Origin of the sequence: Streptomyces sp. NPDC007896, from assembly GCF_042959425.1 — a bacterium.
In the GTDB taxonomy this organism is placed as follows: Bacteria; Actinomycetota; Actinomycetes; order Streptomycetales; family Streptomycetaceae; genus Streptomyces.
Genome location: NZ_JBIBKX010000019.1, coordinates 1 through 55,390 on the forward strand (window position 1 = coordinate 1; position 55,390 = coordinate 55,390).

The 55,390-nt window shown below is 70.9% G+C and carries 53 protein-coding genes, 2 tRNA genes, 3 pseudogenes and 1 riboswitch; of the genes and pseudogenes, 31 read left to right on the plus strand and 27 right to left on the minus strand.

Annotated features, from left to right (window positions below; all coding sequences use genetic code 11):
- Positions 1-195 precede the first annotated feature (195 nt).
- The 8 genes from ACFZDJ_RS43205 to ACFZDJ_RS43240 form a co-directional block, all read right to left on the minus strand.
- Positions 196-1,065, minus strand: coding sequence for an alpha/beta fold hydrolase (locus ACFZDJ_RS43205; RefSeq protein WP_391067557.1), 870 nt, complete (start codon positions 1,063-1,065; stop codon positions 196-198).
- Between the two features lie 104 nt (positions 1,066-1,169).
- Positions 1,170-1,742 (minus strand): flavin reductase, encoded by a 573-nt coding sequence (locus tag ACFZDJ_RS43210; RefSeq protein ID WP_390928797.1) that lies wholly within the window; start codon positions 1,740-1,742, stop codon positions 1,170-1,172.
- Positions 1,735-2,217 (minus strand): type II toxin-antitoxin system RatA family toxin, encoded by a 483-nt coding sequence (locus ACFZDJ_RS43215; RefSeq protein WP_099919462.1) that lies wholly within the window; start codon positions 2,215-2,217, stop codon positions 1,735-1,737. Before ACFZDJ_RS43215 ends, ACFZDJ_RS43210 begins: the two co-directional genes overlap by 8 nt.
- A 50-nt stretch (positions 2,218-2,267) precedes the next feature.
- The gene (locus tag ACFZDJ_RS43220; protein WP_390928795.1) at positions 2,268-3,581 is read right to left on the minus strand and encodes an aminotransferase class III-fold pyridoxal phosphate-dependent enzyme; all 1,314 of its coding nucleotides are present in this window, start codon (positions 3,579-3,581) and stop codon (positions 2,268-2,270) included.
- Positions 3,578-4,732, minus strand: a complete 1,155-nt coding sequence (locus tag ACFZDJ_RS43225) for an SDR family oxidoreductase (protein WP_390928793.1) — start codon at positions 4,730-4,732, stop codon at positions 3,578-3,580. Before ACFZDJ_RS43225 ends, ACFZDJ_RS43220 begins: the two co-directional genes overlap by 4 nt.
- Before the next feature lie 209 nt (positions 4,733-4,941).
- The gene (locus ACFZDJ_RS43230) at positions 4,942-6,075 is read right to left on the minus strand and encodes an acyl-CoA dehydrogenase (RefSeq protein WP_390928792.1); all 1,134 of its coding nucleotides are present in this window, start codon (positions 6,073-6,075) and stop codon (positions 4,942-4,944) included.
- A 108-nt stretch (positions 6,076-6,183) separates the two neighbouring features.
- Positions 6,184-6,915 carry a hypothetical protein gene (locus ACFZDJ_RS43235; protein WP_390928790.1) on the minus strand — a complete coding sequence of 244 codons (732 nt, stop codon included), beginning with the start codon at positions 6,913-6,915 and terminating at the stop codon, positions 6,184-6,186.
- Between the two features lie 228 nt (positions 6,916-7,143).
- Positions 7,144-7,971 (minus strand): SAM-dependent methyltransferase, encoded by an 828-nt coding sequence (locus ACFZDJ_RS43240; protein ID WP_384912633.1) that lies wholly within the window; start codon positions 7,969-7,971, stop codon positions 7,144-7,146.
- Positions 7,972-8,145: 174 nt separating this feature from the next.
- On the opposite strand from ACFZDJ_RS43240, the gene ACFZDJ_RS43245 reads away from it, so the two are divergent.
- Entirely contained in the window at positions 8,146-8,919 is a 774-nt protein-coding gene (locus ACFZDJ_RS43245; RefSeq protein ID WP_390928789.1) for a TSUP family transporter, read from the plus strand.
- A gap of 21 nt (positions 8,920-8,940) precedes the next feature.
- A complete protein-coding gene (locus ACFZDJ_RS43250) occupies positions 8,941-9,687 on the plus strand; it encodes a cobalt-precorrin-6A reductase (RefSeq protein WP_390928787.1) in 747 nt (248 codons plus the stop codon).
- Between the two features lie 76 nt (positions 9,688-9,763).
- Here ACFZDJ_RS43250 and cobF read toward each other — a convergent pair whose 3' ends face one another.
- Positions 9,764-10,534 (minus strand): precorrin-6A synthase (deacetylating), encoded by a 771-nt coding sequence (gene cobF, locus ACFZDJ_RS43255; RefSeq protein WP_391067560.1) that lies wholly within the window; start codon positions 10,532-10,534, stop codon positions 9,764-9,766.
- 91 nt (positions 10,535-10,625) lie between these two features.
- Positions 10,626-11,153 carry a DUF309 domain-containing protein gene (locus ACFZDJ_RS43260; RefSeq protein WP_391067563.1) on the minus strand — a complete coding sequence of 176 codons (528 nt, stop codon included), beginning with the start codon at positions 11,151-11,153 and terminating at the stop codon, positions 10,626-10,628.
- A 100-nt stretch (positions 11,154-11,253) separates the two neighbouring features.
- On the opposite strand from ACFZDJ_RS43260, the gene ACFZDJ_RS43265 reads away from it, so the two are divergent.
- Positions 11,254-11,327: transfer RNA gene (locus ACFZDJ_RS43265), tRNA-Pro, on the plus strand.
- Positions 11,328-11,406: 79 nt separating this feature from the next.
- Here the strand turns inward: ACFZDJ_RS43265 and ACFZDJ_RS43270 are convergent.
- Positions 11,407-12,099: a methyltransferase domain-containing protein gene (locus ACFZDJ_RS43270; RefSeq protein WP_390928781.1), complete on the minus strand. Its 693-nt coding sequence runs from the start codon at positions 12,097-12,099 to the stop codon at positions 11,407-11,409.
- A gap of 233 nt (positions 12,100-12,332) precedes the next feature.
- On the opposite strand from ACFZDJ_RS43270, the gene ACFZDJ_RS43275 reads away from it, so the two are divergent.
- From ACFZDJ_RS43275 to thiD, 6 genes are all read left to right on the plus strand, one after another.
- Entirely contained in the window at positions 12,333-12,686 is a 354-nt protein-coding gene (locus ACFZDJ_RS43275) for an SH3 domain-containing protein (protein WP_391067566.1), read from the plus strand.
- Between the two features lie 550 nt (positions 12,687-13,236).
- The gene (locus tag ACFZDJ_RS43280; RefSeq protein WP_168513793.1) at positions 13,237-14,469 is read left to right on the plus strand and encodes an alanine racemase; all 1,233 of its coding nucleotides are present in this window, start codon (positions 13,237-13,239) and stop codon (positions 14,467-14,469) included.
- Positions 14,470-14,485: 16 nt separating this feature from the next.
- Positions 14,486-15,385 (plus strand): dioxygenase, encoded by a 900-nt coding sequence (locus ACFZDJ_RS43285; RefSeq protein ID WP_391067569.1) that lies wholly within the window; start codon positions 14,486-14,488, stop codon positions 15,383-15,385.
- Positions 15,386-15,399: 14 nt separating this feature from the next.
- Entirely contained in the window at positions 15,400-16,482 is a 1,083-nt protein-coding gene (locus ACFZDJ_RS43290; protein WP_391067811.1) for an iron-containing alcohol dehydrogenase, read from the plus strand.
- A 65-nt stretch (positions 16,483-16,547) separates the two neighbouring features.
- A riboswitch (TPP riboswitch) is annotated at positions 16,548-16,642 on the plus strand.
- Positions 16,632-18,035 carry a cytosine permease gene (locus ACFZDJ_RS43295; RefSeq protein ID WP_390928775.1) on the plus strand — a complete coding sequence of 468 codons (1,404 nt, stop codon included), beginning with the start codon at positions 16,632-16,634 and terminating at the stop codon, positions 18,033-18,035. (Overlaps the previous riboswitch by 11 nt.)
- A gap of 43 nt (positions 18,036-18,078) precedes the next feature.
- The gene (gene thiD / locus ACFZDJ_RS43300) at positions 18,079-18,885 is read left to right on the plus strand and encodes a bifunctional hydroxymethylpyrimidine kinase/phosphomethylpyrimidine kinase (RefSeq protein ID WP_391067572.1); all 807 of its coding nucleotides are present in this window, start codon (positions 18,079-18,081) and stop codon (positions 18,883-18,885) included.
- A gap of 67 nt (positions 18,886-18,952) precedes the next feature.
- Here the strand turns inward: thiD and ACFZDJ_RS43305 are convergent, their stop codons facing one another.
- Positions 18,953-19,816, minus strand: coding sequence for an NAD(P)H-binding protein (locus ACFZDJ_RS43305; RefSeq protein WP_391067575.1), 864 nt, complete (start codon positions 19,814-19,816; stop codon positions 18,953-18,955).
- Positions 19,817-19,905: 89 nt separating this feature from the next.
- On the opposite strand from ACFZDJ_RS43305, the gene ACFZDJ_RS43310 reads away from it, so the two are divergent.
- Both ACFZDJ_RS43310 and ACFZDJ_RS43315 read left to right on the plus strand, forming a co-directional pair.
- Positions 19,906-20,613 (plus strand): TetR/AcrR family transcriptional regulator, encoded by a 708-nt coding sequence (locus ACFZDJ_RS43310; protein WP_384912662.1) that lies wholly within the window; start codon positions 19,906-19,908, stop codon positions 20,611-20,613.
- Positions 20,614-20,830: 217 nt separating this feature from the next.
- Entirely contained in the window at positions 20,831-21,163 is a 333-nt protein-coding gene (locus ACFZDJ_RS43315; protein WP_391067578.1) for an SCO0607 family lipoprotein, read from the plus strand.
- A gap of 34 nt (positions 21,164-21,197) precedes the next feature.
- Here ACFZDJ_RS43315 and ACFZDJ_RS43320 read toward each other — a convergent pair whose 3' ends face one another.
- A complete protein-coding gene (locus ACFZDJ_RS43320) occupies positions 21,198-21,524 on the minus strand; it encodes a hypothetical protein (RefSeq protein WP_391067581.1) in 327 nt (108 codons plus the stop codon).
- A 180-nt stretch (positions 21,525-21,704) separates the two neighbouring features.
- Here ACFZDJ_RS43320 and ACFZDJ_RS43325 point away from each other — a divergent pair, with 180 nt between their 5' ends.
- From ACFZDJ_RS43325 to ACFZDJ_RS43350, 6 genes and pseudogenes are all read left to right on the plus strand, one after another.
- Complete coding sequence (locus ACFZDJ_RS43325) at positions 21,705-21,929, plus strand: hypothetical protein (protein WP_180362196.1); 225 nt, start codon at positions 21,705-21,707, stop codon at positions 21,927-21,929.
- Between the two features lie 158 nt (positions 21,930-22,087).
- Entirely contained in the window at positions 22,088-22,360 is a 273-nt protein-coding gene (locus ACFZDJ_RS43330; protein ID WP_390928764.1) for a hypothetical protein, read from the plus strand.
- A 402-nt stretch (positions 22,361-22,762) separates the two neighbouring features.
- Positions 22,763-23,530 carry an NPP1 family protein gene (locus ACFZDJ_RS43335; RefSeq protein WP_054232780.1) on the plus strand — a complete coding sequence of 256 codons (768 nt, stop codon included), beginning with the start codon at positions 22,763-22,765 and terminating at the stop codon, positions 23,528-23,530.
- A 195-nt stretch (positions 23,531-23,725) separates the two neighbouring features.
- Positions 23,726-25,183: a hypothetical protein gene (locus ACFZDJ_RS43340; RefSeq protein WP_391067814.1), complete on the plus strand. Its 1,458-nt coding sequence runs from the start codon at positions 23,726-23,728 to the stop codon at positions 25,181-25,183.
- A 136-nt stretch (positions 25,184-25,319) separates the two neighbouring features.
- A tRNA-Pro gene (locus ACFZDJ_RS43345) sits at positions 25,320-25,393 on the plus strand.
- 188 nt (positions 25,394-25,581) lie between these two features.
- A pseudogene (locus tag ACFZDJ_RS43350) lies at positions 25,582-26,070 on the plus strand (NAD(P)/FAD-dependent oxidoreductase); the annotation flags it as partial.
- Between the two features lie 124 nt (positions 26,071-26,194).
- Here ACFZDJ_RS43350 and ACFZDJ_RS43355 read toward each other — a convergent pair.
- Both ACFZDJ_RS43355 and ACFZDJ_RS43360 read right to left on the minus strand, forming a co-directional pair.
- Entirely contained in the window at positions 26,195-27,091 is an 897-nt protein-coding gene (locus ACFZDJ_RS43355; protein ID WP_384913086.1) for an RNA polymerase sigma-70 factor, read from the minus strand.
- A gap of 289 nt (positions 27,092-27,380) precedes the next feature.
- The gene (locus ACFZDJ_RS43360) at positions 27,381-27,944 is read right to left on the minus strand and encodes a hypothetical protein (protein ID WP_391067583.1); all 564 of its coding nucleotides are present in this window, start codon (positions 27,942-27,944) and stop codon (positions 27,381-27,383) included.
- A 346-nt stretch (positions 27,945-28,290) separates the two neighbouring features.
- Here ACFZDJ_RS43360 and ACFZDJ_RS43365 point away from each other — a divergent pair, with 346 nt between their 5' ends.
- Both ACFZDJ_RS43365 and ACFZDJ_RS43370 read left to right on the plus strand, forming a co-directional pair.
- Positions 28,291-28,662: a cupin domain-containing protein gene (locus ACFZDJ_RS43365; protein WP_390937027.1), complete on the plus strand. Its 372-nt coding sequence runs from the start codon at positions 28,291-28,293 to the stop codon at positions 28,660-28,662.
- A 96-nt stretch (positions 28,663-28,758) separates the two neighbouring features.
- On the plus strand, positions 28,759-29,283 hold the full coding sequence (locus ACFZDJ_RS43370; RefSeq protein WP_391067817.1) for a DUF5134 domain-containing protein: 525 nt from the start codon (positions 28,759-28,761) through the stop codon (positions 29,281-29,283).
- Positions 29,284-29,499: 216 nt separating this feature from the next.
- Here the strand turns inward: ACFZDJ_RS43370 and ACFZDJ_RS43375 are convergent, their stop codons facing one another.
- The 3 genes and pseudogenes from ACFZDJ_RS43375 to ACFZDJ_RS43385 all read right to left on the minus strand — a co-directional run.
- On the minus strand, positions 29,500-29,973 hold the full coding sequence (locus ACFZDJ_RS43375) for a carboxymuconolactone decarboxylase family protein (RefSeq protein ID WP_385370240.1): 474 nt from the start codon (positions 29,971-29,973) through the stop codon (positions 29,500-29,502).
- A 230-nt stretch (positions 29,974-30,203) separates the two neighbouring features.
- Positions 30,204-30,661 (minus strand): annotated as a pseudogene (locus ACFZDJ_RS43380) (hypothetical protein).
- 571 nt (positions 30,662-31,232) lie between these two features.
- A pseudogene (locus ACFZDJ_RS43385) lies at positions 31,233-31,373 on the minus strand (SDR family NAD(P)-dependent oxidoreductase); the annotation flags it as partial.
- 693 nt (positions 31,374-32,066) lie between these two features.
- Here ACFZDJ_RS43385 and ACFZDJ_RS43390 point away from each other — a divergent pair.
- A complete protein-coding gene (locus ACFZDJ_RS43390) occupies positions 32,067-32,567 on the plus strand; it encodes an SRPBCC family protein (RefSeq protein WP_390936772.1) in 501 nt (166 codons plus the stop codon).
- Between the two features lie 77 nt (positions 32,568-32,644).
- Here the strand turns inward: ACFZDJ_RS43390 and ACFZDJ_RS43395 are convergent, their stop codons facing one another.
- On the minus strand, positions 32,645-34,294 hold the full coding sequence (locus ACFZDJ_RS43395; RefSeq protein ID WP_391067586.1) for an FAD-dependent monooxygenase: 1,650 nt from the start codon (positions 34,292-34,294) through the stop codon (positions 32,645-32,647).
- Positions 34,295-34,548: 254 nt separating this feature from the next.
- Between ACFZDJ_RS43395 and ACFZDJ_RS43400 the strand changes: the two genes are divergently transcribed.
- From ACFZDJ_RS43400 to ACFZDJ_RS43430, 7 genes are all read left to right on the plus strand, one after another.
- The gene (locus ACFZDJ_RS43400; protein WP_168513809.1) at positions 34,549-35,670 is read left to right on the plus strand and encodes a SchA/CurD-like domain-containing protein; all 1,122 of its coding nucleotides are present in this window, start codon (positions 34,549-34,551) and stop codon (positions 35,668-35,670) included.
- Between the two features lie 69 nt (positions 35,671-35,739).
- The gene (locus ACFZDJ_RS43405; protein ID WP_054232643.1) at positions 35,740-36,222 is read left to right on the plus strand and encodes a cupin domain-containing protein; all 483 of its coding nucleotides are present in this window, start codon (positions 35,740-35,742) and stop codon (positions 36,220-36,222) included.
- Entirely contained in the window at positions 36,219-37,487 is a 1,269-nt protein-coding gene (locus tag ACFZDJ_RS43410) for a beta-ketoacyl synthase (protein ID WP_075030274.1), read from the plus strand. The genes ACFZDJ_RS43405 and ACFZDJ_RS43410 overlap by 4 nt, the downstream gene beginning before the upstream one ends.
- The gene (locus ACFZDJ_RS43415) at positions 37,484-38,740 is read left to right on the plus strand and encodes a beta-ketoacyl synthase N-terminal-like domain-containing protein (protein WP_390936777.1); all 1,257 of its coding nucleotides are present in this window, start codon (positions 37,484-37,486) and stop codon (positions 38,738-38,740) included. The genes ACFZDJ_RS43410 and ACFZDJ_RS43415 overlap by 4 nt, the downstream gene beginning before the upstream one ends.
- A gap of 26 nt (positions 38,741-38,766) precedes the next feature.
- On the plus strand, positions 38,767-39,027 hold the full coding sequence (locus ACFZDJ_RS43420; protein ID WP_054232640.1) for a phosphopantetheine-binding protein: 261 nt from the start codon (positions 38,767-38,769) through the stop codon (positions 39,025-39,027).
- Positions 39,028-39,029: 2 nt separating this feature from the next.
- The gene (locus ACFZDJ_RS43425; RefSeq protein ID WP_101402260.1) at positions 39,030-39,506 is read left to right on the plus strand and encodes an SRPBCC family protein; all 477 of its coding nucleotides are present in this window, start codon (positions 39,030-39,032) and stop codon (positions 39,504-39,506) included.
- A gap of 26 nt (positions 39,507-39,532) precedes the next feature.
- Positions 39,533-39,865 (plus strand): TcmI family type II polyketide cyclase, encoded by a 333-nt coding sequence (locus ACFZDJ_RS43430; RefSeq protein WP_054232638.1) that lies wholly within the window; start codon positions 39,533-39,535, stop codon positions 39,863-39,865.
- Positions 39,866-39,959: 94 nt separating this feature from the next.
- Here the strand turns inward: ACFZDJ_RS43430 and ACFZDJ_RS43435 are convergent, their stop codons facing one another.
- From ACFZDJ_RS43435 to ACFZDJ_RS43445, 3 genes are all read right to left on the minus strand, one after another.
- Complete coding sequence (locus tag ACFZDJ_RS43435; protein WP_390936780.1) at positions 39,960-41,015, minus strand: methyltransferase; 1,056 nt, start codon at positions 41,013-41,015, stop codon at positions 39,960-39,962.
- Between the two features lie 42 nt (positions 41,016-41,057).
- A complete protein-coding gene (locus ACFZDJ_RS43440; RefSeq protein ID WP_391067589.1) occupies positions 41,058-42,119 on the minus strand; it encodes a right-handed parallel beta-helix repeat-containing protein in 1,062 nt (353 codons plus the stop codon).
- 187 nt (positions 42,120-42,306) lie between these two features.
- Positions 42,307-44,526: an NADP-dependent isocitrate dehydrogenase gene (locus ACFZDJ_RS43445; protein ID WP_390936784.1), complete on the minus strand. Its 2,220-nt coding sequence runs from the start codon at positions 44,524-44,526 to the stop codon at positions 42,307-42,309.
- 299 nt (positions 44,527-44,825) lie between these two features.
- Between ACFZDJ_RS43445 and ACFZDJ_RS43450 the strand changes: the two genes are divergently transcribed.
- Entirely contained in the window at positions 44,826-45,221 is a 396-nt protein-coding gene (locus ACFZDJ_RS43450) for a hypothetical protein (protein WP_391067592.1), read from the plus strand.
- Positions 45,222-45,288: 67 nt separating this feature from the next.
- Here ACFZDJ_RS43450 and ACFZDJ_RS43455 read toward each other — a convergent pair whose 3' ends face one another.
- The 3 genes from ACFZDJ_RS43455 to ACFZDJ_RS43465 form a co-directional block, all read right to left on the minus strand.
- Positions 45,289-46,374, minus strand: coding sequence for a mechanosensitive ion channel domain-containing protein (locus ACFZDJ_RS43455; protein WP_390936788.1), 1,086 nt, complete (start codon positions 46,372-46,374; stop codon positions 45,289-45,291).
- A gap of 309 nt (positions 46,375-46,683) precedes the next feature.
- The gene (locus ACFZDJ_RS43460; protein WP_390936790.1) at positions 46,684-47,448 is read right to left on the minus strand and encodes a crotonase/enoyl-CoA hydratase family protein; all 765 of its coding nucleotides are present in this window, start codon (positions 47,446-47,448) and stop codon (positions 46,684-46,686) included.
- A gap of 94 nt (positions 47,449-47,542) precedes the next feature.
- Positions 47,543-48,526 (minus strand): lysylphosphatidylglycerol synthase domain-containing protein, encoded by a 984-nt coding sequence (locus tag ACFZDJ_RS43465; protein ID WP_391067595.1) that lies wholly within the window; start codon positions 48,524-48,526, stop codon positions 47,543-47,545.
- Positions 48,527-48,778: 252 nt separating this feature from the next.
- Between ACFZDJ_RS43465 and ACFZDJ_RS43470 the strand changes: the two genes are divergently transcribed.
- Positions 48,779-50,770 (plus strand): ABC transporter transmembrane domain-containing protein, encoded by a 1,992-nt coding sequence (locus ACFZDJ_RS43470; RefSeq protein ID WP_391067820.1) that lies wholly within the window; start codon positions 48,779-48,781, stop codon positions 50,768-50,770.
- Positions 50,771-50,834: 64 nt separating this feature from the next.
- On the opposite strand, the gene ACFZDJ_RS43475 is transcribed toward ACFZDJ_RS43470, so the two are convergent.
- On the minus strand, positions 50,835-53,228 hold the full coding sequence (locus ACFZDJ_RS43475; RefSeq protein ID WP_391067598.1) for an MMPL family transporter: 2,394 nt from the start codon (positions 53,226-53,228) through the stop codon (positions 50,835-50,837).
- A gap of 101 nt (positions 53,229-53,329) precedes the next feature.
- Between ACFZDJ_RS43475 and ACFZDJ_RS43480 the strand changes: the two genes are divergently transcribed.
- Positions 53,330-53,965: a TetR/AcrR family transcriptional regulator gene (locus ACFZDJ_RS43480; protein WP_384912741.1), complete on the plus strand. Its 636-nt coding sequence runs from the start codon at positions 53,330-53,332 to the stop codon at positions 53,963-53,965.
- A gap of 27 nt (positions 53,966-53,992) precedes the next feature.
- On the opposite strand, the gene ACFZDJ_RS43485 is transcribed toward ACFZDJ_RS43480, so the two are convergent.
- A complete protein-coding gene (locus ACFZDJ_RS43485) occupies positions 53,993-54,073 on the minus strand; it encodes a hypothetical protein (RefSeq protein ID WP_391067823.1) in 81 nt (26 codons plus the stop codon).
- Positions 54,074-54,325: 252 nt separating this feature from the next.
- Between ACFZDJ_RS43485 and ACFZDJ_RS43490 the strand changes: the two genes are divergently transcribed.
- Positions 54,326-54,796, plus strand: a complete 471-nt coding sequence (locus ACFZDJ_RS43490; RefSeq protein ID WP_390936798.1) for a hypothetical protein — start codon at positions 54,326-54,328, stop codon at positions 54,794-54,796.
- The last annotated feature ends 594 nt before the right edge of the window (positions 54,797-55,390 follow it).

Consider the following 55,390-nt stretch of genomic DNA (forward strand, 5'->3'; position numbering starts at 1 on the left):
AAGCCCCCCCGGGCGGGGGGGGGGGTTTCCGCCTCACGCGGCCTGTGTTGTTGCGGCCGGGGTGTCGGGGCCGGGGGCGGGGGTTGGGCCCCCCCCCCCCCCCGGGGGGGGGGGGGGGGGCCCCCCGGGCCCCCCACCACCCCCTCCCTTTCGTCCATTGCGTCGTCGTACGGGTGCTTCGTCGATGTACGGGACTCAGTCGGCCAGCGCCTTGAGCGTCTCCCGCACCACGATCGGGTCGTACGGCATGGCCAGGTGGGTGGTCCGGTTCTGCGGGGCGAGGAGTTGGAGGCAGGTATTGGTGACCGGGTGTTCCGGCCTGGCGGGCTTCAGCTGCTGGGCCTCGGCAGGCTGGACCAGCTCGTCCCGGGTCGACCAGATGACGGTGTAGTCGACGCCGTCCACCGTGTCGCCCGGAGCCACCAGCTCACCCACGAACTCCGAGTCGTGCAGCAGTTGGGTGAAGGCCGGGCTGATGCGGAAGAGCACCTGGTCCTCCACGACGGCCTGAACGCCCGGGACCTGGCGGACCAGCTTCGTCAGGCCCGCCACCTCGACCCCGTGGTTGCTGGGCGCGATCCCGACGACACGGCGCACCTTCCCGGCCCCGCCGAGGTACTTGAGGTAGTAGTGCGGGAGCATCCCGCCCTGCGAGTGGCCCACGAGGTCCACCTTCGACGCCTTGGTGTCCACCAGCACCCGGTCCACGAAGTCCGCGAGCTCCTGGGAGGACTTGCGCATGTCGCCGAGACCGTACAGGCGGGGGAGCGTGGGCAGTTCACCGTAGTTGAGGCGGAAGATGCGGTGCCCGGCCGTTCGGAGCGCGGGCGCCAGCTTCCGCCAGACGGACTCCCGGTCGCCGAGCGTGCCGTGCACGAGGACCACCGGGTGCGGACGCTCCGGTGTCGGGGGCAGGCCCCAGTCGTCCGTCTCGGGGTCGCCGTCGAGTCCGGCGATCAGCCGGTGCGCGGCGGACTGGGCGTTGCCGGCCAGCCGCTCGGGCGTCCTGAGCAGTTCGGTCGCGGCGCTCTCGGAGTTCACGCCGGGAATGCGGGGCAGGGACATGGGGCCTCCTAGGCCTCGGTCGTGTGTACGGAGTGGTCGTGGATATGCGGGAGGCCCGGCCGGGGCGAACCCCGGCCGGGCCTCCGTCCTGACTTCCGGTGGGCTCAGTCGGCGGTCGCCGCGGGCAGCGCGTGGAACGCTCGGTCGTGCCAGAGCAGCGGCCGTCCGCCGTTCACCTCCACCGCCATCACCCGTCCGACGACGGCGTGGTGATCCCCGTACGGTCGTACGTCCTCGACCAGGCACACCGACCACGCGAGCGCGTCGACGAGCACCGGCAGACCGAGCACCCGGCGCACCGGGCTGCCGTCGAACCGCCTGGCGGGCGGCACGGAGGAGTCGGCGAAGAGTTCGGCGACCGATCTCTGATGATCCGTCAACACATTTACGGCGAAGGCACCTTGCTCCCGCAGGGCGGTCAGTGTGCGGGAACTGCCGCGCAGACACGCGAGGACCAGTGGCGGCCGCGCCGACAGGGAGGTCAGCGCGGAGACCGTCATCCCGGTCGGGCCCGCCCCGTCCAGTGCCGTGACGACCGTGACGCCGGCCGTCAGCTTGGCGTAGAGACCGAGACAGCGGACCGTGTCGGGGCCGGGCTCGTCCCGCAGGGGGTCCCAGCCCGCGGCGGACGGGCCGTCGGGACGGGGCTGGCGGGGGACGAGGGTGAGGTCAGCCATGCGCGGGGGCGACGCTGTCGGCGAGTTGGGCCGGGGTGGGCGTGACCCTGCCGAGCAGCCCGCGCAGGATGCGCTCGATGTTGCTGCGCAGCGTCGAGTCGGCGACCGGATCGAGGAGTTCCGCCAGCGTGGGGATACCCAGGTCGAAGACGGCGTCGAAGGTCACCGCCGTACCGTCCTCGCCGGACGCGCACCGCCAGGTGCCCTCGAACAGCTCGAAGTCGCCCGTGAGCTGGGTGAAACCGATGGTCCGCGTCTTCGGGAAGAACGCGTCCCGTTCCGACCAGCGCATCAGACCGTTCCTGAAGCGCACGGTCCAGTCCGACACCACCGTGCCGTCGTCATGGGGCGGATGGACCACGACCTCGCGGACGGTCTCGGTGACTTCGGGATACCGGCGGAAATCACGGATCCGCTGGTAGGCGGTCTCGGGGTCGACGTCGTGGGCGGTCAGCCGTACGGTCACGTGACGCATGGGAGGTGTTGCCTTTCCACGGTAGGGACGGGTCGGCGGTAGCGGACGGGTCAGCCGATGTGGGCCGCGACGACGCGCAGGGCCTCGGTCAGGGCGGTGAGGAACAGCCGTACCTCCTCCTCGCCGACGATCGCGGGCGGTGTCAGCCGCAGCACCCGGGTGGCGTTGAGGGAGTGGTTCACGAGGACGCCGCGCCCGACCAGTTCGAGGATCAGTTCACCCACGGCCTGTTCCTCGGTGAACTCCAGGCCGATCAGCAGCCCCCGGCCGCGGACCTCGCGCACCAGGCCGCCGGTGTACGGGGCACAGGCGGCCCGGACGCCCGCGAGCAGTCGCTCGCCCAGAGCCTTGGCACGCGGGACGACGTCCTCCCGGTCCAGGGCCTCGACCGCGGCGAGCGCGGCGGCGCAGGCGATCGGGGAGGCCGCGAAGGTGGAGGTGTGCAGATAGGGGTCGCGGGAGAACGGCCCGTAGGCCGCCGCGGTCGCGACCATCGCCGCGACGGGCACGACACCGCCGCTGAGTCCCTTGCCGACGAGCAGTACGTCGGGCTGTGGGGGCAGGCCACCCTCGGCGTCCATGCCCCACCACGAGCCCAGCCGGCCCAGGCCCGTCTGGATCTCGTCGATGATCAGGAAGGCCCCGTACGTCCGGCACAGCCGGCTCACCTCCGCCAGATGGCCCGGCGGTGGAATGCGTACGCCGCCCTCGCCCTGCACCGGCTCGACGATCACGCAGGCCCGGCGGCCGAGTTCGGCGAGCGTGGCTTCCAGCGCGGCCGTGTCCCCGTACGGGATCGCCGTGCTGTCCGGCAGCAGCGGCCGGAACGGCTGCTGGTACTTCGGGTTGGCGGTGGCGGTCAGCGCGCCCAGGGTCTTGCCGTGGTAGCCGCCCACGGTGGAGACGAGGGCGGTGTGGCCGTGCGCCCGGGCCAGTTTCAGACCGGCCTCGGTGGCCTCCGTGCCGGAGTTCACGAAGTGGACGTGGTCGAGGCCCGGCGGGGTCCGTGCGGCCAGAGCCTCGGCGGCGAGGGCCGCGACGGGCTCCAGGAAGACCCGCCCGGCCAGTGGATGGGTGTCCACCTGGCGGTGCACGGCCGCGGTCACGTGGGGGTGTCGGTGCCCGAGGATGAAGACCCCGTACCCGCCGAAGTCGAGGTAGCGGCGGCCGTCCTCGGTGAACACCCACGCGCCGTCGGACGCCGTCTCCAGCATGCCGCCGAGCACCGTGCCGAGGACGGAGCGGCCGGAGGAGAGGTGCTCGCGGTAGAGCAGGGCGATGTGCGCGCGGTCCGTGGCGGGGTCGGCGGCCGGTGTCACGGATTCGGTGTCCGGCGCCACGACGTGGGCGGGGGCCGCCGTCATGACGCCAGTTCCTGCGTGTGGGTGGCCTGCGAGGGCTGGGACCTCGCCGCCGTGTCCTGGGCGGGCCCCGGACGCAGATGGGTGCGCATGCCGCCGCGCCCGGTGGACCAGGCGGCCAGGTTGCGGACCAGCGCCCGCCGGAGGTCGTCCTTCGAGAGGGCCGTGCCGCAGTGCGGCGACCCGAGGGACGATTCGAAGGGGAGGGCCCGCTGGAAGACGAGCAGTAGTTCCGCGTACGTCTGGAAGCGGCGGCGCAGCGACTCCGGGAACGTGGGGCCCTCGATCAGCGGCAGGAGCAGCCGGTGCACCGACTCCAGCGGAATGAGCCGGGGCGGATGCGGACGCGGTCCCCACTGGTCGGCGAACTCCAGGCAGGTGTCGACCACTTCACGCTGGAGCAGGGCCTCGGCGCCGGCCGTCAGCCAGTACTCGCCGCCCGTGACACCGGCCCTCACCAGGTCACCCACCGCGCGCGCGACGATGTCCTGGGGCACCATGTCGATGCGTGCGTCCGGTGCTCCCGGCAGCACCGGCACCTGCCCCTTCACGATGGCGCCCAGTGCCCGCGTCAGCCCCTGCATCCCGGCGATCCGGCCGGTGACGGAGTCACCCATCACCACCGACGGGCGCATGATCACGCCCGGTACCGGGGCGTCGCGCACGACCTGTTCGGCCGCCGTCTTGGAGGCGAGGTACGCGGCGGCACCGGGGAAGCGCTCCTGCTCCTCCGGCGCCAGCGGGTTGGCGACGAAGGCGGTGCTCATGTGGAAGAACGGAGCCTCGGCACGGGCGGCGAGGTCGAGCATCGCGATCGTGCCGTCGAGGTTGGCCCGCCGGATCCGGTCCGGCTCCGCCTTCCAGTTGGTGGCGGCGGCGGAGTGCACCACCAGGTCCACGTCGGCGATGAGCTGGGTGAAGTCCGCCTGGGCCAGGCCGAGTCCGGGTTCCAGCAGATCGGCGCGGACCTCACGGACCCGGTGGTCGTTCACTGGCGTGCGATGGCGCAGGCAGACGATTCCGAAGTCCGGCGACAACTCCTCGATCAGGGCTCTGCCGAGTACCCCGGCGCCGCCGGTGAGCAGAATCGTGGGGCGTTTCGCGGGCGGTTGCGGGCTGGTCGGAGCGCTGGGCCGGGGCCGGGACAGAGGCATGGCGGTGATCCCCTCGGTCGAGTGAGCGTTGGTCCTGCCGGACGGACGGGCGGGCGGGTGTCCTGGCGGGTGGGTGTTCGGGTGCTGGGGTCTTGTGCGCGCCGGGCGCCTATGAGCTCGGTTCTTGGTGTTCGGCGGCGACTGCGGGTTGTTCGTGGCTCGTCGCGCCGTTCCCCGCGCCCCTGTGGGACGCTCCTGGCGGAGTCGGATCAGGCGATGGTCAGCGGCTCGTCGGCGAGGTACGCGGACAGGGGGCCGGTCATCCGCGAGCGCGACGGCGGGTGCAGGGCGAGGCCGTTGGCGCAGGCGGCGAGGTATCCGACCTCGTCCGAGGTCATGAAGTTGAGGCCGCCGAGCAGTTCGACGGACCGGGGCACGATCCGGGCGAGGGCGTCCTGCACGGTGTAGCGCGCGTAGAGCGAGTCGGCGAGCGCGGACTCGTCGGGCGTGTCCTCGTCCACCCGGCGGGCGAGACCCTCGACCGTCGCCGTCGCGCCCTCGATCTCCACCAGCAACCGGACCCGTTCGGCGTCGGGCACCCGGTCGTTGAGCAGCACCCGCTCGACGAGGGCGCTCGCGGCGCCGAGGTAGCTGCCGGTCATCAGCAGCTCGAACCAGACCAGGCCGGCGGTCTGCACCTCGTCGAGACGGGCCCCGGCCGGCGAGGCCGTGCGCACCAGGAGTTCCTTGGGGACCAGGACGTTGTCCAACGTCACCTGGTCGCTCTCGGCGCCCGCCAGGAAGGTGCTCGACCAGAAGCCGCTGACGCTCAGCCCCTCGCTCTCGGCGGGAACCAGCGCCACGGCCAGTTCCTCTCCGTCGCCCTCCTCGCACGGCACCATCACGCTGGCGGTGAGCAGATCCATGGAACGGGCGAGGCTGCACGGCCGCTTCACGCCGGTGATCCGCACCCCTTCGGGCGTCACGGTGGCGGACATGGAGGGCGACAGGATGCCGGTGCCGCTGCGTCCTTCGGCGAAGCCGGACGCCATCAGCCGGTTCTCGGACGCGACGCCCTGCACGAGCATCCACTCCAGCCCCTCGCCGGAGTCGCTCAGCCCGACCAGCGTGGCCATCGAGAAGTGGTGCATCGTCGTCGCCACCGCTAGCGAGGGCGAACGGCTGCCCAGCGCACGCTGCACCCGAAGGGTCTCCAACGCGGTGGCACCCCGGCCCTGGAAGGCGGTCGGGGCCAGCAGACCCGGCCCGCCCGCCTCCCTGAACAACCCGATGCCGGGGCTCTTCGGCCCCTCCAGTGTCATCAGCGGTACGGCCCTCAGACTCTCGTCGAGGCCGGGCAGCAGTTTGGCGAGGGCCGCGCGCTCACGCTCCAGGAATCTCATGTCGTCCCCTGCTCCTTGATCCTCAGGTGTCGCCGGCAGCGTCGTTTCTGTTTACGCGCGAACCGGCGGAACCCCTCGGGGCAAAAAGGATGTTGGAGCGTTCCAGGGTCAGTGGTTCGGCTGCCGGGCCGGGTCCCGTACGACGACGAGGCGGGTGGGTCTGGCCTGGGTCAGTTCCACCCAGCGGGCGAGTTCCTGCTCGTGCGAACCGCTGCGTGTCGCCCGCGCCACGACGGTCGCCGCCGCGTCGTCCGGGTGGCCGCCGCGGGTCAGGAGACTGAGCGGCCAGGTGGGCTCGGAGGGCTCCTGACCGTCGAACGGGTGCCAGTCCCACGGCGCGTCGAACCGCCAGGCGCGCCCCGCGGCGTCCGCGACCTCGTCACCCGCCACGAGGCAGGCGTACGGACGCAACAGCAGGTCGAGGGCGATCGGGATCCCGTCGTCGGGGGCGATCCCGTAGCCCTGCCACTCCAGGTCGGGATCGTGCGACTGTCCCGCGCGCAGCACCATCACCTGCGTTCCCAGACGCGGGAGACGTCCTGTCTCCAGCGGTGGATCCATCCGATCGACGCTCATCACATGCACCACCGTGGGAGGGATGCCGACCTTGCACACCGCGCCGACCTCGAGGTGTTGGGGCGGCGGCTCGGTGCGGAACAGCTCCAAGTCCCAGTCGTACGAGGCCGGATCGCCTGCCAGGGCCACCTGGCCGTTCCACTCGATCCAGTCGCACTCCGGGTCCACCTCCCACCACGGCCACTCGACGACCACTTCCCGTCGGGTGAGACGGGTGACCCGTGCGTCGGTGTACGGGCACGAGACCAACAGGACATCCCCCACACGGTGATCCGCTCCCACAGCCCGCCTCCCGCTTCCCCGGTCGCCACCGCCCGCACGGTACAAGCTCAAGGTCATCGCCGGTCTACCGGGATCCGTGGTCCTCGTCGAACTGTCCGTTCACCAGGGAGGCTTGCGCGACGGCCTGCCTTTGTTCAGGGGGCAGTCGCCGACATCGGGCGCGGCGGTGGGATCGCTCTGGGCCGGGAGCGGGGCGGGTGTGCGGGTTCCTCAGGAACGGGGGGACTTGAAACCGACCGCGCCGTACAGCGGGACGGGCGCGTCGTCGATCTCGTCCTGGTCCTCGTCCAGCGCGAGCTCGGGATGCCACTTCGACACCGACACCACCCCGGGGTCGGCGAGGTCGAGTCCCCGGAAGAAGCGGCTGACCTCGGTGTGCGAGCGGGCCACGAGGGTCACGCCGCCCGCCGCGTACGCCGCGACACCGGTCGCGACCGTCACGGGGTCGTAGTCGCCGGTCAACGCGGACAGGACCAGACAGCTGCCCGGCGCCAGCGTGTCGACCAGGGTGTCCACCAGGTCGTACGCGCCGTCCTCCTCGGCGATGAAGTGCATCAGGGCGATCAGCGACAGCGCGACGGGCCGGTCGAAGTCGAGGACCTGGGCGGCCTGTTCGAGTATCTTCCCCGGTTCCCGCGCGTCGGCCTGGATGTACTCCGTCACGCCCTCGGGGGTGCCGCGCAGCAGGGCCTCGGCGTGGGCGAGGACGATCGGGTCGTTGTCGACGTAGACGACCCGCGCGTCCGGGGCGGCGGCCTGGGCGATCTGGTGGAGATTCGGCTCCGTGGGGATGCCGGTGCCGATGTCGAGGAACTGGCGGATGCCGGTCTCCCGGACCAGCCAGCGGGTGGCGCGCTGCATGAACCAGCGGTTGCTGCGGGCCGAGCGGGGAGCGCTCGGGTCCGTGGAAATGATCCGCCGCCCGAGTTCCTCGTCGACCGGGTAGTTGTCCTTGCCGCCGAGGAACCAGTCGTACATCCGTGCCGGGTGCGGCCTGCTGGTGTCGATCCGCTGGGCGGAAGGCCCGGTCGCGGTCATGCGGCACTCCTCTGCTCACGCTCGCGTTGATGTTCGAGCAGTCTGCCACGGGAGTTGGGCCGGGCGGGGGGATTCTCCGGGGCCCCGACCCATGGGTCCGTCCGCCGTCGCAGGGGTCACCTGGCGAGACGGTCCTTACGTCAGGACATGCGTGCGCCTAGCATCGGTTCCCGCATGAACACGATGACGCTCTGGCACATATCCATCTGGGAGTTCGCCGCGCTCGCCGCCGCGGCCCTGCTCGTCGGCTTCTCGAAGACCGCCGTGAGCGGCGCCAACACGGTCAGCCTGGCGATCTTCGCCGCCGTGCTGCCTGCCCGCGCCTCGACCGGCGTGCTCCTGCCCCTCCTCATCGTCGGGGACGTGCTCGCCGTGCTCACCTACCGGCGGCACGCCCACTGGCCCACGCTGTGGCGGCTGTTCCCGGCGGTCGCCGCGGGTGTCGTGTTCGGCACGCTGTTCCTGGTGTGGGCCGACGACGGGATCGTCCGGACCTCCATCGGCGCGATCCTGCTGCTGATGGCGGCGGTGACGATGTGGCGCCGCCGGGCCGCCGCCCAGGACGAGGAACCCGACTCGGTCTCGACCCGGGCCGGCCGGGTCAAGGCCCGCTCGTACGGCGTCCTCGGCGGCTTCACCACGATGGTCGCCAACGCGGGCGGGCCGGTGATGTCGATGTACCTCCTGTCGGCCGGCTTCCGCAAACTCGGCTTCCTGGGCACCTCGGCCTTCTTCTTCCTGATCGTGAACGTCTCCAAGGTGCCCTTCAGCGTGGGCCTCGGGCTCATCGACTGGCATTCGCTGCTCCTGGACGCGGCACTCGCGATCTTCGTCGTGCCGGGGGCGCTCCTCGGTAAATGGGCCGTGCACCGCATCAACCAGACCCTGTTCGAGCGGCTGGTCATCGCGGCGACCGTGGTGGGCGGGGTACAGCTCCTGCTGCGCTGACCACCTCGTAGGCTCGACGCCATGTCCCCCCACGTCCTGGTCCTCGGCGGCACCACCGAGGCACGCCGACTCGCCGCCGAACTGGCGGCGCGCCCCGGTGTCCGCGTGACGACGTCCCTGGCGGGGCGCGTCTCCCGGCCGGGGACGCTCGACGGGGACGTCCGCGTCGGGGGCTTCGGCGGGGCGGACGGGCTGGCGCGGTGGCTGCGCGAGCACCGCGTGGACGCCGTGGTCGACGCCACCCACCCCTTCGCCGCCGGCATCACGGCGAACGCGGCGCGTGCCGCCGCGGCCACGGGAATTCCGGCCGTGGTGCTGCGCCGCCCCGGCTGGGCCCCCGGCCCCGACGACCGCTGGCACTGGGCCGGCTCCCTTTCCGAGGCCGCCGCACTCCTCCCGTCCCTGGGCCGCCGTGTCTTCCTCACCACGGGCCGCCTGGGCCTGGCGGCCTTCGCCCACCTCTCCGAGCTCCACTTCCTCGTCCGTACGGTGGAGCCCCCCGAGCCGCCGATGCCCCAGGACATGGAAGTGGTGCTCACCCGGGGACCCTTCACACCGGACGACGAGAAGACCCTGCTGCGCGCACACCGCGTCGACGTGCTGGTGACCAAGGACAGCGGAGGAGAGGCGACAGCCGCCAAACTGACCGCCGCACGCGACCTCGCCCTCCCCGTGGTCGTCGTACGCCGCCCCCCGCTCCCGGCGGACGTGACCGCCGTGCCGGACGTGCCGTCGGCCCTGGCCCGGCTGGATCTCGGCCCTCGATGACGGAGGGGCCGGTCGGCTCGCCCCGCCGGACTCCGGTTCCCGGGATCGGGCGGGGCGACCCGCTCGGCAGATCCCGCTACCTGCGCGGATGTCTGCGCAGCAGATACGTGTCCATGATCCAGCCCTTGCGCTCCCGCGCCTCGGCCCGCAGCCGCTCGATGCGCGGGGCCGTCTCGGCTATCGGACCGGAGGCCAGGATCTCGTCGGGCGTACCGATGTAGGCGCCCCAGTAGATGTCGATGTCCTCGTCGGCGTACTGCCGGAAGGTCTGATGGGCGTCGAGCATCACGACCACGTCGTCGACATCCTCGGGGAAGCCCTCCGCGAGTCGCCGGCCCGTGGTGATCTGGACGGGACGGGCCACCCGGTTCAGGCCGGTGCGATGGCGGGCGACCAGCGCGGAGACGCTGCTGATGCCGGGCACGACCTCGTACGTGAACGCCACCGCGCCCCGCTCCAGGATCTCCTCCAGGATCCCGAGCGTGCTGTCGTACAGCGCGGGATCCCCCCACACCAGGAAGGCGCCGCTCTCGTCCTCGCCCAGCTGCTCCGCGATCAGCCGCTGGTAGATGTCGGCGCGGGCACTGCGCCAGTCCCCGACGGCGGGGGAGTAGGCGGAGCCCCCGGCGGCCCGGTCGCGGTCCGGGTCGCGCGCCTCGACCAGGCGGTAGGACCCCTCCGGTATGTGCGTGTCGAGGATGTCACGGCGCAGCTGGACGAGGTCCGACTTCACCTCGCCCTTGTCCAGGATGAAGAACACGTCCGTGCTCCTCAGCGCCTTGACCGCCTGCAAGGTGAGCTGGTCGGGGTCGCCCGCGCCGATGCCGATGACATGAATCTTTCGCACACCCCGAGTCTGCCGCACGCCACTGACAGCGGACGCACCGCACCCGGCTGACGCCGCACGCACCGCGCGCCGATCGGCGCCACCGCACCCGTCAGTCCCGGCGCCCCCGCAGCCGGGGCGCCCACGCCACCGCGCTGATCGCGGCACCCTCACGCTCCACGACCGTCGCCAGCTCCCGTGCCCAGGAGGCGAGTTCGGAGAGGTCCAGCTCATGCGGACGGTCCCGGCCGTGCGCCCCCGCCGCCCACTCGTCGACCGCCCCGGCCCCGCGCCGCAGCAGCCGGGCACCGCCCGTCGTGTTCCCACGGGCCGCGTGCGTGAGCCCCACCGCGAGCTGCGCCAGCCCCCGCCAGAGCGCGCGCTCACCCTCGGGGCCCGACTTCCAGGCGTCCTCGAAGACCTCGTGCGCGTGGAACGGCTTCCCCGCGTCCAGCAGTGCCTGTGCCTCGGCGACCGTCTCCTCGGGGCCGCGGACGACTCCCTCCGGCTGCCGCTCCACGCCGTCGGCGCCGTATGGCAGCGGCCGTCCCAGTCCGTCCCGCGGCCGCGCGTTGCGCGCCCGCCCCGTCGTGTCCCGATCCCGCCCGTCGCCTCGCCGACCTCCGGATGTTGCGTTCATGCCCCGATTGTCTCGCGCTCCGCGCCCCCATCGGAGCAGCCCCCGGCGTGGGGTAAAGTTCTGTTCGCACGATCACGCGGAACACCGCGGGTGAACGCACCGGGACGTGGCGCAGCTTGGTAGCGCACTTGACTGGGGGTCAAGGGGTCGCAGGTTCAAATCCTGTCGTCCCGACTGTTGAAGTCGCGGGTAAGAGGCTGTATCGGACATTTCGATACGGCCTCTTACCCGTTTCCGGGGGCCGGCCGGGGGCTCAGCGGTAGTACGAGGCGACGCCCGGCTGGCCGGTGTAGTTGGGGCCGGCGTGCGGGTCGGCGCCGAGGTAGGCGAAGGGCAGGGTGACGGGGCGGCCGCCCCGCAGGCTGAGGCGGTGGTGGCGGGCCGAGTACTGGAAGCCGGCGGCCCGCAGTGCCGCCAGGACCGGCCGGGACGCGTCGCTGCCGTCCGGGCGCCGCAGCGTCGAGGGATCGAGCTGGGCGACCAGCAGACCCGTGCCGGTGAGCCAGGAGGCGGCCCGCTCCAGCAGGGCGAGCCGGTCGCCGATGTAGTGCAGTCCGTGGACGCAGGTGATGAGGTCGTAGCGGCGGCCCGGCGACCACCGGCCGAGATCCGCGGTGACGAGTTCGAGGCCGTCGGGCAGCGCCGTCCGGAGCAGCGGGCCGACCAGGTCCACGCCCGTGATGACGGCCTGGGGCAGTCGCCGCGCAGCCTCGCGGAGGGCGAGTCCCTCTCCGCTGCACAGGTCCAGCCAGGACGGGGCGGGTCCGTGGTCGTTCAGGAACTCGGCGGGGGAGAAGCCGAGTTCGCGGGCGTAGCTGTTGACGCCTGTCAGGACGCGTTCGCGGTTCATGGTGCTGTTGGCCACCACGGCATGGCCGGTCAGCTCGTCGTCCTTGACCAGCCCGGGTGGCGGTTGGGTTGTTGTCGGCGAAGTACCGTCGATCATCGCCCCATTGTGCGACAGGGCCGACGCGCCGCGGGGCCGCGCGGACGGACGCCCCGGCTTCGAACCGTGGCCCGCCCACGCGTACCGGCCTGTCGTGGGCGGACGTTTCGAGCGTCGTCGAAAGAAGTTCCGCCCCCGGGCGTCGACCCGGCAGGGTGGGCCTGGGAGTGACCGGGCGGGCCGCACGGCCCGGCCCGGGAACACGCCCGGACTCCACCACGGGGAAGGACCGCATGACCATGAGGATGAGGACCAAGGCGTTCGCCACGGCGGGCGTCGGCGCGCTGGCCACCGGACTGCTGCTGACCGGCGCGGCCGGGGCGCAGGCCGCGGCGGCGGGGCTGCCGTACGCCGTCACGCCGTATGTGAACGTCAACGTCCGCTCCGGACCCTCGACCACCACCGACATCACCGGGCACGTCGCCGCCGGGCAGCCGCGCGGCGCCTCCTGCTGGACCCACGGCGAGACCATCCGTGACAACGGCTACGTCAACGACGTCTGGGTGCGACTGGCGGAGGGCTATGTGAGCGCCGTCTACCTCAAGGGCGACCAGTACGGCGGCCTCCCGGCCTTCGCCACCTGCTGACCGACCCACACGCGGTGCCCGACCCCGACCCGGGGTCGGGCACCGCGCCGCGTTCGGGTGCCATCGGCCGGCCCCCGCACCGCCGGCCAGGTTCAGGATCCGCCGGGTCCGGGTGACGGGCCGCCACACCGCCGACCGCTCGAGGTGCCGAAGGATCTCCCACCGGGTAGAGATCGTGTGGGGCCTCGGGTATGGAGTCGCGGATCAGCATGATAGTGGGATGCCACAGGGCGCGGGCCTTGCGAGCGGAGGCGTCGGCGTGCCGGAGCACGGCGCCGCCGGTCTCCCGGTTCCCGGCCGCCGCGCCGAACCGGACGCTCGGTCGGTGCCCTCATGGTGCCCCGCCGGAGCCGACCGACCCCGCACGGGGAGCGCGTCGATCCGGCCCGGCACGGGGAGCGCGTCGATCCGGCCCGGTCGATTTCGGCGGCTGCCGTGGCACGTGTCATGTCCCCGACCGCCCGCGTCCGCCGGGCCGCTGCTCCGGTCCCCGTCCGCCGCCCTCGTCGCGTGCCGACGGTATCCTGCGCCATACGACCCGGAGTGCCCCATGAACACACCCTCACTCGCGGTGCGCGACCGCATCCTGACCCTGCCGCCCACGGAACTTCCCGCCTACGTGTACGACTTGGCGGCACTGCGCGCACACGCCGCGTCGGTGCGGGCCGCGCTGCCCGAGCGCGTCGAGCTGTACTACGCGACCCAGGCCAACCGGGAACCGGAGATCCTGACCGCGCTCGCCCCGTACGTCGACGGCTACAAGGTCTCCACCGACAGCGAACTGGCCCACGTCACCCGGGCGGCGCCGGACCACCCACTGGCCTTCGGCGGCCAGGACAAGACCCCGACGGAGCTCCTGGACGCGTTGGAGCGGGGCGTGACACGCTTCCTCGTGGAGAGCGAGTACGAGCTGTACATGCTGGCCGGGCTGGCCCAGCGGCACGCTCCGGACGGCCGGGTGGCGGTCCTGCCGCGCTTCAACCTCCCGGTGGCCGACCATGTGTTCGCCGACGGCGGCCGTAGCCGCAGAACCTCAGGCCTCGACCCGGCACAGGCGGACACGATCGTCGGCCTGCTCACCGACGGCAGCTACCCGAACCTCGAACTGCGCGGCGTCTACGCCCACTTGGCCAACGGCCTGCACGCCCCCGAACACCTCGCGGTGGCCGAGAGCGTCGTCGCCTGGACCGGTGAACTCGCCGCACGGCACGGCCTGCGCCTCACCGAGGTGAACGTCGGGGGCGGCATGGCGGTGGACTACGAGCACCCCGAACGCCGTTTCGACTGGCAGTCGTACGGCGAGGGACTCGCCCGACTCGTCGCCGCGCACCCGGAACTGACCCTGAGTGTCGAGCCCGGTCGCGCGCTGACCGCGTACTGCGGCTGGTACGCGAGCGAGGTGCTGGACGTCGAGCACGGCGCACACGAGGACTTCGCCGTCGTCCGCGGTGGCGCGGTGAACCTGCGCACGTCGGCGTCCAGGAGGCCCGACCAGCCGTGGCCCGACCAGCCCTGGTCCGTACTCGAAGTGGACGTGTGGCCCTACTCCTGGCCGCGGCCCGTGGTGCGCCGTGAACGGGTCACGCTCACCGGCCAGTTGAGCACCTCCAGGGACGTCCTGGTCCGGGACGTCCGGGCGCCGGGGCTGCGGGCCGGCGACCGTGTGGTGTTCTCCCTCGCGGGCGCCTACACCTCGTCCGTGCCCCACCGGGCGTTCGCCAGGTTTCCCGAGCCCGGCTTCCACTTCGTGGACCCGGGCACCGACGGCGATCAGTCCCGATAGCACCACGAGGAGCGGCATGACAGACGAATTGAACCGTTCGACGACGGCCGATGCCACGACCGACTTCACGCACGGCATCACCGACGCCGTCGTCGACAGCCTGCGGGGCACGGCCGATACGCGTCTGCGTGAACTGCTCGGCGCGCTCACCCGTCATCTGCACGACTTCGTGCGCGAGACGGAGCCGACGATGGCGGAATGGGAACGCGCGATCGGATTCCTGACCGCGACCGGGCAGCGGTGCACCGACACCCGCCAGGAGTTCATCCTGCTGTCGGACGTGCTCGGCGTCTCGATGCTCGTGGAGACGCTGGGCGGACGCCGCGACCCGGGTGCCACCGAGTCGACGGTCCTCGGTCCGTTCCACCTGACCAGATCGCCGATCCGCGCACTCGGCGCGAACATCGACCTGGTGGGCAGGGGCGAGCCGTGCGTCGTCAGCGGCCGGGTACTGGGCAAGGGCGGCACCCCGCTGCCGGGCGCGGTCCTCGACGTGTGGCAGGCCGACTCCGAAGGCTACTACGACGTACAGCAGCCGGACGTCCAGCCGGCCGGCAATGGGCGAGGACTGTTCACGGCCGACGCCGAGGGCCGCTTCTGGTTCCGCACCTGCGTACCGAGCCCGTACCCGATCCCCACCGACGGCCCGGTCGGTGAACTGCTGCGCGCCACGGCCCGGCACCCCTACCGCCCCGCCCACATCCACTTCATCGCCTCGGCCGAGGGCCACGCCCCGGTCACCACGCACATCTTCGTCGCGGGCAGCGACTACCTCGACTCCGACGCGGTGTTCGCGGTCAAGAAGAGCCTGGTCCAGGACTTCACGGAGACCGACGACCCGTCCCTGGCGGGGGAGTTCGGCGTCCCGAACCCCTTCCGCCACGCCCGCTTCGACCTCGTACTGGAACCGGAATGAGCACCATGACCGACATGAACACCCCGCTCGACTTCTCGTACGAGACCCGGCCCGCTCGGATCGTCTTCCGGCCCGGCGCCGCCGTCTCCGCGACCCCCGACGAGGCCGCCCGGCTCGGGCTGCGCAGGGTGCTGGTGGTCTGCGGCAGCAGAGGCGAGGACACGGCACGCGCGGTCGCGGACGCCCTGGGCGAGGCCTGCGCGGGGCTGCACGCCGAGGCCCGGATGCACGTACCCGTCGAGGTCGCCGACCGGGCCGTCGAGGCGGCGCGCGCGTCCGGCGCCGACGGGTGTGTCGCGGTCGGTGGCGGCTCGGCGATCGGCCTCGGCAAGGCGATCGCGCTGCGCACCGGCCTGCCCCTGATCGCCGTGCCCTCCACCTACTCCGGCTCCGAGATGACACCGGTCTGGGGACTCACCGAGCACGGCGCCAAGCGCACCGGACGCGACCCCGCCGTCCAGCCCCGCAGCGTCGTCTACGACCCCGAGCTCACCTTCTCGCTCCCCGTGCCCCTCACCGTCACCAGCGGCGTCAACGCGCTCGCCCACGCCGTCGAGGCCCTCTACGCGCCCGACGCCTCGCCCCTCGTCTTGCTCATGGCCGAGGAGGGCGTACGGGCGATGACACAGGCCCTGCCGCTGGTGGCCGCCGCCCCCGGCGACCTCGACGCGCGCGCCCGGGCCCTTTACGGCGCCTGGCTCTGCGGCGCCTGTCTCGGCGCCACCACCATGGGCCTGCACCACAAGCTGTGCCACGTCCTCGGCGGCACCTTCGGCCTGCCGCACGCCGAGACGCACACGGTGGTCCTCCCGTACGCCCTCGCCTACAACGCGCCCGCCGCGCCCCGGGCGATCACCGCGCTCTCGCGCGCCCTGGGCGGCACCGACGACGTCCCGCACGCCCTGCGGGCGCTGGCCGCAAGCCTCGGCGCCCCCCACGGTCTCGCCGAACTCGGCCTCAAGGAGACCGACCTGGCGGTGGCCGCCGAACAGGCCGTCGCACAGACGTATCCGAACCCGCGCGAGGTCACCGTGGAGGGTGTGCTGGCGCTGCTGACGGCGGCGTACGAGGGCGGGGAGCCGAGCGTCGGCGAGTAGGCCGCGGCGCCGTGCGGACCCCTCCCCCTGGGGCATACCGCGCCCGCCGGGCTATCCTGACCGCCGAACCGGACACGGGGTGCCCCGCACGAGGGCTGAGATCACACCCGTCGAACCTGAACCAGTTAGGACTGGCGGAGGGATGTCTCATGTCGTTGCCGTATGCCCGTAACGCTCGCGGCGAGGTGGCCGTCGGAGGCCCGCAGGGCGTTTTCGACGGGCGGATGCCCACCGCCCCGGGGGACCTGCACGTCGAGGCGCGTGGAATCGCCCCGGTCCCGGAGGACCACCGCTACGGCGGCCCCGGCCGTCTGTTCACCGTGTGGTTCGCCCCCAACCTGACCATGACCGGCGTGTTCACCGGCACCGTCGGCATCGCGCTCGGCCTGGACTTCTCCACCGCGCTCGCCGCCGTCGTGCTGGGCACCCTCCTCGGGGCGGTACCGACCGCGTACCTCGGCACCTGGGGGAGCCAGACCGGCGCCGGACAGCTGCCGCTCGCCCGCCTCGCGTTCGGCCGGGCCGTGGTCGTCCCCGGCGCCCTGCAGTGGCTGTCGTCCATCGCCTGGGACGCGCTGATCGGCCTCTTCGGCGGGGACGCGCTGGCCCAGCTGTGCGGCTGGCCGTTCTGGCTGGGTGTGCTCGTCATGATGGCGGCGCAGGGGGCGCTCGGCGTCCTCGGCTACGAGGCGATCCACCGACTCCAGACCGTGATGACCTTCGCCCTCGCCGCCGCGTTCGTGGCCCTGACCGTGAAGCTCCTGAGCGGCGCCCACACCACCCCCGCCGCAACCGCCCACGGCGCCGACCGGGCCGGGGCCTTCGTCCTGACCTGCACCATCGCGCTCAGCCTTGCGCTGTCGTGGGCCCCGTACGCGAGCGACTTCAGCCGCTATCTGCCGCGCACGGCGTCCCGCCCGCGCATGTTCTGGTACACCCTGGCCGGTGTCAGCGTGTCCTTCGTGGCCGTCCAGGCGCTCGGACTGTGGGGCGCGGCCGTCTTCACCGACCAGACCGCCCGCGGGGTCGACACCCTGCTCGGCGGGGGCGCCCTCGGCGCGTTCGGGCTGCTCGCCGTGGCCCTCGCCGCACTGAGCAGCAACGCCATGAACGACTACAGCGGCTCGCTCGCCCTGCAGACCATGGGCGTACGGCTGCCGCGCCCGGCCGCCGCCGCGCTGGCCGCCGTCCTGGGCTTCCCGCTCGTGCTGTGGATGCACGCCGCCGACACCACGGCCCGCTTCCAGAACGTCCTGCTGTTCGTCGGCTACTGGATTCCCGGGTTCGTCGCGATCGTCGCCGTCGACTGGCTCGCCCGGGCCAGGGCCCGCGGCGGCGCACCCGTCGACCTGGCCGCCGAGAGCGCCCGCCCGCGTCCGTGGTGGCCCGCGCTCGTGGCGTTCGTCGCCGCCTTCGCCGCCGCGGTGCCGTTCATGAGCACCAGCCTGTACGTCGGCCCCGTCGCGCATGCCCTGCACGGCGCCGACACCGCCTACGGGGTGGCGTTCGTCGCGGCCCTGCTGGTCTACGTCCCGCTGCGCCTGCGCCGCTGACCCCGCCCCCCTCTCACCCCCTTCGTACGGAGTGACACCCACCATGCCCGCGAACAAGCCGACCGCCCCGCCCCGCGTCCTGACCATCGCCGGATCGGACTCCGGGGGCGGCGCCGGCATCCAGGCCGACCTGAAGACCATGCTTGCGCTGGGCGCGCACGGGATGAGCGTGCTCACAGCCGTCACCGCGCAGAACTCCCTCGGCGTACAGGGAGCCTGGGAGCTTCCGGCCGAGGCGGTGCGCGCGCAGTACCGCAGCGTCGTGGACGACATCGGTGTGCAGGCCGTGAAGACCGGCATGCTCGCCTCGCCCCTGCTCGTCGAGACCGTCGCCAAACTGCTCTCGGACGTCGGCGTGCCCGTGGTGGTGGACCCGGTGAGCGTCTCCAAGCACGGCGACCGGCTGCTGGCGGACGACGCGCTGGACGCCGTACGGACCGCCCTGCTGCCCCTTGCGACGGTGGCCACCCCGAATCTCGACGAGACCGCCGAGCTGACCGGGATCAAGGCCACCGGTGAGCGGGACATGTGCCGGGCCGCGGAACAACTGCTGTCGTACGGGCCCCGCTGGGTCCTGGTGAAGGGCGGCCACCTGCCCGGCGAGGCCGTCGACCTGCTGACCGACGGCACCGAACAGCACTGGTTCCGGGCCCCGCGCCACGACAACCGCCATACGCACGGCACCGGTTGCACCCTGGCCTCGGCCATCGCGGTGGGGCTGGCACAGGGGCGGGCGGTGCCGGAGGCGGTGCGGCTGGCGAAGGAGTACGTCACCGGCGCGATCGCCGCGGGATTCGCCCTGGGCTCGGGCCTCGGACCGGTCGACCACGGCTGGCGGACGCGCGCCTGAACGCCGCGGGCGCGTCCGCACGGCGGACGAGGCCGTCGTCCGCTGCGACCGACGGGGAACCCGGACGTCAGCCGGTCGGCGTGATCGTTGTCTTCAGGACGTCCGCCAAGGCCGTCGTGGGGCGGCCGAGCAGGCGGCCCAGCGTGGGGTCGACCGGCGTGAACCGTCCCTGCCGGCTCGCGGCGAACAGGCCGAGGAGCAGGTCGGCGCCGGCCTCGGGCAGACCGCGGGCGAGCAGGCTCGCGCGGTAGTCGGCGTCGGAGACGACCACTCGGCGGACTTCGCGGCCGGTGAGCCGCGTGGCGATCGCCGCGATATCCGCCAGGTCGAGCGACTCGGGGCCGGTGAGCGCGGGTGTCGTCCCGTCGAGGCCCGCACCGGTGAGCGCGAGCGCCGCCGCCTCGGCGAGGTCGGCGTGGGCCGTCCAGGCGACCGGTCCGTCCTCCGGCGCGGCCAGCTCGCCCGTCTCGAGCGCGTGGCCCAGCAGCATCACGGCTGAGGAGGCGTAGAAGCCGTTGCGCAGCGAGGTGAACGGGACCCCGGACTCCCGGAGCGCCGCCTCGGTGGAGGCGTGGTCGCGCATCGGAGCGAAGGGAGAGGACGGGTCCGAGCCCATGTGGCTGGTGTAGAGGATGCGCTTGGCTCCGGCTGCCGCCGCGGCCTCGATGGCGGTGCGGTGGTGGTGGACGGCATCCACGCCGGTGCTGTCCGTCGACACGACGAGGACCTGCTGGGCGCCCTCGAAGGCGTCCGCGAGGCTCGCGGGGTCGCCGAAGTCGCCCTGGCGGACGCGCACGCCCCGGTCTTCGAGCTCTCGTGCCTTCTCCGGGTCGCGCACACTGACGCCGATCCGCTCGGAGGGGACGCGCTCCAGCAGCCGCTCGGTGATCAGCCGGCCGAGTCCGCCGTTGGCGCCGGTGACGATGATCATGACAACCTCTTCCCTGTTTCCATCGATAACGTGATGACGGTACCACTGGAAATTCTCATCGGTAACAGGATTCTGTTATCGTCGGAATCATGGAGAGTGAGGACGTCACCGCGGCGGACGGGCACCGTGAACGCATCGTCGCGGCCGCCGCCCGACTGCTGGCCGAAGGCGGGCCGGACGCGGTCTCGACCCGGGCGGTGAGCGCCGCGGCGGGCGTGCAGCCGCCGACCATCTACCGGCTCTTCGGCGACAAAGAGGGCCTGCTCGACGCGGTCGTCGCCCACGGCTTCACCGCGTACCTGACCAGCAAGACCGCGCGGAAACCCACCGATGACCCGGTCGAGGACCTTCGCGCCGGCTGGGATCTGCACGTCGGCCTCGGCCTGGCCAACCCGGCGCTGTACACCCTGATGTACGGCCGGTACCGCCCCGGCACGCCCTCGCCTGCGGCGCTCGCCGCCTTCGGGGTCCTCGCCGAGCACATACGGCGCGTCGCCGAGGCGGGCCGGCTGCGCGTCCCCGAGGACCGCGCCGCGGACCTCGTCCACGCGGCCGGCTGCGGTACGACGCTCACGCTCATCGCCACCCCCGAAGACCGCCGCGACCCGGAGCTGTCCCGCACCGCCCGCGAGGCGGTCATCGCGGCGATCGCCACGGACGCCCCCGCCGCGCCCGCACGCGGGCCTGTCGCGGCCGCCGTCACCCTGCGGGCCGTACTCCCGCAGACCGACGCCCTGACGGCGCCGGAGCGCGCCCTCATGGAGGAGTGGCTCAACCGAATCGCCGACCAGGCCTGAGGGCGACCCGGACTGAGGGTGGCTCGGCCTGGGAGCGACCTGGACTGAGGGTGGCCGGTTCGGCCTGGTGTGGCCCGGTCGGCGGGGGCGGCCGCCCCCGTGCCTACGCGGAATCGGGTAGGACGGCCCACCGCATCCGAGTACGCGTACTCATGATCGATTTCCTTGCCTCGCGCAGGCTGGTCCCACAAGCCGTCCAAAGGGAGCCATCGTGCGTATGACAAGCCGAGTTCACCGCCCGTCGTCCATGATCAGCAGTGGCCCGGCGCGGTCCGCCCTGGGCCTCGCGCTGGCCTGCGTGACCCTCGCGATGCTGACCGGCTGCTCCACCGAGGACGCGAGCTGCGGTGGTGGCGAGTACCCGGTCATGGCGGTGGGCAGCACCGGCAGCACCTGCGTGTCCAACGGTGACGAGCCGCCGAAGGGGTACGTCCGCTATCCCGAAGGGAAGGTCCCCCAGCACGTCGGCGACAAGTGGGACACCTACTGGAGCACCCACACCATCGACGAGAACGGCAAGATCATCAAGGCTCCCGACGCCGGGGCGTGACCACCGGCTGCTCGGCGACGCCCGGCCGCTTCGGTCAGGACTGGGCCATTCGGCGGTGCATGGGCGGTCGATCAATGATCTCGATGTACATGATCCGGCCGTCCACGACGTCCAGGATCAGCATGCCTTTCGAGGGCATGAGTGGAACACACCGATGGCCCGGGCCGTACGGCTGCCCCTGCGGATGATCTGCCGTTTGGATGCTCTGGCAGAAGTCGTCGCCGCAGCCGCACTCACCCACCAGGCGGACATCCCGCACACAGATGGCCAGCTCGCGTTCACCCTCCTCCTCCAGGAGGGTGGCCAGTTCGGCGACGAGGTCCGGGAAGACATCGCGAACGAGGGGGTGCTCCTGCTCCATGCGGGGAGGGTAGCCGCAGCGGTCGACCGGGCGCCGATCAGGGCCGTCCATCGCTGAACGTCACACGAGTGGCGGGTGGCCGTGCGCTAGAAATCGAACACGTGCTTGAATTCGGGTATGACGTACCCACACTTCCAGGGCCGGGATGCAGGCCGGGGCCGGAGAGGCGAGGCTGGATCCATGTCCGAACCGTTGCCTGTCATCGTGGCTCCGCCGAGTGACACCGGTGGCCGCCGAGTCCGAGTGCACGGCGAGAACCTCGGGTTGGCCTACAACCTGGAGGACCTGTCCGAATTCCTGCGACGCGCGGGTCTTGACGTGGACCCCGTGACCGCGGCGGTGTCCCCCCTCATCGACTGGCGCGGTGTCGGCCCGGAGTACTGGGGGCCCGAGACCCGCAGATGAGGGCGCCCCTGTGGCTGCTCCGTGTGGCCGCTTCGTGTGGCCGCCCCGCGCGGACGGCCACACGTGCAGCCGTCGTACGCACGTACGTCCGACGGTGCTGAGTGGTGCCGTCGATCGTGCGTCTTGTCGCGCCGATCGGTGACCGGTACAACGGGAGCGTGACCGACACATTCGAGCCACCCCCGGAGTCGGGGTCCGCAATCGCTACGTCGGAGGGGCGGCGGTGGACCAAGGAGTCGGCCGGGGGCTTCTTCGCGGCCATCGCCGCCTTCGTGGTCGTGCAGGCACTGGTCTTCGAACCCGTCAGCCGGTTGCTCCCCGACTACGCGCACCGTGTGACCGCCCTGGCGGGGATCCTGGCCGCGACGCTCGCCTACCCACTCGCCACCCGGTGGCTCAAGCGCCTGCCCTCGTCGGCTCCGCCGAAGTGAAGTCCGGGGCGTAGCCGTACCCTCGGGGCGCCATCGAGGAAGACCCCCTGGGCGGGGTCGTTCACCGGTCCCAGGTCCCGTGCGGCATTCGCCGTGCGGTCGCCGCGCTGCCGTCGGGTGGCCTCGTCGAACTAGCCGGACTGGCTGTACTGGCCGCACTCGCGACACCGCTTCCTCGTGCGCGCCCCTGCGCCGTGCGTCCTGTGCCCCGCGCCGCGGCGGCGGGGTGGGGCGGGGCGCCTTCGCCAACTCCGCCTCCTTATCAGTTGGTTGGCCTTTCATCACTCAGACACCCCCTGACGCTTGCGTTGTCGACGAGAGGGGGAAGGGTGATCTGGGCATGCCAATCCGACCGGGGTGTGCCCGACCCACCCCCACATCGCGGTCGATCAGGAGGACGCAGTGAAGAGAAGCTCGCGCATCCGCAAGGTCTCGCTCATCCTCGGCAGTGCGGTCGCCCTGGTCGTCGCCTTCCCCGGCAGTGCCCTAGCCGCCCCGCCCCAGGCCCTGCCCGCCAACGCGGACGGACTGGAGCAGACGTTCCAGCCGGCCTTCGACTACGACACGGACGGCTGCTACCCCACCCCCGCCATCGGTCCCGACGGGACGATCAACCCCGGCCTCAATCCGTCCGGCGCCCTCAACGGCCAGTGCCACGACGCCTCGGACCTCGACAACACCAACGGCTACTCGCGCGAGAAGTGCAACAACGGCTGGTGCGCCATCATGTACGGCCTCTACTTCGAGAAGGACCAGGCCGTGCTCGGCAGCGGCCTCGGCGGACACCGCAACGACTGGGAACACGTCGTGGTGTGGGTGCAGAACAACGAGGCCCAGTACGTCTCCACCTCCGCCCACGGCAACTTCAACATCTACGGCCGTGACCAGATCCGTTGGGACGGGACCCACCCCAAGGTCGTCTATCACAAGGACGGTCTGAGCACCCACTGCTTCCGCCCCGCGAACTCGAACGACGAACCGCCGGAGAACCACTACCACGCCTGGCAGTTCCCCGACCTGGTCGGCTGGAACGGCTACCCCGCCGGTCTGCGCGACAAGCTGAGCGCCTACAACTTCGGCAGTGCCGTCTTCGGCCTCAAGGACGGCAACTTCAACTACCACCTGGAGAAGGCGAAGCCGGCCGGTATCCCGTTCGACCCCAACGCATGATGCCTCGTCAATTGACGCGATACTCAGGTGAGTTGGTGAGGCCATTGGCCACTCTCGACGCGTGATCGTGACGTACATCACCCTGGAGGGGGTGGAAACGTGAAGCAGGGCTTCACGTCCTCATGGCATGCTCACATCTAGTTACTCGTCGGTAATTCCATGCCACCCCCACCCCCCTCAGGACTGAACTTGCGCATCCGCAAGCGGCCCTTGCGCGCCCTCGTGCCCGCGCTCGCCGCCTCCGCCCTCTTCCTCGCCGCCGGCTGCTCCGCGGACCCCGGCCAGAGCTCCGCCGCCGAACGGACCCCGGACTCCGGCACATCCGCGACCGCGACCGCGAACAGCGACCAACCGCTCGCCGTCGCCGCCCCCGCGACGGCGGCCACCTCGACCGCCGTCGCGCGCCCCGGTACGGCCGGCGGGAAGGCCCGCAAGACCTCACTCAAGGTGAAGTCGTACGACAGTCACACCCGACGAGCCGTCATATCCACGGTCAGCAAGGGCACTTCATCGCCGTCCCCGACCGGGGCCCCGACCCCCGCGGGCACCGCGACGCCGGGCCGCACCGCCGTCGGCGACGTCATCGCCAGTGCCCCCGCGCCCGGTGCCCCGGACGGACTCCTTGCCAAGGTCACCAAGGTGATCGGTGAGACGGCCGACGGCACCGAGGTCCAGACCGCGCCGACGACCCTGGACACGCTGCTCGGCGACGACGACGCGAAGGGCACCGTCCCGGTCGACCCGGCCTCCTTCGACGTCGAGCGGCTGCTGCCCGACGTGAAGGTCTCCTGGGCGAAGACGGGAGACATCCGCTCCGGCCCCGAGGGGACGAAGGTCCCGCTCGGCAGCCTGCGGGTCGATGTCGCGACGAAGGTCGCCACGGCCGAGGGGGCACCGGCCTCGGCGGCCGCATCCGTGTCCGGCTTCGTCCAGGTCAAGCCCGAGGTGGACTTCTCCTACGGAGGCGGCAGCTCCACCGCCTCCAACGGTTCCACCGCCGCCAACGGTTCCGGACCGGGGGCGGCCTACCTCGGCGTCTCCGGCGACTGGACCTCGCAGTGGGCGCTCAAGGGGCGCGCTGCCGCCTCCACCAAGCCGGTCCGGCTGCCGTTCGCGAAGCTGCACGCCGACCCCGTCCTCCAGGTCGGCCCCATCCCCGTCGTCGTGAACCTCGACCTGACCTGCTACTTCGAGATCAGCGGCGACGGCAACGTCACCGTCGACGTCGAACAGGACCTCAAGGGCGACTTCAAGGCGGGCGGCACCTTCGGCACGGCGGCGGGCTGGACACCGGTCAACGAGTCCCACATGGACAGCTCTCCGGTCCGTACGTCCGTCACGACCGCCGGAAGCGTGAAGGCGGCCCTCGGCGCACAGGCCACCGTCGGTCTGTACGGTGCCGTGGGCGTCACCGCCGACCTGGCCCCCTACCTGCGCGGTGAGGCCGCGGGCACGGTCACCGCGACCACCCCGGTCGGCTCCGAGGCCAAGTCCGACGTCGCGGCGAGTGGCTCCTGGGCCCTCTACGGCGGCCTCGACCTGAGCGGCACCCTCCAGATTCAGCTGGCCATCTTCGGCACCCCCGTCATCCAGCACGCCATCCCCCTGGGCACACTGCACCGGGAGTGGAAGCTCGCCGACGGCAAGATATAGGTCCGGCGAACGCGGCTCGCGCCGCGCCGTGACCAGCGCCCCCGCACCCGCCGTACCTTCACGTGTGCGGGGGCGCCCCCTCACGTGCGGTAGGGTTTACCTGCACGATCACGCGGAACACCGCGGGTGAACGCACCGGGACGTGGCGCAGCTTGGTAGCGCACTTGACTGGGGGTCAAGGGGTCGCAGGTTCAAATCCTGTCGTCCCGACGGTGCGAAGGGTCTTCGCAGGCGAGAGCCTGCGGGGGCCCTTTTCGCGTGGAACTTTCCGGCTTCGGGGTTGAGCGGGTCCCTTGCCGGGACGGGCCTCGCTGTCGACAGGCTCCTCTACCCATGCTCTGTCACACGAGCCTGCCCCGCCCTGTCTATGTGGTGTCGACCGACAGGCAGAGGGAATCATGCGTGAGATTGTGATCATCGGTGGCGGCTACGCAGGCTTCTACACGGCATGGGGCCTGGAGAAGAGGTTGCGTGCGGGTGAGGCGCGGGTGACGGTTGTCGATCCCCGTCCCTACATGACCTATCAGCCGTTTCTGCCGGAGGTGACGGCCGGATCGGTCGAAGCGCGTCATGCCGCAGTGTCATTGCGGCGGCATCTGCGCCACACCCGGCTGATCGCGGGGAGTGCGATCGAGATCCGTGACGCAGACCGGAGGGTCGTCGTGCGACCGGTGAACGGAGCCGACCACGAACTGAGTTACGACATCCTCGTGGTCACCGCCGGCGCCGTGACCCGCACCTTCCCCATCCCCGGCCTTGCACAGCAGGCGATCGGCCTGAAGCACGTGGAGGAGGCGGTGGCCATCCGCGATCGCCTCATGACGGCATTCGATCAAGCAGCGTCACTGCAGCCCGGCGCCGAGCGACGGAGGCTGCTCACCGTCACGACCACACGAGATTGACCTGCAGGGCGGGATCCAGTTCGGGGTGGTCGCTGCGGTTGTGACAGCCACGCGTCTCACTTGTGACGACGGCGGGCAGCCCCGGCGCAGCACCGATCGCCGAGTTGCCTCAGCTGTCCAGCGAGGCCACGTAGGGTGCCAGTTTCGCCGGATTCATGACCCACATGATGCGTTCGATGCCTCGCTCCGACACATCGACGCACAGCAGAGCCACGCTGTTTCCATCGGCCGAGACAAGGACGGCCGGCCTGCCGTTGGCCTCCACCCAGCGAACGTCCGCCTGAGGCCAGAAGCGAGGGGCGAAGGCGGCGAGATACCTGGAGACATGAGAGCGTCCGACGACCGGAATCCTGGATGCTCCGCGCATCCCTCCGCCGTCGCTGTAGCTGACCACGTCCTCGGTGAGAACGTCTTCGAGGACCGACAGGTTGCCGGTCTGCGCTGCGGTGAGGAACACCTCCAGCAGTCGCCGGTGAGCGGCAGGACCCACGGGCTCCTTGCGTTCCGCCGACAGACGTTTCCGGGCGCGGCTCACCAACTGGCGTGTATTGGCTTCGCTCGTCTCCAACATGTCCGCGATCCGCTTGTACGGGTAGTCGAAGGCTTCCCGCAGAACGTAGGCAGCCCGTTCCACCGGGTTCAATCTCTCCATGAGGTGAAGAACCGCCAGGTCGAGCGCCTCCGCTCGTTCCGCACCCAACTGTGGATCCACGCGTGTGTCGACCGGCTCCGGCAGCCACGGCCCGATGTACGCCTCACGTCGCTTCGGTGCCGACTGGGCCAGGTTGATCGCCAGACGGGAAGTGACCGTGGCCAGAAACGCGGTCGGCTCCACGATGTCGGCACGGTTGGTGTTCTGCCAGCGCAGCCACGCATCCTGGACGATGTCCTCGGCTTCCACGACACTCCCCAGCACGCGGTAGGCGATGCCGAAGAGGTGGGGACGCGCCGCCATGAATTCCCTCGTTGCCTGGTCGAGAGAGTCTGCGTCATCCCCGGCGCGCATAGGTGTCCTCCAGAAGTGCAGCACCATGCTACAAGCTGCCGGAGCGGTGCGCGCTTCCTCTGGAGGATCTTGAGCGATGCGAGAGCGGCCGCCGACCTCGGGCGATGGTCACTGCTGTCTTGCACCTCGGCGCCCGAGCCGCAGTGCCGGGACAGCGGGATCGCCGCAGTGCCGGGACAGCGGGATCGGCCTGCTCGGGCAGCGTGGCGAAGCCGTACGCCTCCAGTTCCGCGATCATCTTCGTGCGGGAGGCTCGGCGCAGCGGGCGCAGCGGGCCTGGCCGGATCACTCATGGCAGCTTTCCTGTCAGGGCGGGGGAGGGGAGGGTGCCGACTGCGGACACGGGCGTGTCTGCGGTGCCGGCCGGCGAGAGGTGTGCGGGGTAGATGCCGGACATCATGCGGAGGGGCTCACCGCCGGGCGAGCCACTCGGCGAAGGTTCCGTGCCCCAGTGGGCGTTCGCGTCGGGCAGCAGCGTCCGCTCCCCGAGCTCCGCCCCGTAGAAGGGGGCGTGCGCATCGGCGATCACCTCACGCAGGTCCCCCCGCGCAGCCAGCAGCTTCGCGGTCAGCTCGTCGAGGTGGTACTCCTCCGGGCCGGCGACCTTGAGCACGCCGAACAGCGGTACTCCCACGGCGACATGAGCGAGCGCGGTGGCGACGTCGTCCGTCGACACAGGTCGCATCAGCACGGGCGCAACGTGCACGCTCTCGCCGTACGTCGCCGACGGGACCACGTGATGCGCGGTGCCTGCCGACGCGGCGGCCTCCAGAAGGTTGCCGGTCGCGGTGCCGAAGAACTCCAGGCTCGCCGTCCTCCCACGTGAGGGCGCGTCCGTGACGTTCACCACCACGTCGACGCCGCGCAGGGACTCGGCGAGGCCCTCCCCGGTCGTGACAGCGACTCACAACACTTGGGACATCGTTGGGCCGATGTTGTGACGCCGCTCAACGACCTCCGTCCGCCGAGCGGGCCTAATGAGGGTCGGATACGGTCTCTCATGTCACAGATCCACCGTGCGTCCGGTCATCAGTGGGAAACGGCCATGGGACCTGGATGCGCGAACACGCGTCGGGCCGACGGTATGCCGATCCCATGGCGTGATGGACGCATGGAGGTGCAACACAGTGTCGAACCAGGACTCAGTGCACGGGACCGGTCGGCAGACACGCTCGGAGGGGTGGAAGACCGCGGTGACGATGCTGCAGGACGCCGCACCGATCTCCGTCCCGGAGGGTGCCTCGGCGATGACCATTCACGTCGAGTGGGAGCCCGGAGACCCGGGAACTCCGCCGCACCGTCACTCGGGGCCGGCGTTCGGGTACGTCATCGAGGGCGCGGTCCGTTTCGAGCTCGAGGGCGAGCCCGAGCGTGTGGTCGAGGCAGGCGGGACGTTCTGGGAACCGGGTGGTGACGCGATCCATTACCAGGACGGCAACGCGCTGGCCGATGCGCGGACCCGGTTCGTCGTGACCATGATGTGCGCGCCGGGCAAGCCCATGCTCGAACTGGTCGATGAGGAGGAACTGGAGAAGCGGGCCCATCTGCGGGCCCCGCGCCCCACCGACTGACCTCCCGCCTGCTCGCACAGGACGGTTTGGAACGGAGCCCGTGGGCTCTGTGGGAGGGCGCGATCCGGCATGAGCGCCACTGATGTCGTGTGCTGCATGCTGACAGCGCTGTTCGCGGCCGGGGCCGTCCACGCGCTGAGGTGTGGCCTCCTTTCGCGGAGTTCCGGATGGCGCAGCCGAGGCGACCACCTTCTGCACACCGTCATGGCTTTGGCCATGGCGGTGATGCCGTGGAACGGGGGCGGCATGCTGCCCCAGGTACAGACAACCTTCTTCGCAGCCGCCGCGCTGTGGTTCCCGCTGACCGCCGTCAGCCGTCACCGGCAGTTCGAACTGACTGATGTGGCACGGAGGTTGCCGTACGCGGTCGGCATGGCCGCAATGGCCTGGATGACGAGCCTCGGTCACTCCACAGGGTCGATCGCCCGGGATGTGGTCACCGGAGTACTGGCGCTGTACTTCCTCGCGTGCGCGCTGCGGTCGTTGACCCGGGACATGCCCATGCTGCGCAGAGCTTCGGGCACCGCGGACAGCTCCACCAATAACAGGGCGCCTTACACCCACTTCTGGCACGGATCGATGGCCCTGGGCACGGTCATCATGCTGCTCATGCACCACTGACGGCCGTGTGACCATCTGACATCAACGTGTGCCACGGCCAGGGCGATCGAGGTGGCTCGGCCGATGCCCGATCCCGCCCCTGAGGCGATGACGGCACGGTCCACGAAGCGCTGGGCGGCGAAGTCCTGCACAGGACCCGCCGTCGTGGGCGATGGCGGTCCGTCTCCGTGCCATGGGTCGGGGGCGCGGAGACGGACTGCGCGGGCCGGGCGTCGGTCAGCCGAACTGGCCGGGCTGGTAGTCGCCGGCCGGCTGCTGGACGATGACATTCACCCGGTTGTAGGCGTTGATGACGGCGATGAGTGACACCAGCGCGGCGAGCTGGTCCTCGTCGAAGTGCTTGGCGGCGTTCGCCCAGGCCTCGTCCGTGACCCCGCCGGCCGCGTCCGCGATGCGGGTGCCCTGTTCCGTCAGCTCCAGGGCGGCGCGCTCGGCGTCGGTGAACACCTTGGCCTCCCGCCAGGCCGCGACCAGGTTGAGGCGCTGCGGGGTCTCCCCGGCGTGCGTGGCGTCCTTGGTGTGCATGTCGGTGCAGAAACCGCAGCCGTTGATCTGACTGGCGCGGATCTTCACCAGCTCCTGCGTCGCGGCCGGCAGTGTCGAGTCCGAAACCACCTTGTTGGCGGAGTTGATGTGCTTGAGCACCTTCCCCGCGAGAGGGTGGCCGAAGAAGTTGAGACGCGATTCCACGGTGATCTCCTTGCAGTGTTGTGGATACGCAACTACTGACCGGGGTGACCGAAGACGTGTGACAGCACACCCGTGTGACCTGGGTCTCATCCGTTCGGTTGTGGATACCCTTCGTGCCAGGTGAGGCCCGGGAAACGGGTGTCAGTGGCAGCGCCGCCGCCGTGCAAATGCCGCTCTTGAGGGCGGCAGCACACCATTGTTGTGGCGCGGTGTGCAGGGGCAACGCAACCTCAGTGGCTCCGGTCGTTCCAACTCCCCACGACGGACAGCAGCTGCAGGCGTGCGTGGCTCTCCGAGCCCGGTGCCGCGGTGAACACCAGAGGCCGCTGAGACTGGTCGGGGTCGACGAGCGTCTGGCAGTGCGGCTCCAAGGTGCCCAGCTGCGCTCTCGGGACGGAGCAGCCGGGAGGCGGGGTCGGTGAACAACCGGTAGTGCAGACTGAGGGCCCGTCCGGCGGGAGTGTCCTCAAGCCGGTCGAGGATGCGCATCATTCCCGGGTTGATGTGATCGCCGCGCAGCGCCCTTCGGGGAACGGCGTGGTCGGCCAGTTGGAAGAGATGATCCCGTTCCTCCAGGGACAGACGCAGGAATGTCGCACAGCGCGGCGACTTTCTCTCGACGCAGCCCGCCGGTCCGGCGGCGTCGCCCGCGTGGAGATCTGCCAGTGCCGGGCCGCGTCCGCCTCACTCCGGGCCGACTTGTAGATCGCCAGGTCGATGGGATTGCCGGTGAACTGCCCCAGACCGTCAGGGCCGTAGAGGAGCCCGCCTCCGGCCTGGGGGAGCGGCGGAAGCGCCCCTGCGTCGGCGGAATGTACGAAGACGCCCCAGCGGGCGAGGCGCTTCATGATCGCTTCATGGGGAGCAGGACGGCTGCGGCCGAGGTTGGGCCCGGATGCGTAGAGGTTGGTCAACGTCGTGCCGGGATGAGCGGCGTTGCTGACGATGCCCCACTCGTTGGCCGTGCTGAGACGGTCGAGTTCGAGCGCGGACAACAGATTGGCCGGCTTGGAGAGGTTGTAGGCACGCACCGGTGAGTAGTGTTGCTCGCTCTGCAGGTCGTCCCAGTTGATCCGGCCGCCGCGTGCGGCACTGCTGGTGCTGGTGGTGACGCGGGCCCGGCCGGCTCGCGGCAACGGCATCAGACGCCCGGTGAGAGCCGTATGGCCGAGATGGTTGGTTCCGAACTGCAGCTCGTAGCCGTCCTGTGTGGTGTGCCGGGTGGCCGGTGCCATCACTCCCGCGTCAGCCGCGGCACCTTTGGCCTCGTTGCGCACCGGTACCACGAGTTCGGCGCCTGCCTGGGCGAGCCGTTTGGCCAGCCCGAGCCCGATTCCATCGCTCGCGCCGGTCACCACAGCGAGCCTTCCGTGCAGATCGGGCACGGTCACTTCCTTCATCGCATGCTCCTTGGTGCGGTCTTGTCATTGCCGACTCACAAGGGTCCGCGCATGCGGTGTGCGCGCTGATGAACAGCCGTGCGTCGATGTCCCGGTTGGTGAGTCCCTCGCGCGCGGGGCGTGCCACGTTGGGCTCCTGGTTGGTGAGGTGCGCAGCCGACCCATGCGCGCGCACGCGCAGGGTCTCGTCGCTCGCGCGCCGCTCGCGGGCGGCGCTCTCGGCGAAGCCGTTCGGGCCGCAGCCGGTCAGCACCTCGTGGGCGGCCCGCAGTTGTTCGCGCGCCTCGGCGTGCCCGCGACGGTTGAGCATCTCCCCGTAGAGCAAGCCGCGGCGCCCCACCATGATCGGAATCCGCTCGTGCTCGAAGCGCTCGATCGCCTCCCGGTAGAGGGTCTGGGCCTCGTCGCCTTCGCGTGCCTGCGCCTGTGCCACAGCCGGCACGGTCAGCGCCCAGTTGGTCCCCACCGGCCGTGTGACGCCCGCCAGTTACTCGAACGCCTGATGCATGAGCGGCTGCGGGCGCTGCGCACGGTCAGGCCCACCGCCGGCTCCAAGGCCCGTAGAACCCAACCGGGGGTTCTCCCTCGCTTCCGGGGAGCGGCGCCGGGTGAGGATGTGTGCTTCCGCGCGCCGTGTGACGTGGGTCTTTGCGCTCTCACGCCACCGCAAGGGGCGCCCGCACACTGCTGTTCATGGAACTGCACCGTTATCGGTTCAGAAGCGTGTGGGACTTCGCACGACCGCCGGACGAGGTGTTCGCGGTGCTGCGCGTGGTCGACGACTGGCCTCTGTGGTGGCCCGGAGTGCGGCGGGCGCGCCGTATCGATGAGCAGTCGGGGGCGTTCCTGTTGCGCTCGCTGCTGCCGTTCGACCTCCACCTCACCATCACCGGCGCGTTCGAGGACACGGAGTCGAGGGTGCTGCGCGGAGTCGTCGGCGGGGACCTGGAGGGTGTGTCGGGGTGGAGCGTGCGCCCGCACGGGACCGGCAGCCGGGCGGTCCTCGAACAGGACATGGTGGCGCGCAAGGCACTCATCCGCCGACTGGAGGTGCCGTTTCGCCCGCTGTTCCGCGCCAACCACTATCTCCTCACGTACCGGGGGCACCGTGGTCTGAAGGCATGGCTGGACGGCGGTCAGGAGGCTCGGCGCGCACGCCAGGAGGACCGGCGGCCGGGTACCCCTTCCGAGTGAGACCCTCGGCTCACCCGGAACGGGTACCGGCGCGCTCTGCCGACGCGGACGTCGGGATCACGGTGTGACCGGAGCCGTCAGCCCCGGTCCAGGATCGCCGCGAGGGCCTCCCGCAGTGCCGTTTCCGGGTTCGCCGACGGGCCCTCGGAGCGCCAGGCGACGAATCCGTCGGGGCGGACCAGCACCGCCCCGTCCTCGGTGACGCCGTGCACCTCCGCCCAGTCCGTGTCGCTCGCGGGGGAGAGCTCCGCGTCGGGGCCGCTGCCGATCCGGTACGCGTCGACCGGGACGGACAGTCGCCGGGCGACGTCCTTCGCCGCGCTGTGCCACTTGTCCGACGAGGTCAGGAGCACCATGGACCGCTCGTACAGGTCGAGGGTGGAGACCCGGGTGCCGGCGCGGTGCAGCCACATGTGCGGTGCCCGGCTGCCGGGCTCGCCGGTCAGGCGCAGGCCGTCGGGGACGATCGGCGCCGACTGGTCGGCGCCCAGGACCGCGCCACGCGGATAGCGGTAGGCCAGCGCCACGTTGAGGATGCCGCCCTTCTTGCCGCCGGGGCCGGAGGCTCCCGGGGCGGGGATGTACCCGGGGTGGCTGTGCTCGACCGAACGCGACGAGGCCCGGGCGCTGGTGGCCTCCGCGACCGGGCGGCGCTCGGCGTCGTAGGACTTCAGCAGTCCGGGACCGGCCCAGCCGCCCAGCACGGCGGCCAGTTTCCAGGCGAGGTTGTGCGCGTCCTGGATACCGGTGTTGGAGCCGAACGCACCGGTGGGGGACATCTCGTGGGCCGAGTCGCCGGCCAGGAACACCCTGCCGTCCGAGTAGCGTTCGGCGACCCGCTCGGCGGCGTGCCAGGCGGCCCTGCCGGTGATCCGCACATCGAGATCGGCTACGCCCACGGCGCGTCGGATGTGGTCCGCGCACCGCTCGTCGGTGAACTCCTCCAGGGTCTCGCCGTGTTCGGGGTGCCAGGGCGCGTGGAAGACCCAGTGCTCCTCGTTGTCGACCGGCAGGAGCGCCCCGTCGGCCTCCGGGTTGGTCAGGTAGCAGACGATGAAGCGCCGGTCGCCGACGACGTCCGCGAGGCCCCGGGAGGTGAACGTGACGCTCACGTTGTGGAACAGGTCGCCCGGTCCGCTCTGCCCGATGGCGAGCCGCTCGCGGATCGGGCTGCGCGGGCCGTCCGCCGCGACCAGGTAGTCCGCGCGGACGGTGCTGTGCTCGCCCGTCTCCCGGCTCTTGAGCTGCGCGGTGATCCCGTGCGCGTCCTGCGCGAACGACAGCATCTCGGTGGAGAAGCGCAGGTCTCCGCCCAGCTCCCGGGCGCTCTTCAGCAGCACCGGCTCCAGGTCGTTCTGGCTGCACAGGCACCACGCACCGGGGCTGAAGCGGGCGAGCCCGCCGCCCGGGTCGATCTCCTTGAACAGCCACTCACCGGCGTCGCCCACCAGTGTCGGCGTCTGCATGATGCCGTGGTTCTCCGCCAGGACCGAAGCGGCCTCCTCGATGCGCCGCTGCACCCCGGCCACCCGGAACAGCTCCATCGTGCGCACGTTGTTGCCGCGCCCACGCGGATGGATCGAGGTGCCCGAATGGCGTTCGACCAGCAGGTGCGGCACACCGAGCCGGCCCAGGAACAGCGAGGTGGACAGGCCCACCAGGGAGCCGCCGACGATGAGGACCGGCGTGTGCTGACCGACCTCGCCGGCCTCTTCCAATCGGTTCATTGATTGCCTCCAGCGTCACCCGCGAGGTGAGTCAGGGATGGGATGCCGGCCGCTTTGAACGGCCATCAGTTTCCATGCCCTGTGCGGAGAGGATCGCGCGCTCCGGGCACCCGGATGGCACACAGTTCACTCGTCCGCACCGGCGGGCTCGCGCGCCTCGAAGGTCGCGTCAACGATCGGCACATGGCGACCCCGGTCTTTGGGACACGGCGGTCGTTCCTGACCTTCCGTGAAGAAGAGAAGAGGTGTGCCGGATGACTACTTCGGGACGTATATCGCAATCGGCGTTCGACGGCTCCAGGCTTCGGGTGATCCTGCTGCTGGACCTGTACGAAGGCGCCCAGGAGCAGTTCCTCGATGCATACGAGCACATGCGCAATCAGGTCGCGTCCGTCCCCGGACACCTCAGCGACCAGCTCTGCCAGTCGATCGAGAACCCCTCGCAGTGGCTCATCACCAGCGAATGGGAGAGCGCCCCGCCCTTCCTCGCCTGGGTGAACAGCGAGGAGCACGTCGAGACGGTCCGGCCGATGCACAACTGCGTCCGGGACACCCGCTCGATGCGCTACAGCATCCTTCGGGAGACCAGCCCTGCCCAGCCGCACGGCCAGAAGTCGGCCAAGGCGGGTATGCAGGTCGAGGCCCGGGTGGGCGAAGGTGTGGCACGCCATGCACTCACCTTCACCGTCAAGCCGGGCACCGAGTCGAAGGTCGCGGAGATCCTCGCCGGGTACGAGTCCCCCCAGGCCCAGGTCGACGACACCACGCGGCTGCGGCGCACCTCCCTCTTCATGCACGGCAACCGTGTCGTGCGTGCGGTGGAGGTGGAGGGCGACCTCATGGCGGCACTGCGTCACGTCGCCCGTCAGCCCGAGGTACGGGCGGTCGAGGAGGCCATCAACCCGTACCTGGAGCAGGACCGGGACCTGAGGGACCCCGACTCGGCGCGGGTCTTCTTCACCCGGGCCGCGCTGCCGTCCGTGCACCATGTGACGTCCGGCCGCAAGGCACCCGAGGACGTGCGCCGCCACGCGCTCTACTACCCGGCCAAGCCAGGCTGCGGGATGGAGCTGGCCAGGTTGCTCGCCCACCAGGACGAGGCCGCGGCGGAGGACCCGAAGAGCCCGGTGTACCGGAGCACGGTCTTCCAGCGGGACGACATCGTGGTGCGTCTCATCGACGTGACGGGCGAGCTGGACGTGGACCCCGTCGCCGCGCTCGGAGTCAAGGGCGCGAAGAAGGCCGCGGAGCTGGAGCGTCTCCTCGACGGTGCCGCGATCGGTGTCGAGGGCTCCCTGGAGACGGAACGCAACATCAACCGCCTCCTGTCGCACGTCGACATGATGCCCGTCACCGACCGCTCGGCGGATTCCTGACAGAGGGCCGCGGCTCCGTCCGCGGCCCTCCGTCCCCGGACGTCACTGCCCCACCCGGAGGTATCAAGCATGTTCAAGAAGCATCCACGCATCGTGGACCTGAGCGAGACGGAACCCAACCGCAGGCGCGGAGGCGACATCCGGGCCATGCTCACGCCCGCCACGGCGGGGTCCACCAGCGGCTTCATGGGCCTGGCCCTCATCCAGCCCGGCGAGCGCATCGGTGAGCACTACCACCCGTACTCCGAGGAGTTCGTGTACGTCGTCAACGGCGCCCTCGAAGTGGACCTGGACGGCGACAGCTTCGCCCTGCGGCCCGATCAGGGTCTGCTGATCCCGATCAACATGCGGCACCGCTTCCGCAACGTCGGCGACACGGAAGCCCGCATGGTCTTCCACCTGGGCCCGCTCGCTCCGCGTCCGAGCCTCGGCCACGTCGACACGGAGGTGACCGACGACACCGCGCCCGGCCCCGAGTTCGCCACCGCCGGGGCGGACCTGTCCGCGCCGGACCACGGACAGCCGTCCGAGCGAAGTGGGGCCATAAAGTGACCCGGCGGGTGGCCGTCACCGGTATCGGTGTGGTCGCTCCGGGCGGCACCGGGGCGACGGCGTTCTGGGACCTCCTGTCCAACGGCCGCACAGCGACCCGCGGCATCTCGCTGTTCGACCCGGCGGGCCTGCGTTCCCGCATAGCCGCCGAATGCGACTTCGACCCGCTCGCGCACGGCCTCGACCCGGAGCTGAGTGAACACGCCGACCGGTACATCCAGTTCGCGGTGGTCGCGGCCGGGGAAGCCGTCCGCGACTCCGGACTCGACACCGGCAAGGAGGACCCCTGGCGGGTCGCGGTCTCCCTGGGCAGCGCCGTCGGCGGCACCACCCGCCTGGAACACGACTATGTCCAGGTCAGCGAAAGGGGCCGGCGGTGGGACGTGGACCACCGCGCGGCCGACCCGCAGCTGCACCTGGCGTTCTCGCCCAGCACGCTGGCCTCGGTCGTCGCCGAGGAGTTCGGTGCCCAGGGACCGGTGCAGACCGTCTCCACCGGCTGCACCTCCGGACTCGACGCGGTCGGCTACGCCTTCCACACCATCGAGGAGGGCCGGGCGGACGTCTGCATAGCCGGGGCGTCGGACTCTCCGATATCCCCGATCACCATGGCCTGCTTCGACGCCATCAAGGCCACCTCACCCGACAACGACGACCCCGAGCACGCCTCCCGGCCCTTCGACGCCCACCGCAACGGTTTCGTCATGGGCGAGGGCGGCGCGGTACTGGTCCTGGAGGAGTACGAGCACGCCCGAGCCCGTGGCGCGCACATCTACTGCGAGATAAGCGGCTACGCCACCTACGGCAACGCCTACCACATGACCGGTCTGACCAGTGAGGGGCTGGAGATGGCCCGGGCGATCGACACCACGCTCGACCAGGCCCGCCTCGACCCCACCCTGATCGACTACGTCAACGCGCACGGCTCGGGCACTCGACAGAACGACCGGCACGAGACCGCCGCGGTCAAGCGGTCCCTGGGCGAGCACGCCTACAAGACGCCCATGAGCTCCATCAAGTCCATGGTGGGGCACTCGCTGGGCGCGATCGGCGCGATAGAGGTCGTCGCCTGCGTCCTCGCCCTGAAGCACCAAGTGGTGCCGCCCACGGCGAACTACGAAACTCCCGACCCCGAGTGCGACTTGGACTACGTGCCGCGCACCGCACGCCCGCGGAAGCTGAACAACGTGCTCTCCGTGGGCAGCGGATTCGGCGGATTCCAGTCCGCGGTGCTCCTGACCGGGCCGGGTGGGAGGAACCGATGACCACTCAGCGCACTCAGCGCCCCCGGCGCGCGGCCATCACCGGCATCGGTGTGATCGCGCCCAACGGACTGCGCGCCGACGCGTACTGGAAGTCCGTCAGAGAAGGCCTCGTCGTCCTGGACCGGATCACCCGCGAGGGATGCGAGCACCTGCCGCTCCGTATCGCGGGCGAGGTCCGGGCCTTCGACGCCGCGGCCCTCATCGAGGAGCGGTTCCTCGTCCAGACGGACCGCTTCAGCCACTTCGCGATGGCAGCGACCGTGCTCGCCCTCGACGACGCCGGCCTCGGCCACGGTGACCCCGCGGACCCGTACGACATCGGCGTGATCACCGCCGCCGGATCAGGTGGCGGCGAGTTCGGACAGCGCGAGCTCCAGAAGCTGTGGGGCCAGGGATCCCGGTACGTGGGCCCGTACCAGTCCATCGCCTGGTTCTACGCCGCCAGCACCGGCCAGATCTCCATCCGGGGCGGCTTCAAGGGGCCCTGTGGAGTGGTCGCGAGCGACGAGGCGGGTGGCCTGGACTCCATCGCGCTCGCCGCCCGGGGTGTACGGCGCGGCACCGGCGCGGTGGTCGTCGGATCCGCGGAGGCCCCCCTCGCCCCGTACTCGATGGTGTGCCAGCTCGGATACCCCGAGATCAGCACCGCCGAGGATCCCGGTCAGGCCTATCGGCCCTTCACCGCGGGAGCGTGCGGTTTCGCTCCCGCGGAGGGGGGAGCCATGCTCGTCGTGGAGGACGAGACCCGCGCCCGTGAGCGCGGGGCGGCCGTCCGGGCCATTGTGGCCGGCCATGGGGCCACGTTCACCGGAGCCTCCCGATGGGAGCGGTCCAGAGAGGGTCTCGCCCACGCCATCCGTGGCGCCCTCGACGAGGCCGGCTGCGCTCCGGAGGAGATCGACGTCGTGTTCGCCGACGCCCTGGGCGTTCCGGAGGCGGACCGCGCCGAAGCCCTGGCCATTGCCGACGCCCTCGGTAAGCACGGCACCCGCGTCCCCGTCACGGCGCCCAAGACGGGCATCGGGCGGGCCTACTGCGGGGCACCCGTGCTGGACACCGCGGCCGCGGTGCTCGCCATGGAGAACGGCCAGGTACCCCCCACCCCCAACGTGTTCGACATCTGCCACGACCTCGACCTGGTGATGTCGAGCGCTCGCCCCGCCGAGCTGCAGACGGCCCTGGTCCTCAGCAGGGGACTGATGGGCTCCAACGCGGCGCTGGTAGTGCGCCGCGGCGGCGACTCCGCCCGATAGGACCGGGCGGGAAGGAGAACAGACTCATGATCACCACCGAAGTGACCCTCATCGAACTGGCCTCGCTGATGAAGAAGGCGGCCGGAGTCTCCGTCGACCCCGAGGACCTCGAGAAGTCGTCGGACTCCCCGTTCGGCACCCTCGGCCTCGACTCCCTCGGCCTGCTCGGCATCGTCGGTGAGCTGGAGAACCGGTACAGCCAGCCGCTGCCCCCCGACGCCGAGCGCTGCAAGACCCCCCGTGAGTTCCTCGACCTCGTCAACAACACCCTCAAGGCTGGAGCCTGAAAGTGGCAGGACACACCGAGAACAGCATCACCATCGACGCCCCTCTCGACCTCGTCTGGGACGTGACCAACGACATCGAGAACTGGCCGCAGCTCTTCAGCGAGTACGCGTCGCTGGAGGTGCTCTCCCGCGACGGCGACACGACGAAGTTCCGCCTGACCATGCACCCGGACGAGAACGGCAAGGTCTGGAGCTGGGTCTCGGAGCGGACCGTGGACCGTGCCAGGCGGACGGTCCGCGCCCGCCGCGTCGAGACGGGCCCCTTCGATCACATGAACATCCGGTGGGAGTACGAGGAGACCCCCGAGGGCACCCACATGCACTGGGTGCAGGACTTCGCGATGAAGCCCGAGGCCCCGGTCGACGACGCCTGGATGACCGACAACATCAACCGCAACTCCCGCGTCCAGATGGAGCTCATCCGGGACCGGATCGAGAAGGTCGCCCGCGACCGTCAGAACGCGCCGTTGCCCGGCTGACAGCCGGAGCCCAGGAAGGACATCCGATGCACCACGCCCTCATCGTCGCGCGCATGGCGCCCGACTCGGCCCCGGCGATCGCCGATGTGTTCGCCGCCTCCGACCGCGGTGAACTCCCGCACCTGATCGGCGTCAAGCGGCGCAGCCTCTTCCAGTTCGGTGATGTGTACATGCACCTCATCGAAGCCGACAAGGACCCGGCGCCCGCCATCGCGAAGGTGGTCGGGCACCCCGAGTTCCGGAGCGTCAGCGAGCAGCTGTCGGCGTACGTCAGCGCGTACGACCCGCAGACGTGGCGCAGCCCCAAGGACGCCATGGCCCAGTGCTTCTACCGCTGGGAGCGGGACGCCGTCTCCTGAGGCGAACGCCCGGACACAACCCGAGGCCGCCGACCCCGCGATGAACGCGGAGCCGGCGGCCTCGGGTTTTTCCCGGTGCGCCGGGAAGGCCGGATCAGCTGAGGATCGTGCACTCGAAGGCGTGCAGATACGCGTTGACCGGACGGAACTCGTCGATGACGAGCCCCGCGTCCGTCAGCCGGTCGACCATGCTCTGCCGGGTGTGCTTCGCACCGCCGACATTGAGGAGCAGCAGCAGGTCCATGGCCGTGGTGAACCGCATCGACGGGGTGTCGTCGACGAGGTTCTCGATGACGACGACGCGGGCACCGGGCCGCGCCGCCTTGCGGACGTTGGCCAGCGCCCTGCGGGTGCTGTCGTCGTCCCACTCCAGGATGTTCTTGATGATGTACAGGTCCGCCTGGACCGGGATGTCCTCACGGCAGTCCCCGGCCACGATGCGCACCCGCTCGGCCAGCGAACCGCCGCCGCGCAGCCGGGGATCGGCGTTCTCCACCACTCCCGGCAGGTCGAGCAGCGTGCCGTGCATCCCGGGGTGCTTCTCCAGCAGGCTGACCAGGACCTGGCCCTGACCGCCGCCGATGTCCGCGACCGAGGACACCCCTCGCAGATCGAGAAGGTTCGCCACGTCCCGCGCCGACTGCTCGCTGGACGTCGTCATGGCCCGGTTGAACACGTACGCCGACTCCGGGGCCTCTTCGTTGAGGTAGTCGAAGAACTCCCGCTCGTACACGTCCTCGAAGACGTTCCGGCCGGAGCGCACCGCCTCGTCGAGCTTCGGCCAGACGTTCCAGGTCCACGGCTCGGTGCACCACAGGGCGATGTAGCGGAGGCTGTGCGGGTCGTCCTCGCGCAGCAGCCGGGACATCTCCGTGTGTTCGAAGGTGCCGTCCGGGAGTTCGGTGAAGACCCCCTGGCAGGACAGCGCGCGCAGCAGCCGCCGCAGGGTCTTCGGCTGGGCCTTCACCGTCGCCGCCAGGTCCTCCACGCGCATGGGCGTGTCGCCCAGGGCGTCCGCCACGCCGAGGCGGGCGGCCGCGCGTACGGCGGCGGCGCACGCCGCTCCGAAGGCGAGCTCCCGCAGCCGCATGGACGGCGGAGGGGGAGCCGGATCGACCGTGGTCGGGGGAGCCGGATCAACAGTGGTCATGGTCGTGCCTCGCTTCTGGGGTCGTGCTGGTGGGGGGAGAGGTCAGCACAGTCCGGCGGGCTCGGAGTGTGCACAGGTGTTGCCGTGGAAGGTGTTGCCCTTGCCCTTGACGCGATCGCGGTTGGCGAGGTCGGCCTTACCGTTGCGCTGCGCCACGTTGTCGCGGATCTCGTTGCGCTCGTTGACGGCGCCCACGAAGCTCTTGTAGAGCACGATGCCGCCGGACAGCGGGGAGGTGCCCACGTTGTCCTCGACCCTGTTCTCCGCCACCAGTGTCTTCTCGGCGCCGGTGAGGACGATTCCGGAGCCCTGCAGGAAGGGCAGGCGGGGGGTCTTGGGGCAGTACTTGTTGTTGGCGTGGACGTAGTTGCGGACCACGCTCAGCGCCCCGACGCGCGGCTTGTTCTCGTCGCCCACGACGAACACCGCGGCGCAGTTGCCGGTCGCCTCGTTGTGGTCGACGGTCAGGTTCCGCAGCCGTCGGACCGTGACGCCGATCCGGTTGCCGGCCAGAAGGTTGTGACTGACAACCGTCCCCAGGGTGTCCCGGGCGCCCTCCTCGGTGCTGACCGTGTTGGACAGGAACAGTCCGGCGTCGCCGTTGTTCCGGGCGACGTTGTAGCGGAACACCCCGCGCACGGAGCGCTCCTGGGCGATGCCCCACTGGCCGTTCTTCTCGGCGACCACTCCCTGGACCGTCAGCCGGTCGGTGCCCGACGCCCACAGGCCCTGCTTGGCGAAGCCTCTGAGGGTCAGTGAGCTGACGGTGACGCCCTTGACGCGCTTTTTGTCCGTTCCGGTGACACAGATCCCGTTGCCGGCCTTGGCGCAGCTGTCGGAGGCCTTGCCCGGCTCGATGACGGTGGAGCGCGCACCGTAGCCGCGCAGCGTCAGGTTCGACACCGTGACGCGGACGCTCTCGTGGTAGGTGCCGGGGGAGAGGACGACGGTGTCCCCCGGGTGTGCGGAATTCACGGCCTTCTGGATCGACCCGCCGGGTTTGACCCAGAGCACCGTCCGGTGCTCGGCCGACGGGGCGGCACCCAGCACCGACGCTGTGACGGCTGCGGTGCAGGCGAGGGAGGCCATCTGTCGTTTCGTCATATGCCGAAGCTAAGAGCGGGTGTTCCGGCCCGCCACCGCTGATCACCCAGGTGGACCGCCGATGTCACCTGCCTGCGCGCGTAAGGGTGAGCCGTCGGGGGCAGAGGCGTCGGCGGACACGCGACCGCCCCGGCCGGAGAGCCCGGCCGGGGCGGTGCGGTGGTGACGCATGGGCGCCGACGGTGTGTCAGGCGAGGGTCGCGAGCGTCGCGTTCCAGGTGGCCGAGGGGCGCATGACGGTCGCGGCCTTGGCCGGGTCGGGCTGGTAGTAGCCGCCGATGTCGGCGGGCTTGCCCTGGACCGCGAGCAGCTCGTCGACGATCGTCCGCTCCTGCGCGGTCAGCGTCTCGGCGAGCGGGGCGAACGCCTTGGCGAGGTCCGCGTCGTCGGTCTGCTTGGCCAACTCCTGCGCCCAGTACAGGCCCAGGTAGAAGTGGCTGCCGCGGTTGTCGATGCCGCCGACGCGACGGGTCGGCGACTTGTCCTCGTTGAGGAAGGTCGCCGTCGCGCGGTCGAGGGTGTCGGCGAGCACCTGGGCGCGCGCGTTGCCCGTGCTCTGCGCGAGGTGCTCGAAACTGGCCGCGAGGGCGAAGAACTCGCCCAGGCTGTCCCAACGGAGGTAGTTCTCCTTGACCAGCTGCTGGACGTGCTTCGGGGCGGAGCCGCCGGCACCCGTCTCGAAGAGGCCGCCACCCGCCATCAGCGGAACCACCGAGAGCATCTTGGCGCTGGTGCCCAGCTCCAGGATCGGGAACAGGTCGGTCAGGTAGTCACGCAGGACGTTGCCGGTGACCGAGATGGTGTTCAGGCCCTTGCGGATGCGCTCCAGGGAGAACTTCGTCGCCTCGACCGGGGACAGGATCTTGATCTCCAGGCCCTCGGTGTCGTGCTCCGGCAGGTACGCGTTGATCTTCTCGATCAGCTGCGCGTCGTGGGCGCGGGTCTCGTCCAGCCAGAACACCGCCGGGTCGCCGGTGGCGCGGGCGCGGGTGACGGCCAGCTTCACCCAGTCCCTGATCGGGTCGTCCTTGGTCTGGCAGGCGCGGAAGATGTCGCCCGCGCCGACGGCCTGCTCCAGGACCACGTTGCCGGCCTGGTCGACGAGGCGGACCGTGCCGGTGGTGGGGATCTCGAAGGTCTTGTCGTGGCTGCCGTACTCCTCGGCCTTCTGCGCCATCAGACCGACGTTCGGCACCGAGCCCATGGTGGACGGGTCGAAGGCGCCGTGGGCGCGGCAGTCGTCGATGACGACCTGGTAGACGCCGGAGTAGCTGCTGTCCGGGAGGACGGCGAGGGTGTCGGCCTCCTGGCCGTCCGGGCCCCACATGTGGCCGGAGGTGCGGATCATCGCCGGCATGGAGGCGTCGACGATCACGTCGGAGGGGACGTGCAGGTTGGTGATGCCCTTGTCCGAGTCGACCATCGCGAGGGCCGGGCCCTCGGCGAGCTCGGCGTCGAAGGACGCCTTGATCTCGGCGCCCTCGGGCAGCGCCTCGAGGCCCTTGAAGATGCCGCCCAGACCGTCGTTCGGGGTCAGACCGGCGGCGGCGAACGTCTCGCCGTACTTCGCGAACGTCTTGGGGAAGAAGGCGCGTACGACGTGGCCGAAGACGATCGGGTCGGAGACCTTCATCATCGTGGCCTTGAGGTGCACGGAGAACAGCACGTCCTCGGCCTTGGCCCGGGCGATCTGCGCCGTGAGGAACTCGCGCAGCGGCGCGACGTGCATGACGGACGCGTCGACGACCTCGCCCGCGAGGACGGGTACGGACTCGCGCAGCACGGTGGTGGAGCCGTCGTCGCCCGCCAGCTCGATCCGGAGCGAGCCCGCCTCGGAGATCACCGCGGACTTCTCGGTGGAGCGGAAGTCGTCGGCGCCCATGGTGGCGACGTTGGTCTTGGACTCGGGGGTCCAGGCGCCCATGCGGTGCGGGTGGGTCTTGGCGTAGTTCTTGACCGACGCGGGGGCGCGGCGGTCGGAGTTGCCCTCGCGCAGGACCGGGTTCACGGCGGAGCCCTTGACCTTGTCGTAACGGGCGCGGATGTCGCGCTCCTCGTCCGACTTCGGGTCGTCCGGGTAGGCCGGAAGCGCGTAGCCCTGCTCCTGGAGCTCGGCGACCGCGGCCTTCAGCTGCGGGATCGAGGCCGAGACGTTCGGCAGCTTGATGATGTTGGCCTCGGGCGTCTTGGCCAGGTCACCGAGCTCGGCGAGGGCGTCGGGAACGCGCTGGCCCTCCTCGAGGAACTCGGGGAAGAGCGCGAGGATGCGCCCGGCCAGCGAGATGTCACGGGTCTCCACAGTGACACCCGCCTGCGAGGCGTACGCCTGGACGACCGGCAGGAACGAATACGTCGCCAGGGCCGGGGCCTCGTCAGTGTGCGTGTAAATGATGGTCGAGTCAGTCACCGGGTGCTCCGCTCCACGTCTGCAACATTGCTCGACATCAAGATATCTCGTGAACGACCCCGGCTCGACAGGGGTCCGCCCGCCATCGCCGTGAACAGGAAATGGCGCGCCGCAGGCAACCGCCCTCAGCGCTCTCCCATTCCTGCTGGACGAACGCCCACCTGACCACCTCGTCCTTGCGACCGAAAGCGAACCATGAGATATCGCACGAGAGTGACGGCCCCGGCAGCCGCGCTGATCGGCACGGCCGCGGCGCTCACCGCGGGGACCTCGGCGGCGAAGGCCCAGACCCCGGTCTTATGGGGTGGGGGCACCCCCGGCGCGGAGACCCTGCCCGATCCCGATCCCGATCCCGCGTCTTCCCGGCTCTCGGCAACGACGGCTACCACGTCACCGCGTACCACCTCGACTTCTCCTACGACGCGACGACCCGCCTGGTCGACGCCACCGCGACCCTCACCCTGCGCGCGACCCAGGACCTCTCCCACTTCTCGCTCGACGCGTTCGGTCTGGACATCCGTTCCGTGCGGGTCGGCGGCCGCGCGGCGATATTCGAACAAACGGGCGAAAAGCTGCGGGTCACCCCGGCGCGCCCTCTGCGGGAGCACGCCCGGGTGACCGTCCGCGTCGAGTACTCCCTCTCGCCGCGCAACCGCGAGCCCGGCCACTACCCCGACTCGACCGCCACCCTCTGACAGCTCACGGGCCGGCCCTGACAGCACACGGACCAGGGAGGCGGGCGGGGCTCGCCCCCGCCCCGCTCTACCTCCTCGACGTGACCTCGCGCTGGTGCGGGATGCCCGCCTCCAGCAGCTCGGCCCCGCCCGGCTGCAGCGCCACCGTCCGCGTGGGCGCCGGGATCCGGATGCCCTCGTCCCGGTACCGCTTGTGCAGGCGCTTGATGAACTCGTGCTTGATCCGGTACTGGTCGCTGAACTCCCCGACGCCGAGGATGACGCTGAAGCTGATGCGGGAGTCGCCGAAGGTGTGGAAGCGGACGGCGGGCTCGTGGTCCGGGACGGCGCCGGTGATCTCGGTCATCGTCTCGGCGACGACCTCGGTGGTCACGCGCTCGACGTGCTCCAGGTCGCTGTCGTAGCCGACGCCGACCTGGACGATGAGGGTCATCTGCTGCTCGGGGCGGTTGAAGTTGGTCATGTTGGTGCCCGCGAGCTGCGCGTTGGGGATGATGACCAGGTTGTTGGAGAGCTGACGGACCGTCGTGTTCCGCCAGTTGATGTCCACGACGTAGCCCTCCTCGCCGCTGCTGAGGCGGATGTAGTCGCCGGGCTGGACCGTCTTCGAGGCGAGGATGTGGACGCCCGCGAAGAGGTTGGCGAGGGTGTCCTGAAGGGCGAGCGCCACCGCGAGACCGCCCACACCCAGGGCCGTGAGCAGCGGGGCTATGGAGATGCCCAGCGTCTGCAGCATGACGAGGAAGCCCATCGCCAGCACCACGACCCGGGTGATGTTGACGAAGATGGTGGCTGAACCCGCGACACCCGAGCGGGACTGGGCCAGCGACCGGACGAGGCCGGTGATGACCCGGGCCGCGGTCAGGGTCGCGACGAAGATGAGGACGACGGTCAGGACCCTGTTGACGTTGCGTCCGACCGGAGCCGTCAGCGGAAGCACCGCGCCCGCCGCCGAGACGCCCGCGGCGATCGCTCCCCAGGGGACGAGCGTGCGCAGCGCGTCGACGATGAAGTCGTCACCGCTCCACCGGGTGCGCGAGGCGTGCTTGCCGAGCCAGCGCAGCAGTATGCGCAGCAGGAACGCGGCCAGCAGACCCGCCACCACGGGGATCCCGGCCATCATCAGGTCGTCCAGTGTGAGGGAGTGTTTCACCGGCCGCCTCCCGTGCGACGGAGGGGAAGGCCCGCGGGCCGGATGTGCTGTGTCGTCACTTGCCACCTGCTCGAATCCGGGAATGCACGATCACGCCCGGATGTGTGTTCGTCGTCCGGGGTGATCTCTCATCCTGCCGTACTCGCGGGTACGTCCGTTACCGGGCCCACACGTCTCCGGCACACCTGCCGACCACACCTGCCGACCCGTCACCAGGGTCTCGGCCGGGGCCGATTCGGTCGAGACCGACCCGATCGAGACCGACCCGATCGAGCCGACGGGCCGCGACACAGCACAGGCACCGGCCCGCTACCTCGCCGTGAACGAGCCGTGCCGCCCGGCTCCCGACGCGAAGCGGGCGGCCCCCTCCATGCCCTCGGCCAACACGTCCATGCCGTGACGGAGTTCGACGCGCATGGCCGCCTCCTCGACCAGGCCCTCCTGGTCGAGGACCGACGCGCGGTCGCTGCGCAGACAGGACTGCGGGAAGTCGGCGATGGCCGCGGCGAGTTCCTCGGCCTCGGCCCGGGCGCGGCCGGTCGGGACGAGCCGGTTGGCGAGGCCCATCTCGTACGCCTCGGCGGCCGGGACCGCGCGGCCGGTGAGGATCATGTCCATCGCACGGCTGGCGCCGATGAGGCGGGGGAGCCGTACGGTGCCGCCGTCGATGAGCGGGACGCCCCAGCGGCGACAGAAGACGCCGAATACGGCGTCCTGCTCGGCGACCCGTAGATCGCACCAGAGCGCCAGTTCCAGGCCGCCCGCCACGGCATGCCCCGCGACCGCCGCGATGACCGGTTTGGACAGCCGCAGCCGAGTGGGACCCATCGGCCCGTCACCGTCCTGCGCGACCCTGTTGCCGTGCTCGGTGCCGATCGTCTTGAGGTCCGCGCCGGCGCAGAACGTGCCGCCCTCGCCCCAGAGCACCGCCACCCGGGCCGTCTCGTCCGCCTCGAACTCCCGGAAGGCGTCGGCGAGTTCGGCGGCGGTCGGCCCGTCCACGGCGTTGCGGGCGGCGGGGCGGGAGAGGACGACCGTGGTGACGTACCCCTGGCGTTCGATCCGGACCGACATCGTGGTGTCTCCTTCTCGCGGCCGTGTACGCCTTCTCCTGAGCGGCGTACGGGGAGGCTACTCCGGAGCTGCCGGCGGCGCGGATCCGTGCCGCTCAGATCACCTTCAGACGGACCAGTGCCCCCAGCGTCAGCGCCCCGGGCAGCAGCGGCACCCACACCGTGATGATCCGGTAGGCCAGCACGACCGCCGTCGCCACGGCCACCGGGCCGCCCGCCGCCACCAGCGCGACGATCAGCGCGGCCTCCACCGAACCGATGCCGCCCGGCGTGGGCACCATCGCGACGGCCGCCGTCGCCGCCAGATACGCGAGCGCCATGTGCAGGGGCGGCACCGCCAGGTTCATCGCCTGACCGACCGCGGTCAGCCCGGCGGCCTGCAGCAGCGGGAAGGCGAGCGATCCGCCCCACAGGGCGAGCGCGCGTGCCGGACGGGAGTGCACGGAGCGGGCCTCGCCGAGCGCGGTGCGCAGGAACGAGAACACGGCCCTGCGCAGCCGTCGTACGAGAAGAAGCGTGGCCACCGCGGCCAGCAGGACCGCTCCCGCGGCGAGCAGCAAGGGGCCGATCGTGCCTGAGGGGAGAAGGGGTCCGATGTGCAGGGCTCCGGGGAACGCGATGAGCAGGCCCACCAGGAGGGTGAGCCGTGCGATCGACTCCGCGAGCATGTAGAGCGCGAGCGCGGCGGAGGAGCGGGCGAGCGGGACGCCGCACACGGTCATGAAGCGCAGATTGACCGCGCTGGCACCGAGACCGGTCGGCAGCAGGTGGTTGGCCGCGCCCGCGGCGAACTGGGTGGCGAGCAGCCGGCGCGCGGGCAGGCGCTGCACGACCGAGCCCTGCCGGGCGGAGGCCGCGGCGACCCAGGTCAGGCAGGTCGCGGCGGCGGCGGCCAGCAGCCACGGCCATTCGGCCGAGCGCAGATGGCCGAAGCCCTCCATGAGGACGGACCGATGCCGCGCCGCGACGACCAGGACGAGGGCGAGCGGGATCAGGCACAGGACCGACCTGAGCGGGAAGCGTCGGGATCCTTGGGGGAACCCCTGGGGAAGCTTCTGGGGAAGTCGAACCGCTGTCACATCGGGAGAGGTTCTCCACGCCGCGCCAACGGGGGGTTGCGGGCGCGCGTCCGGCGGCTGACGTGCCGGGCAAGGTGCGGGAGGGGGCGTCGCCGTCGTGGGTGCCGTCATGGATTCCTTACTATGTTCTTCGCTGTGTTCTGCGACGCGTTCCCCGGTGTGTTCCCGCGCGCTTTCCGTCGTGTGCGTGGACTTTGTCCAGGAAACATTGACCTCAACGATGCTTGAGGTCCTACGGTCACTCCCATGAGCATGGAGAGCACAGCCTGGACCCAGCTGTACAGCGTCATGAACGCGCAGCAGGAGCGTCGTCCCTTCGCCCGCGCGACCCTGCGTCGCATCGCCGCCTTCGCCCGTCCGCATCGCCGCCGTATCGGCCAGTTCGTGGTTCTCAGCGTGCTGACCGCGCTGCTGGCCGTCGCGACGCCGGTGCTCGCGGGGCGCGTCGTGGACGCCATCGTGTCCGGCGGCGACGAAGCCACCGTCATCCGCCTTGCCGTGCTCATCGCACTCATCGCGCTCGCCGAGGCGGCGCTCGGGCTCCTCGGCCGCTGGCTGTCGGCGACGCTCGGCGAGGGGCTCATCCTCGATCTGCGGACGGCTGTGTTCGATCATGTGCAGCGCATGCCGGTCGCGTTCTTCACACGTACCCGTACGGGCGCGCTGGTCAGCCGACTCAACAACGACGTGATCGGCGCCCAACGCGCCTTCAGCAACACACTGTCGGGAGTCGTCAGCAATCTCGTCACCCTGCTGCTCACCCTCGCCGTCATGCTCACCCTGTCCTGGCAGATCACCCTGCTCGCGCTGGTGCTGCTGCCGGTGTTCGTGGTGCCCGCGCGGCGGACGGGCAGCCGGATGGCACGTCTGCAACGGGAGGCGGCGAACCTGAACGCGTCGATGGGCACCCGGATGACCGAGCGGTTCTCCGCGCCCGGCGCCACGCTCATCAAGCTCTTCGGACGGCCCGAGGACGAGTCCGCGGAGTTCGCGGCGCGGGCCCGGCGGGTGCGGGACATCGGGGTGCGTACGGCGATGGCGCAGTCGGCGTTCATCACGGCCCTCACGCTGGTCTCCGCCCTGGCCCTCGCGCTCGTGTACGGGCTCGGCGGCTGGTTCGCGCTGCGCGGCAGCCTGGAGCCGGGCGCCGTCGTCTCACTGGCGCTGCTGCTGACCCGCCTGTACGCGCCGCTCACCTCGCTCGCCGGGGCGCGCGTCGAGGTCATGAGCGCCCTGGTGAGTTTCGAGCGCGTCTTCGAGGTGCTCGACCTCAAGCCGCTCATCGAGGAGAAGCCGGACGCCCGTACGGTCCCGGAAGGCCCGGCGGCCGTGGAGTTCCAGGACGTCCGCTTCGCCTACCCCTCCGCCGACAAGGTCTCCCTCGCCTCCCTGGAGGAGGTCGCCGCCCTCGACACCCGGGGCGGCGCCGAGGTCCTGCACGGCGTGTCCTTCCGCGCCGAGCCCGGCCAGACCGTCGCCCTCGTCGGCTCCTCCGGCGCCGGCAAGTCGACCATCGCCCAACTGCTGCCGCGCCTGTACGACACCGACGAGGGCACCGTCCGCATCGGCGGCGTCGACGTCCGCGACCTGAGCGCCGAGTCGATGCGCGCGACCCTCGGCATGGTCACCCAGGACGGTCACCTCTTCCACGACTCGGTACGCGCCAACCTGCTCCTGGCCCGTCCCTCCGCGACGGAGGACGACCTGTGGGACGTACTGCGCAGGTCCCGTCTCGAAGACCTCGTACGCTCCCTGCCCGACGGTCTCGACACCGTGGTCGGCGAGCGCGGCTACCGTCTCTCCGGCGGCGAGCGCCAGCGCATGACCATCGCCCGACTGCTCCTCGCCCGCCAGCGTGTCGTCATCCTCGACGAGGCCACCGCCCATCTGGACAACACCTCGGAGGCGGCCGTCCAGGAGGCGCTCACCGAGGCGCTGGAAGGGCGTACGGCCGTGGTGATCGCGCACCGGCTGTCCACCGTCCGGACCGCCGACGTGATCCTCGTGGTGGAGGCCGGGCGGATCGTGGAGCGGGGCACGCACGAGGAGTTGCTCACGGCGGAGGGCCGGTACGCGGAGCTGTACCGCACTCAGTTCAAGAAGGACCGCGAAATCACGAAGGACCGGGAGGTCAGCGAGGACCGCGATGTCAGCAAGCACCGCGAAGTCGGCGAGGACCGGGAGGTCAGCGAGGACCGGGACGGCGTGGCGGAGATCGTTGTCGCGGGGGAGGCGATCCCGTAGGGCCGTCGGCCGACGCTCCGCCCCGCCGGATCACCGGATCCGGCGGGGCGGAGGTGAGGTGTCGTCAGTCGGCCGTCGACGGGGTGGCCGACGCCCTCGCGCCTTCGGCGTCGTCCGCCCCGGTACGGGGTCCGGGCGCGGTTTCCGGTAGGGCCGCGGCGTGCGCGTGGTCGAGCCGGTCGCCCTCGATGTCGAGGTCGGGAAGGCGGCGCTCCAGCCACTTCGGCAGCCACCAGGCCGCGTGCCGGGTCAGTGCCAGGACGGCCGGGACGAAGGTCATCCGGATGACGAACGCGTCGAGCAGGACACCGGCGGCGAGTGCGAAGGCGATCTGTTTGAGCATCGTGCTGTCGGAGGTGAGGAAGGCGGCGAAGACCGAGGTCATGATCAGGGCCGCGGCCGTCACGACGCGGCCGCTGTGCCGCGCGCCGCTGTGCACCGCGCCCAGCGGATTCCCGGTGCGGAGGTAGGACTCCCGCATCCTCGAGACGAGGAAGACCTCGTAGTCCATCGCGAGGCCGAACAGCACGGCCAGCAGGATGATCGGCAGGAAGCTGCTGACCGGTCCGGTGGTGTCCATACCGATCAGGTTGCCGAGATGGCCCAGTTGGAAGACGCCGACCGCCGCGCCGAGGGTCGCCGCGATGGAGAGAAGGAAGCCCGCTGCGGCCTTGAGGGGCACCACCAGTGAGCGGAAGACCAGGAGCAGCAGGAGCAGCGACAGCCCGATCACGACGGTGGCGAAGGGGATCAGTGCCGAGTTCAGCTTCGCGGCGACGTCGACGCTCACGGCCGTGCTGCCGGTGACCTGGACGGTGGCGCCGGTGTCCCGCAGGATCGCGGCCCGGTCGTCGCGGATGGTGTTCACCAGGGTCTTGGTCGCCGGGTCGCTGGGCGCGCTGTCCGGTATCACCTGGATGAGCGCGGTGTGCGTGGCCGGATTGGCCACGGGCTTGCCGACGGTGGCCACGTCGGGCAGCGCGCCGATGGCGGCGGCGACCCGCTGGGCGGCCGTGGTGGGGTCGGAGCTGTGGCCGGTGTCGGCCAACACGAGGAGCGGGCCGTTGAAACCGGGCCCGAGCTTCTCGCCGACCTCGTCGAAGGCGACGCGCTGTGAGGAGGAGCTGGGCGCGGTGCCGTTGTCGGGCAGGGCGAGGCGCATGTCGTGGGCGGGCCAGGCCAGCGCGCCGAGGGAGGCCACCACCGCGACCAGGGTCAGCAGGGGACGGCGGGTGACCAGCCGGAACCAGCGCTCGGCGGCGTTGGCGGCCGACCCCACGACGTGCTCGCCGGTATGGCTCGAGGGGCGCTCACCGGTACGGCTCACGCCGTTGTCGGCAGTACCGCTCGCGCCGTTCTCCCCGGAACCGCTCACGCCGTTCGCGCCGGTGGCGTTCTCGCCCACACCGCCGATGGCGCGCTCGCGGCGCGTCGCGCGGGAGCCCGGCCTGGGCGTCAGGCGCGTACCGGCGAAGCCGAGGATCGCGGGCAGCAGTGTGGTCGCGACCAGTACGGCGATCAGCACCGCACCGGCGGCCGCCAGTCCCATGGCCGTCAGATAGGGGATGCCGACCACGGTGAGGCCGGTCATCGCGATGACCACGGTCAGTCCGGCGAACACCACGGCACTGCCCGCCGTGCCCACCGCCAGGGCGGCCGACTCCTCCGGCTCCATGCCGTGGGCGAGGTGGAACCGGTGGCGGCTGACGATGAACAGGGCGTAGTCGATGCCGACCGCGAGCCCGATCATCAGGGCCAGGCTCTGCGCGGTCGAGGAGATCGAGACGGTCCCGGTGAGCGACAGCGCGCCGAAGATGGCCGTGGCGACGCCGAAGAGCGCCGTGACGACGGGGATTCCGGCGGTCAGCAGGGAGCCGAAGGTCAGAGTGAGGATGACCAGGGCGACGCCGATGCCGATGATGTCGCTGCTGTGGGACTCCGACGGGGCGTTGCCGAACGCGGAGCCGCCGACGTCGACGCGCATGCCCTGCTGGTTCGCCCCGGCCACGGCGGACTTGAGCGCGTCCAGCGCGTTCGGCTCCAACGCGCTCTGTGGGACCTCGTAGCGCACCTGTGCGACGGCGGTGGTGCCGTCGGCGGAGATGGTATGAGCGTCGAACGGGCTCACCACCTTGGCGACTTGGGGCGAGGAACCGGCCGCGTCCAGAGCGGCCCGGATACGGGCGCTGTCGGCCGGGTCGGTCACCTTCTGGCCGTCCGCCGCGGTGAACACGATCTGCGCGCTCGTGCCGGAGAAGGTGGGGAAGTCGGTCTTCATCCGGTCCAGGGCCCGCTGGGACTCGGAGCCGGGGATCGAGAAGGTGTTGTCGAGCTTGCCGGTGCCACCGAAGGCCGTCATGCAGACCACGGCGGCCGCGACCAGCGCCAACCACAGGGCCAGCATGCGTCGTCGGCGGCGGAAGGCGAGGCGCCCGAGGCGGTGGAGGAAGGCGGGCATGGCGCTCCAGGGTGAGAAAGCGGTCCCAAAAACTGGCAGTCCTGCCACAATAACAAAGTGGCAGGACTGCCAAATTTTTCCGGGGCTGCGATACTCGGGGTGTGGAGAGCGCGACAGAACCCGGACGCAGGGAACAGAACAAGCGGCGCACGCATGAGGCGCTGATCCACGCGGCGGCGCGGCTGTTCCAGGAAAACGGCTACGAGGCGACGACCGTGCGGGACATCGCCGCCGCCGCGGGCGTCGGGGAGCGGACCTTCTTCCGCTACTTCCCCTCCAAGGAGAGCCTGATCCTGCAGCACGTCCGGGACTTCATCCCGCTGTTGGAGGAGGCGATCCGGGCCCGCCCGCAGGGCGAATCTCCCCTCGCGGCCCTGCGCAACGCCGTCCTGGACCTCGCCGCTCGCGATGACTGGGCCGCCGGGATCCTCCTCGCCGGACCGCAGCCCCTGTCGACCGCTCCGTCCGGGCGCGGCGAGCGCTTCCTCCTGTTCGACCTGGAGGAAGCCGTCGCATCGGCGTTCCTGGACCGTATGACGGTGGACGGTGCCGACCCGGCCGCGCCGGAGAGCGTGCTGCGGGCGTCCGTCCTGGCCCGCGCGGGAGTGGGCGTGCTGCGCGCCCTGCGGCTCACCTACGCCCGCCTGCCGGAGGCGGCGCGCGACGAGATCGGTGTCCTCGACTTCGCCCACGCGGCCTTCGCGACGCTGACGGATGCGGAGGGGCGCACCTTGTAGGGGGCGACGCCGACGGCTCGGCGCCGTTCACGGGGTCTGGCTGAAGTGCGCGTCGACCACCCAGCTGGTGAACCGGTAGCCGGTGGAGGGGTGCGCGGCGACCGTCACCTTGCAGGGCGGCCGAGGTTCACCCGGTCACCTGTGGAAGGAACCCTTGGAGCACGACCGGCGGTGCGTCGGAAAAACAGCCGTCGGCCGGAGTGGGTCGGGTACCCGACCTCCCGGACGGGGCTGAGCGCAAGCCGCCGCAGCTCTACAATGGTGGCGTCTTCGTGCGGGTCCGAGGTGACTCACCGTGCCGTCAACTCCGCACATGACAGCACGGTCAGCCGCGGGCGGCGCAACAACCAGGACTCCAAGATGACACGTACGACTGAGGGCGGAGAGACCGGCAGCGTCTCGCCCGATGGCCCTCGGGTCTTCATCTCCTACGCGCACGAGGCCGGCGACGGTGCTCACGCGGACCGGGTGCGTGCGCTGTGGATCCTGCCGCGACGTCATGGCATCGACGCACGGTCGGACCGGCCGGCCGCGGAGCGGCCCCAGGACTGGGCCGCCTGGGTGCAGCGGGAGTTCGAGGCGGCCGACCATGTACTGACGATTGCCTCACCCGCCTACAAGCGACGCGCGGAAGGGGCGGAGGCCCCCGGAGTCGGAGCCTACGAGACGGAGCCCGCACTCGGTTCCCTCCCGCGGTTGCCGCCCCGGGACGCGCGGACCGCGCCGTCCGAGACCGAACGCGCACCCGTCCGGCACAACTTCAACGGACCGGCAGCTGTGCAGATCGGTCACCACAATCACCAGACCATCAACTTCAATTCCGCGCTGTAGCCCGGCATGACCCGCGGCACCGATGAGGGTGATGGCCCTTGGCGGGCGCTCGGAAGCAGCCGCGGAGCTGCTCCGTTTCCCTCGTCGCGGGGCGCAACGCCGATGCCGCGGCCGGCGCGTGCAGTTGATCCGGGGCCCGGGCATCGCCCCGGGCCATGAGCGCCCGGGCGGCCAGACGTCGGGCGGACTCCTCCACGTCGGTGTCCGCCGCGACGGCGAACAGCACGTCCGGCACGGAGTCCTCCTGGCGCCTCGCCGGTCCGGCGATCGCCCGGGACCGCAGGGGGCTGTACAGGTTTTCCCGCGTCGCCAGGTCCCGGAGGATGCCCGGCACAGTCCGGGGTTCGGCGGCTCCTGCTCACCGGCGGCGGGGAACACGGCCTGGTCGAGCTTCAGTTGGCCCGTCCGCAGGCCCGTCGCGATGCACTCCGCCGATCCCTGGAGGAGGCCGGGGCCGCCCAGGACGCCGCGTTGTTGAGGGCGGCTCGACGGTCGCTCGCACTGACCGATCAGGCCGGGAACCAGTCGGGCAAGTACCAGGTCGTGGCGACCGAGAACCGCGGGGTCCAGATCGGGGACGGCAACGGACAGAAT

Bases quoted from the DNA above. Each gene is read 5' to 3' on its own strand.
- ACFZDJ_RS43205 (WP_391067557.1), bottom strand. From the start codon at position 1,065: ATGTCCCTGCCCCGCATTCCCGGCGTGAACTCCGAGAGCGCCGCGACC.
- ACFZDJ_RS43210 (WP_390928797.1), bottom strand. From the start codon at position 1,742: ATGGCTGACCTCACCCTCGTCCCCCGCCAGCCCCGTCCCGACGGCCCG.
- ACFZDJ_RS43215 (WP_099919462.1), bottom strand. From the start codon at position 2,217: ATGCGTCACGTGACCGTACGGCTGACCGCCCACGACGTCGACCCCGAG.
- ACFZDJ_RS43220 (WP_390928795.1), bottom strand. From the start codon at position 3,581: ATGACGGCGGCCCCCGCCCACGTCGTGGCGCCGGACACCGAATCCGTG.
- ACFZDJ_RS43225 (WP_390928793.1), bottom strand. From the start codon at position 4,732: ATGCCTCTGTCCCGGCCCCGGCCCAGCGCTCCGACCAGCCCGCAACCG.
- ACFZDJ_RS43230 (WP_390928792.1), bottom strand. From the start codon at position 6,075: ATGAGATTCCTGGAGCGTGAGCGCGCGGCCCTCGCCAAACTGCTGCCC.
- ACFZDJ_RS43240 (WP_384912633.1), bottom strand. From the start codon at position 7,971: ATGACCGCGACCGGGCCTTCCGCCCAGCGGATCGACACCAGCAGGCCG.
- ACFZDJ_RS43245 (WP_390928789.1), top strand. From the start codon at position 8,146: ATGAACACGATGACGCTCTGGCACATATCCATCTGGGAGTTCGCCGCG.
- ACFZDJ_RS43250 (WP_390928787.1), top strand. From the start codon at position 8,941: ATGTCCCCCCACGTCCTGGTCCTCGGCGGCACCACCGAGGCACGCCGA.
- ACFZDJ_RS43260 (WP_391067563.1), bottom strand. From the start codon at position 11,153: ATGAACGCAACATCCGGAGGTCGGCGAGGCGACGGGCGGGATCGGGAC.
- ACFZDJ_RS43270 (WP_390928781.1), bottom strand. From the start codon at position 12,099: ATGATCGACGGTACTTCGCCGACAACAACCCAACCGCCACCCGGGCTG.
- ACFZDJ_RS43275 (WP_391067566.1), top strand. From the start codon at position 12,333: ATGACCATGAGGATGAGGACCAAGGCGTTCGCCACGGCGGGCGTCGGC.
- ACFZDJ_RS43280 (WP_168513793.1), top strand. From the start codon at position 13,237: ATGAACACACCCTCACTCGCGGTGCGCGACCGCATCCTGACCCTGCCG.
- ACFZDJ_RS43285 (WP_391067569.1), top strand. From the start codon at position 14,486: ATGACAGACGAATTGAACCGTTCGACGACGGCCGATGCCACGACCGAC.
- ACFZDJ_RS43290 (WP_391067811.1), top strand. From the start codon at position 15,400: ATGAACACCCCGCTCGACTTCTCGTACGAGACCCGGCCCGCTCGGATC.
- ACFZDJ_RS43295 (WP_390928775.1), top strand. From the start codon at position 16,632: ATGTCGTTGCCGTATGCCCGTAACGCTCGCGGCGAGGTGGCCGTCGGA.
- thiD (WP_391067572.1), top strand. From the start codon at position 18,079: ATGCCCGCGAACAAGCCGACCGCCCCGCCCCGCGTCCTGACCATCGCC.
- ACFZDJ_RS43305 (WP_391067575.1), bottom strand. From the start codon at position 19,816: ATGATCATCGTCACCGGCGCCAACGGCGGACTCGGCCGGCTGATCACC.
- ACFZDJ_RS43310 (WP_384912662.1), top strand. From the start codon at position 19,906: ATGGAGAGTGAGGACGTCACCGCGGCGGACGGGCACCGTGAACGCATC.
- ACFZDJ_RS43315 (WP_391067578.1), top strand. From the start codon at position 20,831: ATGACAAGCCGAGTTCACCGCCCGTCGTCCATGATCAGCAGTGGCCCG.
- ACFZDJ_RS43320 (WP_391067581.1), bottom strand. From the start codon at position 21,524: ATGGAGCAGGAGCACCCCCTCGTTCGCGATGTCTTCCCGGACCTCGTC.
- ACFZDJ_RS43325 (WP_180362196.1), top strand. From the start codon at position 21,705: ATGTCCGAACCGTTGCCTGTCATCGTGGCTCCGCCGAGTGACACCGGT.
- ACFZDJ_RS43355 (WP_384913086.1), bottom strand. From the start codon at position 27,091: ATGCGCGCCGGGGATGACGCAGACTCTCTCGACCAGGCAACGAGGGAA.
- ACFZDJ_RS43365 (WP_390937027.1), top strand. From the start codon at position 28,291: ATGCTGCAGGACGCCGCACCGATCTCCGTCCCGGAGGGTGCCTCGGCG.
- ACFZDJ_RS43370 (WP_391067817.1), top strand. From the start codon at position 28,759: ATGCTGACAGCGCTGTTCGCGGCCGGGGCCGTCCACGCGCTGAGGTGT.
- ACFZDJ_RS43390 (WP_390936772.1), top strand. From the start codon at position 32,067: ATGGAACTGCACCGTTATCGGTTCAGAAGCGTGTGGGACTTCGCACGA.
- ACFZDJ_RS43395 (WP_391067586.1), bottom strand. From the start codon at position 34,294: ATGAACCGATTGGAAGAGGCCGGCGAGGTCGGTCAGCACACGCCGGTC.
- ACFZDJ_RS43400 (WP_168513809.1), top strand. From the start codon at position 34,549: ATGACTACTTCGGGACGTATATCGCAATCGGCGTTCGACGGCTCCAGG.
- ACFZDJ_RS43405 (WP_054232643.1), top strand. From the start codon at position 35,740: ATGTTCAAGAAGCATCCACGCATCGTGGACCTGAGCGAGACGGAACCC.
- ACFZDJ_RS43415 (WP_390936777.1), top strand. From the start codon at position 37,484: ATGACCACTCAGCGCACTCAGCGCCCCCGGCGCGCGGCCATCACCGGC.
- ACFZDJ_RS43420 (WP_054232640.1), top strand. From the start codon at position 38,767: ATGATCACCACCGAAGTGACCCTCATCGAACTGGCCTCGCTGATGAAG.
- ACFZDJ_RS43430 (WP_054232638.1), top strand. From the start codon at position 39,533: ATGCACCACGCCCTCATCGTCGCGCGCATGGCGCCCGACTCGGCCCCG.
- ACFZDJ_RS43435 (WP_390936780.1), bottom strand. From the start codon at position 41,015: ATGACCACTGTTGATCCGGCTCCCCCGACCACGGTCGATCCGGCTCCC.
- ACFZDJ_RS43440 (WP_391067589.1), bottom strand. From the start codon at position 42,119: ATGACGAAACGACAGATGGCCTCCCTCGCCTGCACCGCAGCCGTCACA.
- ACFZDJ_RS43450 (WP_391067592.1), top strand. From the start codon at position 44,826: ATGGGGTGGGGGCACCCCCGGCGCGGAGACCCTGCCCGATCCCGATCC.
- ACFZDJ_RS43460 (WP_390936790.1), bottom strand. From the start codon at position 47,448: ATGTCGGTCCGGATCGAACGCCAGGGGTACGTCACCACGGTCGTCCTC.
- ACFZDJ_RS43470 (WP_391067820.1), top strand. From the start codon at position 48,779: ATGGAGAGCACAGCCTGGACCCAGCTGTACAGCGTCATGAACGCGCAG.
- ACFZDJ_RS43475 (WP_391067598.1), bottom strand. From the start codon at position 53,228: ATGCCCGCCTTCCTCCACCGCCTCGGGCGCCTCGCCTTCCGCCGCCGA.
- ACFZDJ_RS43490 (WP_390936798.1), top strand. From the start codon at position 54,326: ATGACACGTACGACTGAGGGCGGAGAGACCGGCAGCGTCTCGCCCGAT.